Below are 56808 nucleotides of genomic sequence, written 5' to 3'. Positions count from 1 at the left end.
GCTCCCATTTCGCGGTGTCCGCCTGCTCGCGAGCACGGCTGACATCCGGAAGGTTGAGACTCGCCCTGAACTCCTCGCAAGAGGCGGACGCGGCCGCCAGCTCATTGGACGCCGCGGCACTCGCCTTGCGCAACTCCTCCAGGCAGGCGGCCGCCGCGTCTGAAGCGTCTCGCGCAGAGGACAGGTCGCGTTCCGCCTGCGCAAGTTCCTTGGCACGCTCCTCGGAACCGCTCAAGTCCCTCTTGGCCTTTTCGAGGTCTTTGCCCAACTGCTCCAAGCGGCTTTCCACGACGTCGAGAGTTCCTACGCGCTCGACCAGCGCCTTGAGCTCGTTCTCTGCGGACTCACGCCTTGCCTTCGCCTCTCCCGAGCGCCTGGAGGCCTCATCCATCCTGTCGCGGCTCTCGCTCGAGGCCTCCCGTGCAGACCGCACGTCGGCCTCCGTTGGAGCAAACTCCCCAAGTTGGGCGGGGTGAGGATGCGACGTTGAGCCACAGACCGGACAGGGGCTTCCCTCGCTCAGGTCGCGGGCAAGGATGCCTGCCCGCGCATCGAGAAACGCCCCCTCGAGGTCAGCCGCCCTCGAGCTTGCCTCATGGTACTCACGCACGGCAACGACGTAGGCCCCCTTGGCCAGCTCAGCCGACTTCCCCGCTTCCTCTGCCATGGCGGCACGGCGTCTGAGCTCGTCGCAATCTTCCTCCACGGCAACCTTCCGCTTTTCGAGGTCGTCGACGGTCGCTTTGCACTTGGCGGCCAAGGCCGGCGCATCCGAAAGCTCCTTGCGACGCACCTCGAGCGCCTCAACCGCCTTGGCGGCCTCGCCCAGGGCGACCTCGCCAGTGAGCAGCTCGTCAGCGGCATTTTTCGCCTTGTCTCCAAGCTGTCCAAGCTCGCCCTCGCGACGCGCAAGCTCGTTGCAGGACTCGAGGACCTTCTGGGCATCGCTCATCTTGCGTTGGGCGTTGCCGCGAACGGCCTCCGCCCTAACCAGGTTCTGCGGGGCCTCCTCGAGGTCCCCTCTGCGCGCCTTCATCTTCTCGAGGTCCCGGCAAACCAAGTCGAGATTCTTCTGCACGCCTCCAAGGACGGCGTCAGCGGTCTCGAGGCCCTTGCGCAGTTCTGCCTCCTTCGCGCGTTCGCGATCGAGCTCGTCATAGCGGACGAGCTGGTCGCGCAGCCGCGCGGCGGCTTCCGTAAACTCCCTGGCCTTTCCCGAGTGCTCCTGCCAGGCAGCAAGCTCCCTCGCGCGGTTCTCCACCGCCTCGCCGGCGGGGCCGAGCTGCCCCCTTATCTCCTCGACCTTCCTCTCCAGCCCCTCCGCGCGACGGGCGCGATCAAGCAGGGTTGACAAGGCGGAGCGCTGGCCGTCGAGCTCTTTCCCCTCCGCGCGAAGGCGCTCCAGCACGGGAGCGTCGGCTTTCGTCTGTTCCTCGATAAGGCCCAGGAGGGCCTCCGCATTGGGCGCGGCAGACTCGCTCAGCGCCTCGAGCCTCTGGGCCCGGTCCTCAGAGCCACCGACCCTGACGGCCGAGCATGCCCCCTTGATTTGGTTGTTCACCTCGCCGTTTTCCCCACGAAGCCTCTTGCGCCGGTCGTCCAGGGCGTATGCGAAGCGCTGGTAGGGCTCGGTTCCGAACAGCTTGCGCAGGATTTCTCCGCGATCCGAGGTGCCCGCCGCCAGCAGCTTGCGGAAGTCCCCCTGGGCGATCATGACGATCTGGGAGAACTGCGCGCGGTCGATTCCCAGCAGCTCACCGACCTTGTTGTTGACGTCGGTCACGCGCGTCAGGACCTTTGCCTCGGGATTGTCGAGCTCTTCGAGCTCCGCGTTCGCGTGCTCGGTGGCAATTCCGCTCCCCCGCTTGGCCGGACGCTCGTACTGCGGGTTGCGACGAACCCGGTAGCGCTTCCCCCGATGAGAGAACTCGAGCTCAACGTAGGTGGGCGTTGCACCATCCGCAAAGTCGCTTCGGAGTGAGTCGGTCTTCCGGTACGAGCCCGTGGCCTCTCCGTACAGGGCAAAGGCAATGGCGTCGAAGATCGTAGTCTTGCCGGCGCCGGTGTCACCGCAGATGAGGTACAGACCATCGCTGCCAAGACTCGCGAAGTCGATTGCGGTCTTCTTTGCATAGGGGCCGAAGGCGCTCATGGTCAGCAGGGTGGGACGCATGCTACATCACCCCCGCAGACTGAAGCTCATCTGTCACGACCTTGCGCTGGAGCTCCGAGAGCCCCTCACCGTTCTGAGACTTGTAGAAGTCGCAAAAGAGCTCGAACGGATCGAGGTTGTCATCCGGGGCGGCAGCATCTGCGGCCACGCCAGCGGCGCGTGTGCGGGCATTGTCGTATTCGATGTTCATGACGTTGGGATAGGCCTCACGCAGGCGGGCCATGGCGTTGGCGACAGGATGCTCGTCGGTAAGGACGACGTGCAGGTAGTCCTGCGAATCGGCCGCGGCGACCACCCGGTCGGACACGAGCTCATTCAAGGGGCCCTTTATGCGTCGGAGATCATGCAGGGGCTTCAGGGGCACAAGCTCGATGCCGGGCTCTTCTCCCTTGGCGCCCATGGTCACCGAGACGGCCGACTTGTCGTAGTCCGCCTCGGATAGCGAGTACTTGAGCAGCGAGCCGGCATAGCGCGCGGCCTCGCGGCCTATGCGCTGGGGACGATGCACGTGCCCAACCGCAACGTAGTCGAACGCGTCGAACACGTCGACGTCAACGTTGTCGAGTCCGCCCACGGACACCTCTGAGTCGCTCCTGTCTACGGCGGACCCCGTTGCCGTCACGAACTGATGGGTCACGGCGACGTTGCGCCGCGAGGGGTCCACGGGAAGCGACTCCACAAGCGCACGGAGTGCGTCGTCGTAGCTCTCGATCTTGGCCTCCGGCAGGACCGCGCGCACGTCGGCCGGGCGGACGAAGGGGATGGGCCAGATGCTGACGGGGCCGAACTCGTCATTCAGCACGACGGGCTCAACGTTTCCGCGATACGCTCCCGATACGTAGACGTTCTGCTGCGCGAGGAAGTCCCCCGCATAGGACACGCGTTCCGCAGAGTCATGGTTCCCGGGAATGACGACGGCCGGCACCCCGGCCGACGCAACGCCCGAGAGGAACTCGCTCATCAGCTGGACCGCCTCGGCGCTGGGCTGGGCCTTGTCATACAGGTCACCCGCAACGAGGAGGGCGTCAATCCCTCGCCCCACCGACTCCTCCCGCTTAAGCAGGTCGAGCAGTCCCCGCAGAACGTAGCGCTGGTCCTCGAGCATCGAATACTCGCAGACGCGCTTGCCTATGTGAAGGTCCGCAATGTGCAGCAGCCTCACGGACGTCACCTCCCTCGCCGCGCGCGAAGCGCAGCCTCATGTGTCCAGACGATTCTATCAAGCACGCCGGACATTAACCCCCCTCCAAAGCGCCCCGTCCCAAGAGGGTCGCAATCGTGAAGATAATGAATGAGATTTATTTCAGTCTGTAAGTGAATTGCACGGCAAAAGCACCGATAGCCAGAGGTTCGCCGTATCATAAAAAACGGCGTGCGCCGACGCGCACGACGCCACAAGTACGACCACCGAGCTCTCATGGGAAAGGGTAGTGAACAATGGTCTCACGCGTGTACGTCGAGAAGAAGCCGGGGTTTGACGTCGAGGCGCAGCAGCTGCGCCACGAGCTGCGCCACACACTGGGCATCAAGGGCCTCGAGGGACTTCGCGTCGTCAACCGCTACGACGTGGAAGGCATCACCAAGAAGCTCTTCGAGCAGTGCATCCCCACCGTCTTTAGCGAACCGCAGTCCGACACGGCAACCACCAGCATGCCCAAGGCCGCCAAGGGGGTCGAGGTTTTCGCCGTGGAGTTCCTCCCCGGCCAGTTTGACCAGCGCGCAGACTCCGCAAGCGAGTGCATCCAGCTGATCAGCCAGGGCGAACGCCCCGTGGTTGCCTCCGCAAAGCTCTACTACCTGCAAGGCGAGCTCTCCTCCGCCGACGTCGAGGCCATCAAGCGCTACGTCATCAACCCCGTCGAGGCGCGCGAGGCCTCGCTCGAAGTGCGCAAGACCCTCAAGGTCAACTACCCCAAGCCAGGCATGGTCGAAACACTCGACGGCTTCCGAAAGATGACCAAGAAGCAGCTGGCTGCCTTCATAGAAGAACGCGGTCTCGCCATGGACCTGGCAGACATCCAGTTCTGCAAGGACTACTTCAAGAGCGAGAAGCGCGACCCGACCATCACCGAGATCAAGATGATCGACACGTACTGGTCCGACCACTGCCGTCACACCACCTTCGGCACCGAGCTCGAGAACGTCACGATTGACGACGAGGTCGTCAAGCAGGCCTTCGAGCGCTACCTCAAGGTGCGCAAGGCACTGCGTCGCGGCAAGAAGCCCGTCACCCTGATGGACATGGGCACCATCGGAGCCAAGTACCTCAAGAAGGAGGGAATCCTCAAGAACCTCGACGAGTCCGAGGAGATCAACGCCTGCACCGTCAAGGTCAAGGTCGACGTCAACGGCGAGGACCAGGACTGGCTCTTCCTCTTCAAGAACGAGACCCACAACCACCCCACCGAGATCGAACCCTTCGGCGGCGCGGCAACCTGCATCGGCGGCGCAATCCGCGACCCGCTGTCCGGCCGCTCCTACGTCTACCAGGCCATGCGCGTAACCGGTGCCGCCGACCCCACCGTTCCCGTCAGCGAGACGATGGAGGGCAAGCTACCCCAGCGCAAGCTCGTCCGCACCGCAGCCGCGGGCTACTCGAGCTATGGCAACCAGATCGGCCTGGCGACCGGACAGGTGAGTGAGCTCTACCACCCCGGCTACATCGCCAAGCGCATGGAGATCGGCGCCGTCGTGGGCGCCACCCCCGCAAGCCACGTACGTCGCGAGTGCCCCAAGCCCGGCGACCAGATCGTCCTGCTTGGCGGCCGCACCGGCCGTGACGGCATCGGCGGCGCAACCGGCTCCTCCAAGGCACACAACGTCGAATCCCTCGAGAAGGACGGCGCCGAGGTCCAGAAGGGCAACGCCCCGACCGAGCGCAAGCTCCAGCGCCTGTTCCGCCGAGAGGACGCCTGCAAGCTCATCAAGCGCTGCAACGACTTCGGCGCGGGCGGCGTCTCGGTCGCCATCGGTGAGCTGGCCGACGGCCTCTTCATCGACCTGAACAAGGTTCCCAAGAAGTACGAGGGCCTCGACGGCACCGAGCTCGCCATCAGCGAGTCCCAGGAGCGCATGGCCGTCGCCCTCGACCCCAAGGACGTCGCGGAGTTCATGGGCTATGCCAAGGAGGAGAACCTCGAGGCAACCGTCGTCGCAGAGGTCACCAAGGAGCCTCGCCTCAAGATGGTCTGGGAGGGCAAGACCATCTGTGACGTCAGCCGCGAGTTCCTGGACTCCAACGGCGCCTCCAAGCACCAGGACGTCCACATCGAGGCACAGGGCAGCTACGCTCCCGAATGGCCCGGCGACACGCTCGAACAGAAGATGGCCTCCCTCGTCCGCGACCTCAACGTCGCCTCCAACAAGGGCCTCTCCGAGCGCTTCGACTCCACCATCGGCGCCGCGACCGTCCTGATGCCCTTCGGCGGCAGGAAGCAGCTGACCCCCAGCATGGCCATGGTCGCCAAGCTCCCCGTGTTCGGCGAGACCACCACGGTCTCCGGCATGGCCTGGGGCTTCAACCCGTACCTCATGAGCGCCAACCAGTTCACGGGCGCCTACCTCTCCGTCGTCGAGTCCGTCGCCAAGCTCGTCGCGGCCGGCCTCGAGCACAAGAATGCCTACCTGACCTTCCAGGAGTACTTCGAGAAGCTGCGCCAGGAGCCCGAGCGCTGGGGCAAGCCCGCGGCCGCCGTCCTGGGTGCACTCATAGCCCAGCTCGACCTGGGCATCGGCTCCATCGGCGGCAAGGACTCCATGTCCGGCTCGTTCGAGGACCTCGACGTCCCGCCAACCCTGGTCTCCTTTGCGACGGCCGTGGGCAAGCTGGACCGCATCACCTCACCCGAGTTCAAGCACAAGGACAGCAAGCTCTGGCTGGTCAAGCCCCACTACCTTGCCGACGGCATCACCCCTGAGGCAGGCTCCTTCCTCAAGGTCCTCGACTTCGTCGAGCAGCGCATTGGCGACCACGACGCACTCGCGGTCTCAACGCCGGGCTATGGCTGCCTCGCCGAGTCGCTGTTCAAGATGTCCGTGGGCAACCAGATCGGCTTCGGCCTGACCAACGAGTTCGACGTCGACGAGCTCTTCAAGCTCGCCTACGGCAGCTTCGTGATCGAGACCACCGACTGCACGTACATGCCTAAGGGGTCTGCCGACTTCGACGTCGTGGACCTGGGTGGCACCTCTGCAGAGTTCAAGATGTGGGCCAAGGGAGAAGTGCTTGACCTCGGCAAGCTGCAGGAGGCCTGGGAGCAGGGCATCGAGGGCGTCTTCCCCTACCGCGGCGCCGGCGAGAAGGTCGAGACCATCGACTTCGACGTTGCCGCCAAGGGAGTCCAGCGCATTTCTCCGCTGGTAAAGATTCCCGAGCCCCGCGTGGTCATTCCGGTCTTCCCCGGCAACAACTGCGAGTACGACTCCGCCGCCGCCTTCGAGCGCGTGGGCGCCGAGGCAAAGACCTTCGTCATCAACAACCTGACGCCCAATGCCGTCGCCGAGAGCACCAAGGCCTTCGTCGAGGAGGTCGCCAAGAGCCAGATCATCATGATCCCCGGCGGCTTCTCGGGTGGCGACGAGCCCGACGGCTCTGCAAAGTTCATCACGGCGTTCTTCCGCTCGCCCGCCGTCACCGAGGCGGTGCGTGACCTCCTGCAGAAGCGCGACGGTTTGATGCTGGGAATCTGCAACGGCTTCCAGGCGCTCGTCAAGCTGGGCCTCGTCCCCTACGGTGACATCCGCCCGATGGACGAGACCTGCCCGACGCTGACCTTCAACACCATCGGCCGTCACCAGAGCCGCCTGGTGCGCACCCGCGTCGCGAGCAACGCCTCCCCCTGGCTTTCGAAGTGCAGCGTGGGAGACGTCCACACCATCGCGATCAGCCATGGCGAGGGTCGCTTCGTGGCATCCGACGAGCTGCTCAAGAAGATGCGCGAGACGGGCCAGATCGCCACGCAGTACGTCGACGAGGGCGGCATCCCCTCCATGGACCTCAGCGTGAACCCCAACGGTTCCGTGCTCGCCATCGAGGGCATCACCAGCCCCGACGGCCGCGTCTTCGGCAAGATGGGACACACCGAGCGCTCCGGCAACGGCCTCTACAGCAACGTTCCCGGCAACAAGTACCAGGAGCTCTTCGAGGGCGGCGTCTCCTACTTCGCATAGGGTACGCGCAACTCGGTCGATTTAGCTAGATGGCGAGAAGGGCGTCGGCGTACCGGCGCCCTTCTTCCCTTTGCAACGCTCGTGCGCCCTTGGTCGTTGCGCGCTAGCTGGACGGGATGAACGGCCTGATGGCGCTGGCGACGCCGCTGATGGGCATCGTCTGCAGCCAGATGCGGCCAGGACCCGTGAGGACGGTGTTGAAGAAGCCCTCGCCGCCCAGCATCTTGTTCTTGAGGCCGGCCACCTGCTGGATGTCAATCGAGACCGTCGACTCGAAGCCGGCGACGTAGCCGGTGTCGACCACCATCTGCTGGCCCGCCTCGAGCTGGTACTCGATCAGGTCACCGTCGATCTCGGCGAAGGCGATGCCCGTGCCCGAGACCTTCTGCATGATGAATCCCTCGCCGCCAAATATGCCGGCGCCAACCTTCTTGTTGAAGAAGATGTCGAGCTTCACGCCCGGCTCGGCCGCCAGAAACGCGCTCTTCTGCAAGACAAAGGAGTTGCCGCTGAGCTGAATGGGAACGATTCTTCCGGGGAAGCTCGAGCCAAAGGCGATCATGCCGGCACCATGAGCGGTGTAGATGTTCTGGAACATGCTCTCGCCCGAAAAGGCCTTGCCAAACATCTTGCCGATGCCGCCTCCGACGGTTGTCATCTCCATGTTGGGCGTCATCCAGACCATGGAGCCCTTTTCGGTGATCATCTTCTCGCCGTCGGCCAGGTTGCAGAGCACGACGGGAAAGGCCCCGCCCTTGATGTCGTAGTTCATGATGCCCCCTCGGGTTGCTGCAGACTACACCGCCCCGACCCACTGGCGGGCCGGATTCTTTCCATTTTCCCACGCAGCGGCGCGCCCCGAACAAAGACAGCGGCACGCGGGCGTTAAGTTTTCGTGGGCGGAGGGCCAACGGCATCGCCCTCGAAACCCAAGAGTGCAAAGGTAGTCAATCGTGACTAGCAAATCAAAAGGGCAATCGGCCCGAGGGGAGCGGCCAATGGCGTCGAACGACGGCCTCCACAGCAGCACGAAAACGAACGACAGCGCATTCCTTTCAAGCACGCACGGCGTGCTCCTGTTTGCGCTCTGCAGCTGTTTCCTGTGGGGCTCGGCCTTCCCCTGCACCAAGGTCGGCAATGGCCTGTTCGCGATCGCCCGGCAGGACACGGCATCTCAGCTGCTGTTTGCCGGCGTGCGCTTCGTTCTTGCGGGCACGATGGTGATAGCCGCCATGAGCGTCGCACGCGGACGGGCACTCGTCCCCAAAAAGCGCGACTGGAGCGCAATCGCGCGCCTGTCGCTGTTCCAAACCATCCTTCAGTACGGGCTCTTCTACCCCGGCCTCTCGCACGCGAGCGGCACGTCGAGCTCGATCATAGAGGCCAGCAGCACCTTTTTGGCCATCATCCTCGCAGCGGTCGTCTTCAGGCAGGAGCGCCTGACCCCACGTAAGGTCATCGGCTGCCTGGTGGGCTTCGCGGGAGTCGCCCTGGTCAACGTCAAGGCCGGTGGCACGTTCACGCTCTCGCTCGGAGGAGAGGGGCTCGTGTTCTTCTCGACATTCGCGGCGGCCACCTCGTCCTGCCTGATCCAGGGCCTCTCCAAGGACCACGACCCGGTTCTCCTGAGCGGCTGGCAGTTCCTTGTAGGCGGCCTGGCACTCACGCTCGCGGGGGCCTTCGCGGGCGGAACCCTGAGCCCCTGCGGCCCTGAGGCCATCGCACTTCTGGTCTACATGGGGTTCATCTCGGCGGCGGCCTACTCGCTCTGGTCGATGCTGCTTTCGGCAAACCCCGTCTCGCGCGTCACGGTCTTCGGCTTCATGAACCCGGTCTTCGGCGCCGGACTCTCCGCCCTCATCCTGGGCGAGAGGGCCAGCATCGACCCCGTGCGCGCGGGCCTTGCCCTCGCGCTCGTGTCCGCGGGCATCGTCGCCGTCAACCTGAAACTGCCCGCTCGTTCCGGCGGCACGGGACGGGCCGCGCACGCTCGAAATGAGCTCGCGGGCATGCTGCGCAGGGGAATGCTTGAGCAGGAGGCTGCCGTGCGCGCCCTTACCGAGCGCCGCGCGGCATAGCGCCCCACCAGGGACACGCGACCCAGCAACCAAAATCGTAGTGAAGGAGAATCATGCACAAGAGCAAGCTCATCAAGGACACCACGCGAGAAGAGCGCATCGCCATCGTGCAGGAGGCCCTCTCGTGGGGCGACGAGTGCGACGGGGCCAGCACGCAGGCCGCTTCCGTCGACAAGTTCTATCTTCCCTACATCGAGGGCGAGTGCGAGCTGCGCGAGCTCAACATGCGCAAGGCCAGCACGAGCTACGTGCTCAGCGGCAACGACCGCGGGCAGAACGGCCCTTCCTGCATGATGTAGCCCCGGGACACCCCGGCACGCAGGCCGAAGCCCCTACTCGGACTTGAGGCAGAGTATGTCCAGCGGCTCGACCGCAAAGGGCAGCTCGACGCGATAGAGATCCATTGCCCGGTTCATCTGGGACACGGGCTCCCACGAGCCGGTCGCCTCGTCCCAATGGTCAGCGGCCTCCAGGGAGCACTCCCTGATAGGCTCCGTTGCGGAAAGCACCTGCAGGATGGAGCCGAAGGTTGCTCTGTTGCGGCACCTGACCTCACAGGAGTAGCCCCTGCCGCCGCCAAGGGGGGCGCACTTCTCGACCGTGGCAACCATGAGCCTGTCGCGCGCGTACTCCACGCGCCCCGGGTTCTGCGTGGGATTGCCGTAGAAGAAGCCCGTGGAGTACGGACGATGGCTCACGGCGTCCAGCTCGCCCATCCAGGCGGAGGCGGGCTCGCCATCCAGAACGTGACGGTAGGCGTTGGTTACGCAAGCCGTGTAGTAGGCGCCCTTGGCACGACCCTCGATCTTGATGGCCGAGACGCCGGCTTGGGCAAGGTCACCCAGGTGGTCGAGCATGCAGAGGTCGTTCGAACTGAGGATGTAGCTCCAAGACCCGTCGTATTCGACGGGCATGCGGCGCACGTCCGGCTGGGACTCCTCGACCAGCGTCCAGCCCCATCGGCAGGGCTGTGTGCAGGCGCCCACGTTCGCGCCGCGCTCGCGCCCCACGAGCTCGCTCGAAAGGAGACAGCGCCCCGAGAGGGCCATGCACATCGAGCCGTGGGCAAACACCTCGATCTCGAGCTCGGGCGAGAGGCGCTCGCGCAGGCGGGCGACGTCCTCGACGCTCATCTCGCGGGCGAGCACCAGGCGACGGGCGCCCAGGCGCGCATACTCCTCGGCGGCGCGCGCGTTCATGATGGAGGTCTGCGTCGAGGCGTGGATCTCGACGTGGGGGGCGTGCTCGCGCAGGAGCGAGATGGCCCCTAGGTCCGCCGCGATCGCCGCGTCGACACCTATCTCGTCGATAAAGTGCAGGTACTCGGGCAGCGCGTCGATGTCCTCGTCGCCCATAATCGTGTTGAGGGTCAGGTGCACGCTCACGCCCGCCGCATGGGCCTCCCGCACCGCCGCCACCAGTTGGTCGCGGTCGAAGTTCTTGCTGCGCGCACGCATGCCCCAGCGGCTGCCCGCAAGGTAGACCTCGTCCGCACCAAAGTGAATGGCCTGGCGAAGCTGCTCGGGGCCGCCCGCGGGCGAGAGGAGCTTCATGGGCAGGGCTGATGCGGAGCGCTCATCCATCATTCATATCCGAATCCGGGCGCCTCGGACGGTGGCCGCGCGCCCCTTTGACGTGCGACGGCACCGTCGCGGCTCGTTTTCGTTCCAGCCCAGAGTACCTCACGCAAGGAGGCGCCGCGCGGCGTCGCCCTGCCCCGACAACAAACAAGCAGACCGCAGGGCGGCTATACTCGATTCGGCAGGCGGCCCCATCCAGAGACGAGGACGAAAGTGTCAGGCAAACACGCGCGCAACCAGAAGACCGACCCCGCGAATACAGGCGAGAGCACGTCTTGCGAACGGCATAACCGTCCGAAGGCGGTGGCGGCAGCGCTTGTCCTGGCTGCCGTCTGCGCGCTCGCGGCGCCGGCAACGCGCGAGGCGCTGTTCTCGCTCCTTTCCCGCCAAAAGACCGCAAGCGCCCAACCCGCCGCAGAGGAGCAGGCGGGCGAGAAGGACGCAGGCGCCGAGGTCGACAAGGGCGCCGCAGACCCCAAGGAGAACCCGGCCGCAGCCGACGGGGAGGACAAAACCCCGCTCGAGACGGGCGCCGCGGCATCGATGGCCACCGTCACCAGCGACGCGGGCATCACGTCCTGCGCGCCCGAGGGATTCGTCGACACACCGACCTATCAGAACCTCGAGTCCGCCGTCGCGACGTTTCGCGCGAGCGGCTACGACATGGGCTTCGCCTTGGTCGACCTTTCGACCGGCAGGTCCATCAGCTACCAGGCAGACAAGCTGTTCTATCCCGCGAGCAGCTGCAAGGCGCTCTACTGCACGGCCGTGCTCGAGACCACCGGGGGCAGCGCCGCAAGCGCCAGCGGGGAGACCATACAGAGCTGCATCGTCAACTCTGACAACGACGCCTTCCGTAGCCTGCTGAAGACCTACGGCTACCGTACCTGGGGCAACTGGCTCTCGAGCTACGCCCCCGAGTCCGCGCGCGAGGCCTACACCTACAACTACCCACACATGAGCGCCAACGGAATGCTGAGCTGCTGGAAGGAGATATACCGCTTCGGAACGTCCGGCGAGGCGGGCTCTGACCTTCTGACCTCATGCCTTGCGCAGTCCAACCACTCCGCCTGGGGAGGGCTGCTGCGCGACCGCTACACCGTCTGGTCCAAGCCCGGCTGGTACCCCGCCAACGAGGGGCTTGCCTCCACGGCGACCGCCGACAACGGCATCGTGTTCTCGGATTGCGGCGACTACGCCGTCGCGGTCCTCACCGACGCGCCCTCCGACTTCGACGCGCTCATGCCAGTGCTCGACGCGCTCAACGCCGCCCACGGCAAGATGTGCGGTGGCAGCTCCAAGCTCGTCCTGGCCTCACGGGGCGAGGGTGCCGCGGCCTAGGGCGGAGGCGCTTCTCGCCTTGGAAACATGGTCAGTCACGTTGCCTAGCCATTTCCGCGAGCTTGCCATCCATACCGCGCACACGCCGCAACCGTATACTTCTTCCCGTTGCGTCTCGAACGCACCACGGCATGCGCGGCGGCGCAGGCCGGACAACGACATCCTGAAAGGACACCCATGAGTGAGACCAAGGATCCCAAAGACACAACCGTCCTCGTTACCGGCGGCGCCGGGTTCATCGGCAGCCACACGGTAGTCGAGCTACTCCAAAACGACTACCAGGTCGTCATCGTAGACGACCTGTCCAACGCGAGCGAGAAGGTCCTCGACCGCATCGACACCATCGTCGGCGAGGAGCATGCGAGGAACCTCTCGTTCTACCGCGCTGACGTGAACGACCGCGCTGCCATGGAGTGCGTGTTCGACGACAACCAGATAGACCGCGTCATCCACTTTGCCGGCTTCAAGGCCGTCGGCGAGTCCGTCACCAAGCCCATCGAGTACTACAGCAACAACCTGGGCAACACCCTCGTCTTGCTGGACGTCATGCGCGAGCACGGCTGCAAGTCGATCATCTTCAGCAGCTCCGCGACCGTCTACGGCGACCCCGACAGCCTGCCCCTGACCGAGGAGTCCCCCAAGAAGCCGGCCACCAACCCCTATGGCTGGACCAAGTGGATGATCGAGCAGATCCTGAGCGACCTGGTCGTCGCCGACCCCGAGTGGAACGTCGTCCTCCTTCGCTACTTCAACCCCATCGGAGCTCACCCCTCGGGGCTCATGGGCGAGGACCCCAAGGGCATCCCCAACAACCTGCTCCCCTACGTCGCGCAGGTGGCCGTGGGCAAGCGCGAGTGCGTTCACGTCTTCGGCGACGACTACGACACCCCCGACGGAACGGGCGTGCGCGACTACATCCACGTGATGGACCTCGCCTCCGGCCACGTCGCCGCACTGAGCTGGATGAACGGCCGCGAGGGAGTCGAGATCTTCAACCTGGGAACCGGCAAGGGCACCAGCGTCCTCGAGATCGTCAAGGCCTTCAGCAAGGCCTGCGGCAAGGAGCTTCCCTACCAGATCGACCCGCGCCGCGCCGGCGACGTGACTGCGAACTACGCGGACTGCAGCAAGGCCAAACGCGAGATGGGCTGGGAGGCACAGTACGGCATCGACGAGATGTGCCGCGACTCCTGGAACTGGCAGCTCAAGAACCCCAACGGCTACGAGGAGTAAGAGCCCGTGCCCAACAACGAAGCCCAGAGCAGCGAGGCTCCCCTGGGCGTCCATGCAGCCGAGAAGCACATGGGCGCTCAGGGCTTCGTCGCCTACCTCGCCGAGAGGCACCAGGCAATAGAGGACGCGCTCAGGCGAACGCAGCCAAACGCCAGCAAGGCGGGCGAGCCCGGTGACGGGATCCGCCTCGACCTGAGCCGCTACCTCTACGACCCCCTCTCGCGCTTCACCTCCTCCGGAGGCAAGCGCACGCGCCCGGCACTGTGCATGCTGGGTGCCGAGGCCGTCGGGGCCGACCCCGCGCGCGCCCTCTCGTTCGCCTGCGCCGTCGAGAACTTCCAGAGCGCCGCGCTGATTCACGACGACATCGCGGACAAGGGCGAGCTGCGTCGCGGCGAGCCCTGCGTCCACGTGACCGAGGGCGTGGGCGTCGCCATCAACATTGGCGACCTCGCGCTCGTGAATGCCTCGCGCGTCGTTCTGGACGATGAGACCCTGGGTGCCGAGACCAAGCTCCGCCTGCTGCGCGAGCTCACTGCCCTTGAGGAGCGGACAATCGAGGGCCAGGCGCTCGACCTGGGCTGGGTCCGCGACGGTCGCTGGAACATCACGCCCGACGACTACCTGTACATGGCGGCGCACAAGACGGCCTACTACTCGGCCGCCGTGCCGCTGGCCGCAGGCGCCATCTGTGGCGGGGCGAGCGAGCGCCAGGTGGGGGCGCTGCGCGAGTTCGGCATGAGCTGCGGCCTGGCCTTCCAGCTTCAGGACGACCTCCTCAACCTCGTGGGCAACGCCGCCGCGCAAGGCAAGGACTTCCGCAGCGACATTACCGAGGGCAAGCGCACGCTCGCGGCCGTCTGGGCCCTCGCGCAGCTCGACGAAGACGAGCGAGCCGAGCTGCAGGCACTTCTTGACAGCGGAACGACCGATGAGGGTGACCTGGCCCGCACGGTCGAGCTCATGAGGCAATCGGGGGCAATCGAGCACGTGAGGGACGAGGCACGCCGACTCGTCGACGATGCCAAGGGCCGTCTTGCTTCTGCGGACTTTTTTCCCAAGTCATATGCAACGCTCATTTCTATGGCAGACTTTTTTGTCGAGCGCCTGGGCTAGGCGCCTAACGACAACGGATATCGGAGATTGACATGGATCCCATTCGCGAAGGCGCCAGCGGCGCCGCAGTTGAGGACATTCAGGAGCGCCTGGCGTCCCTCGGCTATGACATCGACGCAAGCGAGCGCGAGAGCAAGGCCTTCGGCCCCTCCACCGCTTCCGCCGTCGCGAAGTTCAGACTCGACCACGGAATGCAGTTGGGCGCCGAGATCGACGCCGCGACGTGGTCCGAGCTGGTCGACGCCTGCTACGAGCTGGGCGATAGGACCCTTTACCTGCGTCTTCCCAACCTTCACGGCAACGACGTGCGCGAGCTGCAGCAGAGGCTCAACATCCTTGGCTTCTCGTGCGGTGACGCAGACGGCTGCTTTGGCGTGCACACCGAGGCCGCGGTGAAGCAGTTCCAGGAGAGCCAGGGCATGCTTGCCGACGGCATGGCCTTCCCCGACACCTTCGACGCGATCGATCGCCTGCACCACGTGTGGGCGGGCAAGCCCGCCGCAGGTCCGCATCCCATGGGCGGCATGGGCTTCGCACGAGCGGCCAGCGTCCTGGACAACGTCCAGATCTCCATTGCTGCAGAGGACCCAATCTCGCGCAACGTCGCCGGCCGTATCTGGAACCTTGCCTCGGCCACCAGCGACAAGAGCGGACTTGACCTAATCGACAACGTCGATTCCCCGCGCGAGGGCGACACTGCCGTCATCCTGCTCTCGACGCAGCCCCTGCCCGACGGCAGCAAGCTCGCCAACCTCACCGCCGACGACGTTGACACCCTTCCGGCGCGCCTGCGCACCACCTGCGAGAGCCGCCGCGCTACCAGCAGCAGGGTCCCCGTCATCCGCGTGGAGCTTCCCCACGGCCTGGGATACGACGGCACCTTCACCATGGGCGACGCCCAGACCTTCGCGGTCATGCTGCTTGACGCCATATGCTCGGCTTTCGATTTCTGATAAACTGAGTGCGCGATGGCTAGGCTGAGCCGCGCAAGGCGTGGCCAGGCCCCCAACGCTGCGAAGCATTGGGGTATCGTCCAGTGGTTAGGACACGGGTTTTTGGTGCCTGTAACCTAGGTTCGAATCCTAGTACCCCAGCCAACGCACCCTCGCCGGCGCCCATGGGGCGCCGGCTTTTTTCTTATCGAGAGCCCCTCCAAGACGTCGGCAGGACGCCAAGCGGCTGTGTGTAAATCGTCTGCATGCCGTCTGAAATGCGGTTCCGCCGATTCAGGCGATTATCATTAAAGAGCTGTGAACGCCACTTGATTGTTTGGGTGGCGCACGCCAAAACCGCTTACGCACACTGGAGGCCTCTACATGCCTGTAACCGCGATCGTCCTCGCAGCTGGCGAGGGAACGCGCATGAAGTCGCGCCACCCCAAGGTAATGCACCGCATGCTGGGAAAGCCCCTTGCCTGGTGGGCAGTCAACTCGGCGCGCAAGGCCGGAATCGAGCGAATCGTCCTCGTAGTCGGCAACGGCTCCGACGAAGTCCGCTCGTACTTCTCTGCTGACAAGGACGTCGAGTTCGTCGAGCAGACCGAGCGTCTGGGCACCGGCCACGCGGTACGCGTGGTGCGCGACGCCCTGGGCGGGTTCGGCGGCCCCGTCGTCGTCCTTTCCGGCGACTCCCCGCTCGTCCGCCCCGAGACCATCGAGGCGCTCGTCGCCAAGAGCACGAGCGAGCACAACGCCTGCACCGTCCTGACCATGACCCCGCCCGATGTGACCGGCTACGGCCGCGTCCAGACCGACGAGTCGGACGCAGTCCAAGGCATCATCGAGCACAAGGACTGCACGCCCGAGCAGCGCGAGAAGCTCCTCGAGTGCAATTCGGGCGTCTATTGCTTCTGCGGCCGTCGCCTGAGCCAGAACATCGACAAGGTCGGCAACGACAACGTCCAGGGCGAGTACTACCTGACCGACATGGTCGGCATCTACGTGGGCATGGGCGAGCCCGTTGCATGCGTCCACTGCGACGACTACTCCGAGCTTCTGGGCGTCAACAGCCGCATCCAGCTTGCACAGGCCACCAAGATCATGCAGCGCCGCATCAACGAGGGCCTCATGGCCCGGGGCGTCACCATGCTCGACCCGGATCAGGTCTGGGTCGGGCCCGAGGCCACGATCGGGCAGGACTGCGTGCTTCTCCCCCAGACCTTTGTCTGGGGCAAGACCTCCGTGGGCTGCGACTGCACCATCGGCCCGAACAGCCGCCTCGAGAACGCCACGGTCGGCAACGGCTGCACCGTGGACGAGACCATCATCGTGGACTCCTCCATCGACGACGACGTCAACTGCGGCCCCCGCGCCTACCTGCGCGGCGGCACCCACTTCTGCAAGGGCGCCAAGGCCGGCACGCACGTCGAGCTCAAGAACTCCACCGTGGGCGAGGGCTCCAAGGTCCCGCACCTCTCCTACATTGGCGACACCACCATGGGTGCCGGCGTCAACATTGGCGGCGGCTCAATCACCTGCAACTACGACGGTGTCCACAAGAACAAGACCTTCATCGGCGACGGTGCCTTCATTGGCTCCGACACCATGATGGTCGCCCCCGTCAGCATTGGGGCAGACGCCATCACCGGCGCCAGCTCCTGCATCACCAAGGATGTCCCCGCCGGCGCGCTCGCCATAGAGCGCTCTGACGAGAAGATCATTGCCGGATACGCCGCAAAGCGCCGTGAGCGTCTCGAGAAAGGGAACAAGTAGAGATGTACGAGAACCTGAGCCAGCCTCTCAACGTCGAGAAGAACATTCGACTCTACACGGGAACGGGCAACCCCCAGCTCGCACAGAGGATCGCGAACGTCCTGCACCTCGAGCTCTCCGGCCTCAAGCTCGAGAAGTTCGCCAACGGCGAGACCTACGCCCGCTTTGAGGAGACCGTCCGCGGCAGCGAGGTCTTCTTCGTCCAGTCCATCGCCGGCCAGAACGTCAACGACCTGCTCATGGAGACCCTGATCGTCGCCGATGCCGCCACGCGCGCGTCCGCCGCGAGCTTCACGGTGGTCATCCCCCACTACGGCTATGCCCGCCAGGACCGCAAGGCCGCCTCGCGCGAGCCGATTACCGCCCGCCTCGTCGCAAACCTGATCGAGGCCGCCGGCGTCGACCGCGTCATCGCGCTTGACCTGCACTCCAACCAGATCCAGGGCTTCTTCGACATCCCCGTCACGCACCTGACCGCCCTCTACCAGTTCGGCGACTACTTCAAGACCAAGAACCTCGACATGAACAACACCGTCGTCGTCTCGCCTGACATGGGCCGCGCGAAGGTCGCCAAGAAGCTCTCCGACTACCTGGGCTGCGAGGTCGCGATCGCCCACAAGAGCCGCCCGAAGCACAACGCCGCCGAGGTCATGGGCATTATCGGCAACATCAAGGGCAAGACCTGCATCGTCAACGACGACATGATCGACACCGCGGGCACCCTGGTGGGCTCCATCACCAAGTTGAAGGAGATGGGCGCAGGCGACATCTACATCAGCGCCACGCACGGCATCTTCTCGGGCCCCGCTATCGAGCGCCTCGAGAACGCCCCCATCGAGGAGTGCGTCGTCACCGACGCTATCCCCTGCGCCGTCGCCAACACCGTCGGCTCCAAGATCAAGAGCATCTCCATCGCCCAGGAGCTGGCCGACGCCATCTACGCGGTCTACGCCGACAAGCCGGTCTCCGGCGTCTCAGGCGGAAACTCCGAGATGTAATAGGCGGCCTCCAGCTCGCCTAGCAGCACGACACGCAAGGGCCGTCCCACTTGGGGCGGCCCTTTTTGCGCGGCGCTCCAAGTGGGACGGCCCTTGCGACCCACGGGGGCGCCAGCAGCGTCGCAGGTACAATATAAGATGAAGCCAGAAGAGAATCGCTGGACACGCACCAAAGGACACGTCATGGCCAAGCAGGCACAACCCAAAGAGATAAAGCTGATCTGCGGCCTGGGCAACCCAGGACCCGAATACGCGCGCACCCGACACAGCGCGGGCTTCGCAACCGTCGACGCGCTCGCGGAACGCTCGCACGTCTCGTACTGGAAGAGCCAGGCGGGCTGCGAGATGGCCGACGCCAAGCTGCGCGCGGGCGGCGAGCTTCATGAGGTCATCCTCGCCAAGCCGCAGAGCTACATGAACACCAGCGGCGGCCCCCTCTCCAAGCTCATGCGCGAGCTGCGCATATCGCCCCAGGAGATTCTGGTGGTGCACGACGAGGTGGACCTGCCCGTAGGGACCATCCGCGTCAAGTGGGGCGGTGGGCTCAACGCCCACAACGGGCTGCGCTCGATCGCAGACAAGCTCGGCACGCGCGACTTCGCGCGCCTGCGCTTCGGCATCGGCAGGCCGCCCGGAAAGATGAGCGTCGCCGACTACGCGCTGCGCCAGCTCAAGGGCAGCTTTTTAGACGAGTTCGAGGTCACCGCCCAGGACGCGGCCTCAGCCTGCGAGAAGTGCCTCGAGCGTGGGGTGCTCTGGTGCCAGGACAACATCCGCTAGCGGGCGGGCAGGGTTTCTCGACGGCTTCTTCGGGCTCCTCGGCACCCGCACCCTCGGCGAGCCCCAAGCTCTGCCGAGCAATAGCGTCCAACAGCCAATACGTCACGCATTTTCGTGACTGGTTAGCTATCATGTCGAGTTGCGAGCGCACGGGGGGGCGCTCGCCGTAACGGTATTCGCGGCGGTGCGCCGCTGCGCAAGTGGCAGTGTTTTGTGAGAGGAGTTCGTTGATGTACAAGATCCTCGAAAAGACGCAGTTCTCGGAGAAGGTCTTCAAGTTCCGCATCGAGGCACCAGAGATGGCCAAGCACGCCCACGCCGGCCAGTTCCTGATGGTGCGCCCGAACGAGAGCGGCGAGCGCGTTCCGTTCACGTTTGCGGACTGGAATGCCGAAGAGGGCTGGGTCGAGTTCATCTTCATGGTCGTCGGAAAGACCACGACCATGCTGTCCTCGTACGAGGCCGGAGATTCCCTGCTCGACGTCACGGGCCCCCTTGGCCAGCCCACCGAGATGGGTGACGGCAGGTGGTGCGTCATCGGCGGCGGCGTCGGCCTCGCCATCGCATTCCCGGTCGCTCGTCAGCTGGCGGCGACCGGCCACGAGGTGCACGCCATCATGGGTGCCCGCACCAAGGACCTCCTGCTGCTCGAGGACCAGTTCAGGGCCATCCTGCCCGAGGACCACGTCCACATCACCACGGACGACGGCTCCTACGGCGAGAAGGGCGTCGTCACTGCCCCCCTCGAGCGTCTGCTGGATGCCAAGGCCGTCGACCAGGTCTTCTGCGTCGGCCCCGTCCCGATGATGAAGTTCTCCACGCTCACCGCCCAGAAGTTCGGCACCCCCATCACCGCGTCGCTCAACCCCATCATGGTCGACGGCACGGGCATGTGCGGCTGCTGCCGCGTCGAGATCGACGGCCAGACCAAGTTCGCTTGCGTCGACGGCCCCGACTTCGACGCAACGAAGGTCGACTGGGATGACCTTCGCGCACGTCAGGCTGCATACCGTACCGAGGAGGGCCAGTCCCTCAAGGCCTATGAGGAGGCGAACTGCGCATGCCACAGGTAAATGGTCGCTGGGTTGCCGACATGAAGGCACCCCGCACTGCAGACAACGAGGAGCCCGCAGAGGAGCGTGCCCGCGACTTCCGTCCCGTCGACCGCGGCTTCACCGAGGAGATGGCAGTCGCCGAGGCCGAGCGCTGCATGAGGTGCAAGAACCCCAAGTGCGTCCAGGGCTGCCCCGTCAACATCAACATCCCCGCCTTCATCGAGAAGATCGCCGAGAGGGACTTCGGTGCCGGCCTGGACATCATCCGCGAGTCCTCGATGCTGCCCGCCATCTGCGGCCGCGTCTGCCCGCAGGAGAACCAGTGCGAGGGTAAGTGCATTCGCGGCATCAAGTCCGAACCCGTCGCAATCGGCCAGCTCGAGCGCTTCCTGGGCGACCGGCCCGAGCTCGCGAGCAAACCCGAGATGAAGCCCTCCAATGGCATGAAGGTCGCCGTGATCGGCTCCGGCCCCTCCGGCATCACCTGCGCCGGTGAGCTGGCGCGCAACGGCTTCGAGGTCACCGTCTTCGAGGCGTTCTTCACGGGCGGTGGCGTTCTGGTCTACGGCATTCCCGAGTTCCGTCTGCCCAAGGCCGTTGTCAAGCGCGAGATCGACGGCCTGAAGGACATGGGCGTCAAGTTTGAATTCAACTCCGTTATGGGCAACCTCGCTGACGCCGAGGAGCTTCTGGGCGAGAAGGGCTTCGACGCGATCTACGTCGCAACCGGCGCCGGCCTCCCCAAGTTCCTGAACATCCCGGGCGAGAACCTCCCCAACGTCTTCTTCGCCAACGAGTACCTCACGCGCGTGAACCTGATGAAGGCGAACAAGTTCCCCGAGTTCGACACCCCCACCAAGCATGGCAAGCAGGTCATCGTCTTCGGCGGCGGCAATGTCGCAATGGACGCCGTCCGCACCGCAAAGCGCCTGGGCGCCGAGCGCGCGATCATCGCCTACCGCCGCACCGAGGACGAGATGCCTGCCCGTAAGGCCGAGCTCCACCACGCCAAGGCCGAGGGCGTCGAGGTCATGCCGCTTGTCTCCCCCCTCGAGTTCCTCAAGGGCGAGGACGGCAACGTCTGCGGCGTGCGCGTGCAGAAGATGGAGCTGGGCGAGCCCGACGAGTCCGGGCGCCGTCGCCCCGTCCCCATCGAGGGCGCCGTCGAGGAGATTCCCTGCGACGTCGCGATCTCCGCAATCGGCACCAACGCCAACCCCTTCGCCAAGAAGATTGGCGGCATGGAGCTCAACAAGTGGGGCTACATCATCGCCGACGAGGAGACGGGCCGCACCTCCAACCCCAAGATCTGGGCAGGCGGCGACATCGTCACCGGCGCCGCAACGGTCATCCTGGCCATGGGCGCAGGCAAGAAGGCTGCCGCCGACATGACCAAGGTGCTGACGGACCAGGAGTAGCCAAGCGACGCCCCCAAGCGGAAGGCGCGCGAAAGCGATTCAGACGGAGGCCGACCCCGAAGGGTCGGCCTCCGTTCTCAAACGAGCGTTATGCCATGTGCATTTGGCCGCGCGACACACAAGCGGCGCTTCGCACGGCCCCAGGCCCCGCCCATGCACTACCATTGACGAGGCAAGCCACACCCAAAGAAGGGGGACCTTTGATGCAGGACTACAAGCGCGAGTTCATTCAGTTCATGGTCGACAGCCACGTGCTCAAGTTTGGCGACTTCACGCTCAAGAGCGGTCGCAAGTCCCCGTTCTTCATGAACGCAGGCGCCTACGTGACCGGCGAGCAGCTCCTGATGCTGGGCCGCTACTACGCACAGGCAATCCACGACAACTTCGGCGACGACTTCGACATCGTATTCGGCCCGGCATACAAGGGCATCCCCCTGTCCGTCGTGACCGCCGTCGCCTATCACGAGCTCTATGGCAAGGAGATTCGCTATTGCTCCGACCGCAAGGAGGCCAAGGACCATGGCGCCGACAAGGGCCAGCTGCTGGGCGCCGAGCTGAAGGACGGCGATCGCGTCGTCATCGTCGAGGACGTCACCACCTCGGGCAAGTCGATCGACGAGACGTACCCCAAGCTGAAGGCCGCAGCCGACGTCGACGTCAAGGGCCTCATCGTTTCGCTCAACCGCATGGAGGTCGGCAAGGGCGGCAAGGTGTGCGCGCAGCAGGAGATCCAAGAGAAGTACGGCTTCCCCGTCACCAGCATCGTCAGCATGGCCGAAGTCGTCGAGGAGCTCGAGGGCTCGGTCATCACGCCAGAGCTCAAGGCCGCCATCGACGCCTACTACGAAAAGTACGGTGCGAAGGAGTAGCCCTCGGGCCAAAGCCCCCATACGGCCGCGAGAGAGGTCGCAGGGACAAATAAGAGACTGGTGGAGAAGCACGTACTTCTCCACCAGTCTTCCTTTCTCTTACGGAGGCGCACGAGGCGCTGCGACACCAGCTTCCCACCCCTAGCGGTTGGCCTTGAGCGTCGCGAAGAGCTTTGTGTTGTGGCGCTTCACGAACGAGATGAACTTGCCCTCGCGATACGCAAGCGCAGCGTTCCTCTGCCTGATCGGCGCGAGCATCATCTGCATCATGCGGGAGTGCGGACGCGCCACGGCGACGGCAACCTGAGCTCGGTCAGTCGAGATCATGCGCTCGATCTCGGCCATCTTCTGGTGGACGCTCAGCGTGCACTTGGGGTTGCAGACGTTTTCGATGCAGCCCACGAGTCGCTCCGCGTAGCGGCGCTGGACCATCTCCATGCTGGCAGCGTCACCGTCGAGTCCCCAGTGGTGGTAGAGGTCGAGCATCCAGCCATGCTCCTCCTCGCGCTTGTCGTACATGTCCGGCCTCCAGCGCGCGGTCTCGGACTCGCTGCGCTGACGGATGAAGTGGTAGTACGGGTGCGAGATGACGCCTACCTTCTGGACGTCGCGAATGTAGTCGAGCACGTAGGGAAAGTCGTCCCAGAACGTGGGACGGAACCTCAGCCCAAGCTCCTCGATGCGCGAGCGCAGGAACAGCTTGTTCCAGGGTGGATACAGCTGGTTCACGTCGAACAGTCGCCATGCGGCGGCGCGGAAGTCTGTCTGGGTTGCGAAGACCGCATCGGGGCAGTTCTTCACCTCGGTGGTGTGCTGGTCGGCGGCGCCGTAGTAGGTGTCGATGTAGAAGCCGGCAATGACCAGCTCGAGGTCATGCGCGTCGCCGAACTTGACCATGTCGGCGAGCATCTGGGGCTCCGCCCAGTCGTCGGCGTCGAAGAACATCACGTACTTGCCGCGGGCACGGTCAAGCGCGTTGTTGCGTGCTGCCGGTGCGCCGCCGTTCTCCTGGTGGATGACCGTGACGCGGATGTCCCTGTCGGCGATGGAGTCCAGAATCTGGCCGGTGCGGTCACTCGAGCCGTCATCGACGGCCAGAAGCTCCCAATCCTCAAAGGTCTGGTGCTGCAGGCTCTCGACCGCCCTTCGCACGTACCTGTCGACGTTATACGCCGGCATGATGATCGATATCTTGGGCAACCTTGGGGTCATGCTGCGATATCTCCAGACCACGGGGTTCGAACTACACGGGCGAGGCCAAACGGGACTCGCCGCACAGGGTGATTATCGCCTAGCGCGCAAGCTGCCATGTGAACGTGGCGTGATTATCAAAGGATTTCAGCAGATTCACAGACCGAGGAACCCGTGAACGTCACTGCGCGGCGACCAGGATTCCCAGCTGGACGCCAAGCTGCACGGGGTCGAGAACCGATCGCGTCCCGCCCGCACCATTGTCCTCCGACGTGACGGCGGCGTCGAAGTGCTGGAAGTTCGCGACGCCGATGGACTGGACGAGCTCGGCGAGGCTCATCATGTCGCTAACGCTCATGTCGGTGTTGATGGACGAGAGGATGTCGGACGAGGACCCCAGGATGGCCGAGACGCCATGCCCCTTGAGCGCGGCGACCTTGTCCCAGACGTCCTCCGTCGCGACGACCACGTGGGTCATCCTCAGGTTTGACGCACCGGCGATGGGGACGATGCAGGCGGAGGGCCCCTGCTCCTGGTAGAGCTCGGCCAGGGTCGTCTCGGTCTCGCCGTTCGCGACCTTGGTGTCCAGGGGAATCGACGCGATTGCGGCCGTACGGGCCGTCGCGTCGAGCGTGAGGATCTCGGCACGCTTCAGCTGGGGCTTCTCGGCGCTCACGTCGTCAACGGTGAGCACGAGGACGTTGGTGAACGAGTGCGACGAGAAGGAATAGCCATCTGGGCTGGTGGCGCCCTCCTGGGACTTGACCGCACTGCCGAGGGCCTCGTCCGAGATGCGGGTCGGCTGGTTCGCCTTGCCCCAGAGGCTAGACACCACAAGGGCGAGCGCGACGAAAATCACCACGAGGACGGCAACCGCCACCGGGTTGAACTTGGGATCGTAGTGCCAAACGTCCGTGCGCTCGAACTTCTCGCGCTCCTTGAAAAGCATGGTGCCTCCCTGCAGCCAATCGTTTCTGTACCGATGATACCCAATGAGAGGGGACGCCGCCCCCGGAATGCCCCGGAAGCGGCGCCCCGCCATGCTTTTGGCAGCCAGGCTACGCCTTGCTGGCGTCGCTGACCGAGTCCTGCAGGAACTCGTAGGCCTCGGCGTCGGTGTAGCCCTCGTGGACTATCTTACCGACTGCCTGCGCCATCTGGACGGGATACGGGCTCTGGAAGATGTTGCGCCCCATGTCAACGCCGCGAGCACCCTTGCGAATGACGTCGAAGGCAAGGTGAAGCGCGTCCTTCTCGGGAAGCTTCTTGCCACCGGCGACGACGATGGGCACGGGACAGGCGGCAACGACCTCCTCGAAGTCCTCGCAGTCGTAGGTCTTCACCATCTGGCAGCCCATCTCGGCTATGATGCGCGTCGCAAGCTTGAAGAAGCGGCCCGTGCGCTCCATGTCCTTCCCCACCGCGCAGACGCCGAGGGTCGGAATGCTGTAGCGGAAGCCCGCGTTGATGGTGCGGCTGAGGTTGTCGATGCTCGAGAGCTGCCCGTCGCCTCCGATGAAGGTCTGGACGGCCATGCAGTCGGCGTTCAGGCGGATCGCGTCCTCGATGTCGACGGCAACGACCTCGTGGGAGAGATCCTCCTGCAGCATCGAGGAGCCCGAGGTGGTGCGCAGGGCGACGGACTTCACAATCTCGGGCGGCACGCAGTCGCGCAGGGCGCCGCGCGTCCCCATGAAGACGTCGATGTAGGGCGCGAGCCTGGGGAGCAGCAGGTCAAGGCGCTCGAGACCGGCCGTGGACCCCATGAAGTAGCCATGGTCGAAGGCGAACATGACCGTGTTGCCGCTCTTGGGACTGAAGATGTTAGACAGGTGCTTCTTCATGCCCCAATCGAGGCTGTTCGCGCCCTTGACGTAGAAGCCCCTGTCGTTGGCGAACGGGATGTCAACGTGGTAGTCCTTTGCCACCTTGACCCCATCGAGATCTGCCATGGTGCGTTCCTTTCTGCGTTTCCCGCAAGGGGAGGGCCGGCGGGCGAGCCCGTCGACCCTCCGCGTTACAGATCCGAGAAGTAATTAGAAGTCGTAGTCGCCGACGTTCTCGGAGGTAAAGACGAGGCGCTCGGGGAGCAGGATTACGCCGTTGTTCTCGTCTGCAGTCTTGGCGCCCTCAGAGATCGAGTCATTGGCCAGAACCTCGCACTCGCCGATGTCGGGAATGTCGATCTTGTCACCGACCTTGACCTTGTTGCCCGCCGCAAGGAACGCCGAGACGTAGCACCCCATGGCACCCTGCAGGCCGCAGTCCCAAAGGCCCCAGTTGTAGATCGTGCCGTGGTCGCAGAAGTCCTTGATGGACATGGGCGACGCGAAGCCGGTAATCGTGATCTTCTGGGCATCGTAGCCCTTGTTCTCGGCGGCCTGGCACTGGCCAGGCAGGGCCGTGGAGTCGTTGCAGATGATCAGGTCGATGTCCGAGTAGGCGTCCAGGATGGACTCGCCGATGGAGATGGCCTTCTCGGCGTCCTGCTCGGAGTAGTAGTTGTCCTCGTGGACGTTGGTCCAGTTGGGATACTTCTCCTTAATGACCTTCTCTGCCGCGACGTGCCAGGAGTTCTGGTCGGTAACGGTCGCCTGCGAGTAGTGCCAGACGTACTTGATGGGGTCCTTCTCGGGATCCTTGCCGCGCTGCTTGAGACCGTCGACGGACATGTCAATGAGCATCTGGCCCAGGATCTCGGGCGTGCCCTGGGAGACCATGAGCGCGCGATCTTCCGGGTTGGCGTCGGAGTCCCAGGCGCAGACGGTCACGCCCGCGTCAGTTGCGGCCTTCAGCGCGTCGGAGACGCCTGCCGCGTCGACCGTCGAGATGCACAGCGCGTCCACGCCCGCAGCGACGACGTTGTTGATGACGGAGACCTGCGCGGAGACGGACGCCGTCGCGTCTCCCTGGTAGTCAACGGTGAAGCCCCAGTCCTTGGCGTGCTTCTGGGCACCGTTGTTGGCGGACTCGAAGAAGGCGTTTCCGGTCACCTTCGGGATGAAGGCAACGGTCTTGCCCTTGATGTCGCCGCCCTCGGACGCGCCGGAGCCAGAGGAGCCGCCGTCTGCGGGAGCCTGGCCGCCGCAGCCCATGAGCCCAAGACCCAGGAGCGCAACCGTGGAACCACTTGCCTTGACAAAGCTACGACGTGAAAGCTGACTCATAAAACTACCTCCAAATGCTGTAACCCCGCCCTATACCTTCGCAACTTCCTTCTTGCCGAGCAGCGACTTCAGCCAGGGAAGGACCCCCATGCTTCCGGCTGCCGAACGGCCAAGAATGATCACCATCAGCAGGACGCCGATGGGGATATCCAGATACTGCGTACCGACCTTGAAGCAGAGCGGCATGCCAAAGCGCACGAGGCCGATCGCGAACGATGCGAGCGCCACGCCGATGACGGAGCCCTTCCCGCCGGTGACCAGCGTGCCGCCCAGAACGACCGCAGTAATGATGTCCATGGTGAGGTCGGCGCCGAGGTCGGACTTCGCGGTGCCGAGATACGAGGTGAGAAGGACGCCAGCGATTGCCGCGAAGAGTGCGCTGAGCATGTAGGTGCTCATGACCGTGCGGCGCGTATTGATGCCGGAGTACTCCGCGGCGCGTGGGTTGGTGCCCGAGAGGATGACCCTGCGGCCATACTTGGTCTTGTTGAGCAGGACGAACGAGAGCGCCAGAAGGAGCAGGAAGACGAGCATCTGGAGCGGCACCATCCCGAAGAGCTTGTAGGTGCCCAGGAACTTGAAGTCGCTCGGGAAGCCGCTGATTCCCTGGTAGCTCTCCGTACTCGAGAAGGTCGAGATGATCAGCGCGAGGCCGGAATACAGGAAGCTGCCGCCGAGCGTGACGACCATCGCCTGGACCCCGCAGTACGCAATCAGGAACCCCGAGAACGCCCCGCACAGGACGCAGACCACGATGGCCAAGGCCACCGCCCCCCAGATGGAGAGACCCCAGTCCTGCCACGCGACGCCGACGATGATCGAGGTTAGGCCCACCAGGGAGGCGACCTGGATGTCGATTCCGCCGGTGATCATGACGAACGTGACGGCCGTGGAGATGATGAAGACGGGCAGCGAGTCGTTCAGGCTCGTAAAGAGGAGCGTGGGCCTCAGGAACTTGGGGTTCGCCGCGCCGAACACGATGAACTCGGCGATGATGAGCCCGATAAGCAGGAGATTCCAGCTGCCCTGCCCCGCGCACAGGCGGGACCAGACCCCTCTTGCGCCGCCAGAGACCTTAGCCATGGCTACTCGCCTCCCTTCAGGCCCTCGTCGTCTGATCCGACGCGCGCCGCCAGACGAGCATGACGGTTCTTCCGGGCGCTGCGCACCTGAATGAGCGCGTCCACGACGACGATGACGATCAGGATGATTCCCGTGATCGCGTTGTCGTAGTTCGACGAGAAGCCCATGAATACCAGCAGGTAACTGATGGATGCCATGATGACCGCTCCCACGGCCGATCCGATGACCGAACCCACGCCACCAGCCAGGCTGATGCCGCCGAGCACGCAGGCGGCAACCGCCTTCATCTCGTAGCCACTGCCGGAGGTCGAGGTCACGAATCCGATGCGGCTGCAGAAGATGATGCCCGCGATTGCCGAGAGCACTCCGCAGATCACGTAGGCCAAAAGCATCGTGCGCGTCGAGTTGATTCCGACCAGGTTCGCACCGCCCCTGTTGTCGCCGACCGCCTTGAAGTTGTGGCCTCCTTTGGTCTTTGTCAGCAGGAGGTGGATCGCAATGGTCACGAGGACGACGCCGCAGTAGTAGACCGTGAGGTCGCCCACGGCGGTGACGGCCGAGAAGTCCTTGAAGGCCTTGGGAAGGTTCTCGACCCACGCGCCACCGGCTATGAGGTACATGAGGCCGCGCAGCACGCCGTTGGTCCCCAAGGTGAAGATGAGGGAGGGTGCCTTCATGACAGCGACGCCCCAGCCGTTGATAAAACCTATGAGCGCGCCAATCGCAATGCCCACCAGGACGGCGACGGCGACGCCCTGCCCATCGCGAAGCATCATGCCGACGACCGTCGCGACCAGGCCGAGGTTGGAACCAACCGAAACGTCAATCTCGCCGATGAAGAGCGTGAACGCCATGCCGACGGCGACGAGCGTGTAGACGACGGCTGTGTTGAAGCACGCGGAGACATTGGACCCGTTTAGAAACGCAGGGTTGATGGCCCCTACGACAAGGAACAGCGCGATCAGAAACAGGATCGAGCTTATCTCCCTCGCCTTGAGCGCCTTCTTGATGACTTCCATAACCGTGCCTCCACCTACTTCCACAGACCGGGTGCCTCTCGTCTAAATGGCTTTTGCCGACTCGCGGTCAAGAGCGCCGAACGAAGCGGCCATGAGGTTGTCCTGGGTTATCTCGTCCTTCGAGAACTCGCAGTTGATGCGCCCGCGATACATGGTCACCGCACGGTCGGCAAGCTCGACGATCTCTTCCATGTCAGACGAGATGAGGAGGATGGAGACGCCGGTCTTGCGCAACTCCTGGAGGACGGCGTACACGTCGCCTCGCGCAGCCGCGTCGATTCCGCGCGTGGGCTCGTCAAGGATGACGAGCTTGGGGCCAGTGGCGAACGCGCGCCCGATGACAATCTTCTGCTGGTTGCCACCAGAGAGGCTTCCGACCTCCTGCGCGAGCCCCGTGACCTTCGTGCGGAAGTCGTCGACATAGGACTGGGCGACGGCGTCCTCCTTGCCCTTGCTCAGCAGGAACGAACCTATGCGCCCACCGCCAAGAAGTGCGGAGGTCGTGTTCTCGGCAACGTCCCTCAGGCCAAAGATTCCGTAGTTGAAGCGGTCCTCCGACACATAGTTAAGGCCCGACGCGATGACCTGCTTGGTCGACTTGCCCGTGATGTCCCTCCCGTTGAGGAACACCTTTCCGCCCAGGACCTTGTCGCGCCCGAAGATGGTGGTCGCCATCTCCGTGCGCCCCGCGCCCACAACGCCGGCAAGGCCGAGCATCTCGCCTGGATAGACCTTGAGGTTCACGTGCTTGAAGCCGAAGCCCGAGAAGTCCCTCAGATCAAGGACCGGCTCGGCGTCGTAGTCGATTACGTTGGGACATGCGCCGCTCTTGCGGCGGATCTTCGCAGCATTGGGAGGCAGAAGCCCTTTCACCAGGTCGTCCTTGGTGAAGTCGCGCACGTCGCCGGCCGTCGCGATGATGCCATCGCGCATGATGCAGACGCGGGTGGCAATCTCGAAGACCTCGCTGAGGCGATGCGTGATGTAGATGATGCCGATGCCCTTCTCCCTCAGGCCTGTGACGACCGAGAAGAGCGCCTTCACCTCGTCGAAGGCAAGGGCAGAGGTGGGCTCGTCCAGAATAAGGACCTTGGACTTACGCATGATGCCTCGCAGGATCTCGACCATCTCCTGCTCGGCGATGGAGAGCGTCGAGGCCTTGCGCGTGAGTTCGAGGTGCCAACCGACCTCGTCCATCGCCTCGGCGAGCTCGCGGTCGAGCTCGGCCTGCGGACGGTCGAAGCCGATGGTGATGTTCTCGGCCACGGTCATGTTGGGAAACAGCAGCGGCTCCTGGGGAACCATGTAGACGCTGCGCGACAGCGCCTCTTTAGTGCTGTTGTGCTCGACCTTGACGTTTTCGACGAAGATCTCTCCGGCGTCATGTCCGTAGATGCCCATGACGATCTTCATGAGCGTCGACTTGCCCGCCCCGTTGCCACCAATGAGGGCGAGTACCTCGCCGGGCTCCAGGTCGATGCTCACGCCCTTGAGGACCGCATTGCTGCCAAAGGACTTGTAGATGTCGCGGACCGACAGGAGCGTGCTTTCTGGAGTGTATGGCTCTGGAGTCCTAAGCATCCCGTCACATCTCCCTTGCGTACATATCGCGTTACGCCTGGACATATGTTTTCCGTTGCTATTGTTTACGACAAAGGTAGCCACTTGTTTCATTTGTCGGACATACGGTAGTGATTTGCAGGTGCGCGGCAAGCGGGTATTTTGCGGCGGCAAACGGTGCCAGAAGAGCCGCCCAAAGTGGCCCCTTTTCTCATAATCACCTTATTTACCTCGTACTTTATTGCAACGTCTTGTAGCAAGAAGAACATTGCGACACCTACCGCCAAAGCCTCCCATCCGCTGGCCGAGACTTGAGGTGCGTTCAAAGCAACTAGCGCAAAAGTTCGGTTGACGCACATTCGTCTAATGTCGTAGTACTGCATTGGCTATACTTTTCAGAGACACGTTCGTCTGACGAGTGAACATTAGCCATGATTGGAGACCCCATGGTCGACTTCGAGTACCAACAGATGGTGCGCGCTGCCTGGAACTATTACCTCCAGGAGCACACCCAGCAAGAAGTTGCCAACTACCTCGGCGTATCGAGGGCGAAGGTGATTCGCCTGCTCAACGATGCGCGCGAGCAGGGCGTCATCCAGTTTGTCTTCCGTCCCGAGGACGACAAGCGCATGTCGGTCGAGCAGGACCTCATCAGCCGCTACGGCCTCAAGGACGCCTACGTCGTCCCGAGGGAGGACTCGGATTCCATCAAGGAGAGCGTCGCCCGTGCAGCCGCCCAGTACATCTCGCAGCACCTTGGCGACGGCGGCTTCCTCAACGTCGGCTACGGCGACACCATGGGAGCCATCCTCAAGCACCTCGCCAACGGCGGCAAGCGCGACCTCAACGTGATCAGCCTCACCGGCGGGGTCAACTACTACCTTCCCATGGTCGGCGCAAGCGCCTTCAACCTGAGGCTGTTCCTCATCCCCGCCCCTCTGGTCGTGTCGAGCGTAGAGGTGCGAGACGCCCTCATGCAGGAGCCCGGCGTTCAGGAGGTGCTGCGCATGAGCTCCCACTCGAACATGAGCGTCGTCGGCATCGGCGCCATGACGTCCGACGCCACGGTCATGCGCAACGGGATCATCTCTCAGAGCGAGTTCACGATGCTCAGCATGCAGAATGCGGTCGGCGACGTTCTTGACCACTTCGTCGACGCCGACTGCAACCTCATAGCGACCGACATCGAGGACCGTCTGGTGGGCACGAGCCTCGAGGACCTCAAGCAGATGGACAACGTCGTCGGAGTTGCCGGCGGACCCGACAAGGCCGACGCGATACGCGCGGTCCTCAAGGGCGGCTGCCTCGACATCCTGATTACCGACGAAGGCACGGCACGGGCAATTCTCGCCTGACGGCCCCGGAGGGGCCAGGAATGGGGGATGGTTATGAGCAAGTACCTGATGGCCATCGACGCAGGCACGGGCAGCGTACGTGCGGTCCTCTTCGATACTGACGGCAACCAGATAGGTGTCGCGCAGACCGAGTGGACGCATCGGGAAGACCCCCGCTGGCCCGGGTCCATGGACTTCGACTGGAAGCACAACTGGGACCTCGCGAGCGGCTGCGTGAGAGAGGTTCTCGCCAAGACCGGCGTGGACGCCCGTGACGTGCGCGCCGTCTCGACCACCTGCATGCGAGAGGGAATCCTGCTGTACGACGTCCAAGGCGAGGTCATTTGGGCCTGCGCGAACGTCGACGCGCGCTCCAACGACGAGGTAGCCGAGCTCATCCAAATGAACCCCGAGCTCGAGCGCGAGATCTACCTCGAGAGCGGACAGACCTACGCCCTAGGGGCGCTTCCCAGGCTCCTGTGGGTCAAGAACAAGATGCCCGAGATATACGAGAAGTGCGCGCGCGTCGGAATGTTCAACGACTGGCTCATCTATAAGCTCACTGGGGTCCTGGCAGTCGAGCCGTCGAACGGGTCAACGACCGGCATCATGAACCTCTCTAATCGCGATTGGGATCCGAGCATCGCCGAGCGCTGCGGAATTAAGAGCGACATCTTCCCCGAGGTCCGAGAGTGTGGCGAACAAATCGGCGTCGTCAACGCACGGGGCGCCGAGCAGACCGGCCTCGCCGAGGGGACGCCCGTCATCGTCGGTGGCGGGGACTGCCAGCTCGGCATGATAGGCATCGGCGCCTGCGAGCCGGGTCAGGCCGGCGTCTTCGGCGGCAGCTTCTGGCAGTATGAGTTCAACACCGACAACGGCAGCACCGACCCCAAGTGCCGCGTCCGCGTAAACTGCCATGCCGTGCCCGGCGTTTGGCAGTACGAGGCGCTCGCATTCAAGCCTGGCCTCGTGATGCGCTGGTTCCGCGACGGCTTCTGCCAGGCCGAGAAGGAGATCGCCCGACAAGAGGGCCGCGACGTGTACGACGTCATGAACGAGCGGGCACGCGAGATTCCCGCTGGCTCCCATGGAATGCTCTGCTGCTTCTCGGACGTCATGAACTTCATCCACTGGACACACGCGGCACCGACCTTCACCAACTTCGAGCTCGACCCGGAGCGCTTCAACAAGTACACCTTTTTCCGCGCGATCCTCGAGAACACGGCAATGCTTGTCCTAGGCCACATCGACCTTGTGCGCGAGGCGACGGGCAACGAGCCGCAAGAGCTCGTCTTTGCAGGAGGCGCCTCGAAGAGCCCGCTCTGGGCCCAGATTCTTGCCGACGTCACGGGAAAACCAGTCAAGGTCCCTGTCGTAAAGGAAGCCACCGCTCTGGGCGCCGCCATCCTGGCCGGCGTTGGCATCGGCGTCTACGCAAGCGTCGCTGACGGGGCGGCGAAGGTGGTCAAGTGGGACAAGACCTTCGTGCCCAATGCAAACAACCACGAGACCTACCGCCTGCTGTACCAGCAGTGGCGCACGGTATACCAGGCACAGCTCTCCCTTGCCGAGGGCAAGGCGACCAAAGCCATGTGGAGCGCCCCTGGAATATAGGTCGAAAAGAAGACGCGCGAGAAACGATTCCGCATCCAGCCGGTGGTCACCAAGAAAAGAGGCTCCATGTTCGTCGTAAACGAGAATGACTTCGAGTATCGCTACAAGACCTATGGTCCCAAGTACCTGATGAAAGGGCCGCGTATGAACTACGCGCTCGTCGCCTTCCAGCCCGGCGACGACTTCCAAGCCCACTATCACAACGTGATGGAAGAGAACTTCTTCATCCTAGAAGGAAAGATAGACATTGTGGTAGACGGCGTGGTTAACACCCTTACGACCGGCGACTTCATCCACATCGAGCCAGGCGAGGAGCACTACGTCAACAACGCCTACGACCAGCCAGTCAAGATGGTCTCGACCCTTGCACCCTATCAGGAGGTCGACAAGGTCAACGTCGACAATCCCGAGTACTAGCGCGAGCCATACAAGCCCGGCGCTCCGCCCAAGGCCTCTGCCCCCGGGCCTCCCTTCCACGACGCGCGGCGTTCCAGACACCGCGCGTCGCCTTTTTTGGGGACACTGCGGGACCAGACCAAGGAGGCCGGGGGCAGCTAGACCCAAGGGACCAAGGCGCCCTCGTCATACTCCACGCTCTGGAACGTAAGCCCCTTCGCAGGCGCAGTGGGGCCCGCCGCCCTACGGTCCCGGGCGAGAAGCGCGGACGCGACCCACTCGGAATCTCGATGTCCCCTGCCGACCTCGACCAGGGTTCCCGTGATCGAGCGAACCATGTTGTGCAGGAAAGCATTGCCCACGACGTCAATCGCCACGATCTTCTCGCCCCCCTCGATATCATCCGTCACTCGCACCGCTTCGAGGAATCGAGAGGTCGAGCGACCGTCCGACTCGATGAGCTCCGCCGAAGACGCCTTGCAGAAGCTCTTGAAGTCGTGCTCCCCCACAAGATGCGACGCGGCCTCGTTCATCGCCGCGACATCTAGCGAACCGACGCCCCTGAGCCACCAGGCATGGTCCCACGCCAGCACCGGACGCGCGGGCCCACAGCAGATGCGATAGCGATAGCTGCGTCGACGGGCGTCAAAGCGGGCCGAAAAGCCCGCGCGGGCGCGAAAGAGCCCCAAGACCGAGATATCATCGGGCGTGAGAGCCACAAGCGAGGCATGAAGCCTTCTGCCGACGCGCTCAAGCTCCTCAGACGTCACGGGCACGCTCACGTACTGCGCAAGCGCATGTACGCCCGAGTCGGTCCTTCCGGCGCACTCCATGTCAACGGGGCGCCTGAGGGCGGTCTCAAGCGCCCGACGGAGCTCGCCCTGGACGGTCCTCTGGCCCGGTTGCTCGGCGTAGCCCGAGAACTCCGCTCCGCGATAGCCAATTCGTGCGACGAGGGTTCCAGCCACGTCCTCCCGCGGCAGGCAACCGCACTCGAGCTCCGACATCGAGTCTCTCCTAACCTGATCGGGGCGCGACGCATGCTCGGAATGGAATCAGCCCGCCGCAGCACCTCTTGCTTCCATCATCAATCATATGACACAAGCAAGCCCTCCCGACTTCGGCAACCCCTTGGAACCACAACTAAAAAAGGAGGCCCCAAAGGGACCTCCTCAAACGTTCTTGTGTGAACAAAGCCTACTCGGCGCTCTCCTCAGCCTCGGCAGGTGCGGCCTCGACCTTCTCGACCTTCTTGACGGAGGTCTTGGCGGCCTTGGCGACCGGCTCGGTCACGATCTCGATGATGACAACCTCTGCGTTGTCACCCTTGCGGGGACCAAGCTTCATGATGCGGGTATAACCACCGTTGCGGTCAGCCCACATGCCCTGAGCGGCCTTTTCAAAGACCTCGCGGACGAGCTCCTTGTCGCCAACCTTGGCGATGGCGAGGCGGCGAGAGTGAAGGTCACCCTTCTTGGCCCAGGTGATGATTCTGTCAACGTCGCCACGAATGGCCTTGGCACGAACGTCAAGGGTCTTGATGCGATCGTTGGCAAGAAGAGAAGCGACGAGGCTCTTCTTCATGGCCTTGGTATGGCTGGCATCAGTGCCGAGCTTCATACCCTTCTTCTTGTTGTGTCTCATGGTCTAGCTACTCCTCAGTAAAACGTGCGACTTGTCCTAGGCCTTGAGGCCAAGACCCATGGTCTCGAGCTTGTCCTTGACTTCCTCGATGGACTTGACGCCAAAGTTGCGGATGTTGAGCAGGTCGTTCTCAGAGAACTCAACCAGCTGACGAACGGAGTGGATTCCAGCGCGCTTGAGGCAGTTGTAGGAGCGGACGGAGAGGTCCAGATCCTCAATCTGCTTGTCAAGCTCGGTGTTGTCCTCCTCGACGCCAGTGGCAAAGATGGAGACGTCCTCATCGGGCTCCTCCTCATCAGCCAGGCTCATGAAGGCGTTCATGTGCTGGTTGATGATATTGGCCGCATCGACGACCGCGTCACGCGGGGCGATGGAGCCGTTCGTCTCGACCTCAAGGACGAGGCGGTCATAGTTGGTGTGCTGGCCAACACGGCAAGGCTCGACGGTCTTTGCGCAGCGGCGCACGGGCGAGAAGAGCGAGTCGACGTGGATGACGCCAATGGGGTCACCGTCGCGCTCGTTGTCGTCGCCAGAGACGTAGCCACGACCGGTACCGATGGTCATCTGCATGGTGAGGTGCGCACCCTCGGCCAGCGTGCAAATCACGTGGTCGGGATTCACGAGCTCAAACTCAGCGGGGACACGGAAGTCGCCGCCAGTGACCGTGCAGGGGCCGTCGATGGACAGCGTTGCCGTTGCCTCGTCGCCAGTGCCCATGGAGCTGAACACGAGCCCCTTGACGTTCAGGACGATATCGGTAACGTCCTCGCGGACGCCCTCAACCGTCGTGAACTCGTGCTGGACGCCGTCGATCTGGATGGACTCGACAGCAGCTCCCTCAAGAGAGGAAAGCAGAACGCGGCGAAGAGAGTTGCCGAGGGTGTCGCCATAGCCACGCTCGAGCGGCTCCGCGATGACGCGGGCGAGGTTGTCGGAAATCTCTTCCACCGACACCTGCGGTCGGATGAATTCGGACATGAATACCTCCTACCGTTCCAGGCTTACTTGGAGTAGAGCTCGACGATGAGCTGTGCGTCAATCTCAAGATCGATCTGATCGCGAGCGGGAGTCTGGAGGACGGAGCCCTGCAGCTTCTCGATGTCAACCTCGAGCCAAGCGGGAACCGCCATGTGCTCAGAGGAGATCAGAGCCTCCTTGATGGGGAGAAGGTCCTTCGCCTTGTTGGCGACGGCGACGACGTCGCCAGTCTTCACCTGATAGGAGGGAATGTCGACGCGCTTGCCGTTCACGGTAATGTGGCCGTGGCGGACGGTCTGACGGGCCTCCTTGCGAGTGCGGGCGAAGCCGAGGCGGAAGACGACGTTGTCAAGACGGGTCTCGAGGAGAGCCATCAGGTTGTCACCAGTGACACCCTCGATCTTCTTAGCCCTGTCATAGTAGCTGCGGAACTGCTTCTCGAGAACGCCGTAAATAAACTTGGCCTTCTGCTTCTCACGCAGCTGCATGCCGTACTCGCTCTCCTGGCGACGACGACGCTTGGGCTGACGGTTAGACTTCTTGTTGAGGCCCATGACGATCGGATCGATGTCAAGCTGGCGGCACCTCTTAAGGACAGGGGTCCTATCAATTGCCATTATGCTGTCCTTCCCTACTAGTTACGACGACGCTTCTTGGGGCGGCAGCCGTTGTGTGCGATGGGGGTCTTGTCCTGAATGCCAGAGACCTCGAGGCCAGCGGCCTGGAGGGAGCGGACTGCGGTCTCGCGACCGGAACCCGGGCCCTTGACGTACACGACGACCTTGTGCAGACCGTGCTCCATTGCTGCCTTGGCGCAAGCCTCGGCTGCGACCTGAGCCGCAAACGGAGTGGACTTACGAGAGCCCTTGAAGCCGGCGGTACCACCAGACTGCCAGGCGATGACGTTGCCCTGGGGGTCGGTGATGGAGATGATCGTGTTGTTGAACGTGCTCTTGATGTGAGCCTGGCCCACAGCAATGTTCTTGCGCTCAGCGCGACGGACGTGCGTGGTGCGCTGGTTCTTCTTCTGTGCCATTGTTTACTCCCTAACCGCGCTTCTTTGCACCGATCTGACGCTTCTTGCCCTTGCGGGTGCGAGCGTTGGTGTGGGTGCGCTGGCCGTGGACAGGAAGACCCTTGCGGTGACGGAGGCCACGGTAGCAGCCAATCTCCATCAGGCGAGAGATGTTGGTGCGAACCTCGCGGCGGAGGTCACCCTCGGTGGTGAAATTCGCGTCGATGTAATCGCGAATCTTGGTCACCTCGTCCTCGGTGAGATCCTTGACGCGGGTATCGGGGTTAACGCCGGCCTCCGCGCAAATCTTGGTCGCGCTGGTCTGACCGATGCCGTAAAGATACGTAAGACCGACCTCGACGCGCTTGTCACGCGGCAGGTCGACACCATTAATACGTGCCAACTTCGAACTCCTCTCTTAGCCCTGACGCTGCTTGTGGCGAGGGTTCTCGCAAATCACGTAAACCTTGCCATGGCGACGAATGACCTTGCACTTGTCGCACATCTTCTTGACCGAAGGACGTACCTTCATGCTCAATTCCTTCCGGTAGTGCGGATACGAACTGGTGGTGCTTCTGGCGCCCAGGTGGAGCTGAAACGCCTCTATCTACTCGCCCAGCCGCAGGCGTGAATATCCAAAGGCTGGATGCGTCCGAGGACGCGAGCTGTATTGCCCGGTTACTTATAGCGATAGGTGATGCGCCCGCGAGTCAGGTCATACGGGGAAATCTCGACGACAACCTTATCGCCCGGAAGGATGCGAATGTAGTTCATTCGAATCTTGCCGGAAATGGTGCAAAGGATGACCTTGCCGTTTTCAAGCTCGACGTTGAACATCGCGTTGGGAAGGGGTTCCAGTACAGTGCCCTCCAGCTCGATTCCTGCTTGTTTGCTCACCCTACCTACTTTCTCCCTGCGAATCACAGCGACTGAATATCATACATAAGTATGAAAGGCACGTCCATACTGGCACGCACCGTCCACATCAACTGCGCAAACAGAGCCTGATTATGCTCAGAGCAAAGCAAAATAATCGCAGCGAGTTAGCCCGCGTCCTTCTCCCCGCCCTGCATCGAACACCACGGGCCGTGATCGTCCTGCGTGAGAACGACCGGACCGTCTTCAGTGATGCCGATCGTGTTCTCATAGTGAGCGGCGGGAAGCCCATCTTTGGTAACGACGGTCCAGCCGTTGTCGAGTACTCGATTGCGATACGACCCGAGCGTGATCATAGGCTCGATGGCAATGACCATGCCGACCTGCAGACGGACGCCACGTCCCCTCTTCCCGTAATTAGGAACATTGGGGTCCTCGTGCATGCTGTGACCAACTCCGTGGCCAACATACTCACGCACGACGCCGTAGCCGTTGCCCTCTGCGAGACTCTGGATCGCGTAGCCGACATCACCCAGCGTGTTGCCCGGAACGGCCTGCTCGATGCCGGCCTTCAGGCAATCTCGCGTACATTCGCACAGGCCCCGAACCTCATCGGACACGTTGCCAACGTAGAATGTCCAGGCATTGTCTCCCGCCCAGCCGGCTTTGTTGGCACCCACATCGATTGATAGGATGTCTCCGTCCTTGAGGATGGCCCCCATAGAGGGGATGCCGTGAACGATCTGTTCGTTGACCGAGGCACAGAGGCTTCCCGGAAAGCCACCATAGCCCTTGAAGCCCGGCTTGGCATCATGAAGCCTAATGAACCTCTCTACGGCCGCATCAATCTCTGCGGTAGAGACTCCCGGCCTGGCCATCGACCCAGCAAGGCGGAGAGCACGCTTGGACAGGTCGCCCGCAGTCAGGCGATAGTCCTCCATCTCCGCCAGGGACTTAATGAAAATCATAGTCCGAGGAGGGTCTTGACATCGGCGTAGACCTCGTCGACGGGACGGTCGCCGTCGACGGTCTTCAGGATGCCGTGGCCGCCGTAGTACTCGACCAGGGGCTCAGTCTGGTTCTTATACGTGTCGAGGCGACGTGCGATGGTCTCAGGCTTGTCATCGTCGCGCTGATACATCTCGCCGCCGCAGCGGGGGCAGGTGTCAACGCCGGCGGGAGCGGTGTAGCCGCAGTCCTTGCAAGTGCGGCGCGAGGAAAGGCGGCTGATGATGACCTCAGAGGCGACGTCGACGAGAAGAGCGGCGTCCAGGTTCACCCCCATGGCCTCGAGCTCGCCGTCAAGAGCGACGGCCTGGTCGGTGTTGCGGGGGAACCCATCAAGGATGAAGCCCTTCTTGGCATCGTCCTCCTCGAGACGCTCCTTGACGAGGTCGATGACGAGCTGGTCGGGAACGAGCTGGCCTGCGTCCATGTAGCCCTTGGCTTCCTTGCCAAGCTTGCTCTGGGCCTTAACGGCAGCGCGAAGAAGGTCGCCCGTGGAGATGTGGGCAACGCCGTAGTCCGCGACGAGCTTCTGAGCCTGTGTGCCCTTACCTGCGCCAGGAGCACCAAGGAGAACGATGTTCATGCGGTAGACCGCCTTTCGAAAACGACATGCGAACAGTAATTGGGCGCAAACGCCCATCATCCACCAGTCTAGCCACGTGCAGGGCTTTCGTGAATGTGCTAATTAAAAATCCCACGCGCAGAAAAAGAAGAGCCAGGTCTCCAAAGGAAGACCTGGCTCTTTTTGAAATACGCACCGCGTTTGAGCTTACTTAAAGAAGCCCTCGTAGTTGTGCATCTTCAGCTGGGACTCCAGCTGAGCGATGGTATCCATCGCAACGCCAACCAGAATCAGCACCGAAGTTCCGCCAAACGACTGCATCAGCGTGTTGCCGGTGATGCTGAAAAGAATAGACGGCACGACGGCAAGAACCGCCATGAAGAGCGCGCCCGGAAGCGTAATGTGATCGAGAACGCTCTTGATGTAGCCTGCCGTAGCGCCACCAGGTCGAACGCCCGGAATAAAACCGCCGGCCTTGCGAAGCTGATCGGCCGTCTCCTCGGGATTGAACACCATGGAAGTGTAGAAATATGCGAAGAAGACGATGAGCAGAACAGAGAGGGCCCAGTTAATCCAACCAGAGGCGAGTGCATTCGCGAACGCCTGGATCCAACCGACGTTCGGGAAGAACACAGCCAGCTGAGCAGGAAGGTACAGCAGCGCGGAGGCGAAGATTATGGGTACGACGCCTGCGGTGTTGACCTTGATCGGCAGATACGTGGACTGGCCACCCATGATCCTGCGACCAACGACCCTCTTGGCATACTGCACCGGGATGCGGCGCTGGCCACGCTCGATGTAAATAATCACCGGAATGATGGCGATGACGACGAGCAGGGTAATGATCGTAATGATCATGCCCATGGAGTCGCTATTAATCGAAGAGATTAGGGCAGTAGGCAGACCGGCGATGATGTTCGCAAAGATGATGAGCGACATGCCGTTGCCGATGCCGCGCTGCGTGATAACCTCACCCAGCCACATAATGATGATAGCACCCGTCAGAAGGACGCCCACGATGACGAAGTCCTCGATGACCTCAGGGAAGCCCATCTGGGAGAAATCAATGCCGTAGCTCTTAAAGAGGAAGAGGTAGCCAATCGCGTTGATGAGCGCAAGGACAATCGTCAGATAACGAGTGTACTGCGTAATCTTACGCTGGCCGGACTCGCCCTCCTTGGCAAGCTCGCCCAGAGAGGGAATCACTGCCTGGAACATCTGCAGAATAATCTGCGCGGTGATGTAGGGCATGATTCCCAGACTGAACACGGAGACGCGAGAAAGTGCGCCGCCGGAGAACAGATTCAGAACCGCAATGGCTCCGCTGCCAGCGGACGCGGCAGAGAACGCGTCGAGCATGCCCTTGAAGGGCACGCCCGGCGCGGGAAGATAGGCGCCAAAGCGATAGAGGAGCAGGATTCCGACCGTAACCAGAATCTTGTTCCTAAGCTCAGGAACTCGGAATGCGTTTGCAATTCCCTTTAGCACGCCTGCTCGACCTTTCCTCCGGCCGCCTCGATCTTGGCCTTAGCAGAGGCGGAGACCTTATCAACCTTCACCGTAAGCTTCTTGGTGAGCTCGCCGTCGCCCAGGACCTTAACAGGGATATAGTCGTGCTTGATAACACCCTTGGCCATCAGGGACTCAGCATCGACGGTGTCGCCGTCGGCGAAGAGGCCCTCGAGGCGAGCGACGTTCACAGGAGCGTACTCGACACGGTTGTGATTGGTGAAGCCGGGGAGCTTAGGAAGACGCATGGCGAGCGGCTGCTGGCCACCCTCGAATCCTGCGCCCTTGCCACCGCCGGAGCGGGAAAGCTGGCCCTTGGTGCCGCGGCCGGCAGTGGTGCCGTGACCAGAAGAGTTACCGCGGCCGATGCGCTTGCGGTTCTTCTTGGCGCCCTCCGCGGGACGAAGATCATTGAGCTGCATTGGATAACTCCTAGTTCTCTTCAACCTCAACAAGGTGCTTGACCTTGAAGATCATTCCACGAACGCTCGGGTTGTCGGGCAGCACGGAGACGTCGCCGATCTTGCGGAGACCCATTGCACGACAAGTGCGAGTCTGGTCCTCCTTGACGGACGCAACGGCGCTGCGGACGAGCTTAACGGTGAGCTTCTTCTCTGCCATCGTTATGCCTCCTTACCGTTGAACATCTCGCTGACGGTGATGCCGCGACGTGCTGCGGCCTCCTCGGGGCTGTTGAGCTCCTTGAGAGCCTCGGCGGCAGCCTTGATCGCGTTAAGAGCGTTGTTGGTGCCGAGAGACTTGGAGATGACGTTGCGGATACCCGCGAGCTCGAAGAGAGGACGGACGGGGCCGCCGGCGATAACACCGGTACCCTCGACAGCCGGCCTCATGATGATGTGGCCCGCACCGTAGTGACCCTCGACGGGGTGAGGAATGGAACCGCCCTCGGTGACAGGCACCTTGAACATGTTCTTCTTAGCATCCTCGACGCCCTTCTGGATGGCCTGGGGGACCTCAGCGGACTTGCCCATGCCAAGGCCGACGTTGCCCTTGCCGTCGCCGACGACGACGAGAGCGACGAGCGACATGCGGCTGCCGCCCTTGACGGTCTTAGAGACACGGTGGATGTAGACTACGCGCTCCTGAAGATCGGAGTCATTCTGGCGCTTACGATCACGTGGCATTCAAATTCCTCCTAGAACTTCAGGCCCGCAGCGCGAGCGGCGTCGGCCAGGGCCTTTACGCGGCCGTGATAGATGTGGCCACCGCGGTCAAAGGTAACCTCGGTGACGCCCTTCTCGAGAGCACGCTCTGCAACGAGCTTGCCGACGAACTCCGCGGCCTCCTTGTTGGAGCCGATCTTGTTCTCAGCCTTGAACTCAGCACTGAGCGTAGAAGCGGAGCAAAGGGTCCTGCCTGCGACATCGTCGATGACGGAGGCATAGATGTTGGCGTTGGTACGACGAACGCTCAGACGAGGGCGCTCGGCGGTGCCGGAAACCTTGGCGCGAATGCGGCGCTGGCGGCGCTTGAGGCCGGCGCGCTTTGCCTGGTTCTTGTTCATTCCTTCTCCTTAACCACGCCATCACCTGACGGGGTGATGGTCTTTCCTTATCGTCAGCGAGACTACTTAGCAGCCTTGCCGAGCTTCCTACGAATGTGCTCGCCCTCGTAGTGAATGCCCTTGCCCTTGTACGGCTCGGGAGCACGCTTGGAACGGATCTCGGCAGCAACCTGGCCGACCTGCTCCTTGGAGATGCCCTTCACGGTGATGTGGGTGTTGTCGGGGACGTCGAAAGAGATGCCCTCGGGAGCAACGTAGACAACGGGGTGAGAGTAGCCAAGGGAGAGGTCGAGATCCTTGCCCTTGAGAGCGACACGGTAGCCGACGCCCGTAAGCTCGAGCTTCTTCTCGTAGCCCTCGGAGACGCCAACAACCATGTTGTTGATGAGGGTGCGGGTGAGGCCCTGCTGAGCGTTGGACTCAGTGGTGTCGTCGTTGCGGGTGACGAGAATCTCCTCGCCCTCCTGTGCGATGGTCAGAAGGTCGGAGAAGGTGCGAGTGAGCTCGCCCTTGCCGCCCTTGACCGTAACGGTGGTGCCCTCGATGGTCACAGTAACTCCAGCCGGAACCGTGACAGGCTTCTTACCAATACGAGACATTGTCTCCTCCTATCGTGATTCTGACGAGTTACCAGACGAAGCAGATGACCTCGCCGCCGATGCCGAGCTTGCGAGCATCGCGGTCGCACATCATGCCCTTGGAAGTGGAGATAACGGCCGTGCCGAGACCACCCATGACGCGGGGCAGCTCGTCCTTGGTCGCGTAGATGCGGAGGCCAAGCTTGGAGATGCGACGGATGCCGCGGATGACCTTCGCGTTACGGGCGCCATACTTGAGCGTGATGTGGAGGGTCTTCTGAGGCTTAGTGTCCTCGACCTCGTAGCTCTCGATGTAGCCCTCTTCGCAGATGACGCGCGCAATCTCGACGAGCACCTTGCTGGAGGGCATGGAGACCTCCTGCTTGCCCGCGCTGTTAGCGTTGCGGATGCGCGTGAGCATGTCTGCGATGGGATCAGTAACCTTCATTGATTCCTTCTCCTTTGTTAGTGATGAAACTGCGCATGCGGTTCACTCGAGCCCATGGCCCCAGCGCCTGCACGCGAGAGCTCCTTCTTACCAGCTTGCCTTGCGGACGCCAGGGAGCTCGCCCTTGCTAGCCAGCTCGCGGAAGCAGACACGGCAGAGACCAAACTTGCGGTAAACGGAGTGGGGACGCCCACAGCGCTGGCAACGGTTCTGCTTGCGCGTCGAGAACTTCGGCTCGCGGTTCGCCTTGACGATCATCGATGTCTTAGCCACAAATCCTCCTTCAGGAAGAGGCCCCAGACTCCCTGGGGCGACTTACAAACTATTGACTAGGCCTTCTTGAACGGGAAGTTGAAGGCAGCGATGAGTGCCTTGCCCTCCTCGTCAGTCTGGGCGGTGGTCACGATGGTGATGTCCATACCACGAGTGCGGTCGATGGAGTCGAAGTCGATCTCGGGGAAGATCAGCTGCTCGGTGACGCCCATGGAGAAGTTGCCGTGGCCGTCAAAGCTGTTGGCCTTGATGCCTCGGAAGTCGCGGATGCGCGGGATGGCGATGGCGATCAGGCGATCCAGGAACTCGTACATGCGGTCGCCGCGGAGGGTAACCTTGGCGCCGATAGCCTGGCCCTGACGCAGGTGGAAGGTTGCGATCGACTTGCGAGCGTGCGTGACCATCGGCTGCTGGCCGGTGATGGCGCGAAGGTCGCGGACGGCGCCCTCGATGGCCTTGGAGTCGGTAGCGGCCTCGCCGACGCCCATGTTAACGACGATCTTCTCGATCTTCGGGATCATGTTGACGTTCTTGTAGTTGAACTGCTTCTGCAGCTCGCCGCGAATCTCGGAGCGGTACTTCTCCTTGAGGCGCGGGGTGATGCTCTCTGCCATTTGACACTCCTTACTATGGGGTTTTAAGTGCGGGGTCGGTCCTCGCACCTCCTGGATGGCTCCAGGAGCCGGTTGCGCCAGATGAGTTCGAGACATAGCTCTCCCTATCTAGAGACGCAAGTTGCAATAATACGCCCTTAGGAGCCGAAAGGGGCCGATAGCTGGAATATCCACAATTCTCCGCAGCTTGTTCACGTACGCGAGAAGGGCTTGGCGTCCGAGTCGTCAAGCCCTTCTCCCCTGTTTCTACACATATACCCAAATGCGGTGTTAGTCGCCCTGACGCTCCTTGTCCGCCGTATCGTCGTGGCTGGTCGCGCCGTGGCCGGACTTCTTATGGCGGGCCACAAGGCCAAGGCCGATCGCCGCAAGCCCGAGCGCGAGCGCCGGGACGATTGGCGCAACGAGGTCGCCGGTCTGGGCCAGACGCTCGAAGAGTGACGCCTGCTTGGACGTCTGCCCCTCCCCCTCGCGCGCGACGGCCTCGTCCTCGCCGCGCTTGGTGACGGTCACGGTGCGCTCGTCCGGCAGCGCGTCGTCGTAGAGGGCAAAGCTGAACTTGTCGGCCAGAACGCAGTTCTGGGAGCCGTCCGCCTTCTCGGCGCCGGTCAAAATGACCGCCGTGGTCTCGAAGTTGGAGTCCGAGAGCAGATAGAAGCTGACGGGGTCCGCCTTCTGGTAGCCATCCGGGGCGGCAAGCTCCACGAGGACGTAGCGTGTGGCATCGGCCGCATCGGCCGACGCGTTGAGGCGCGCGTTCTTGGCGATGTGGTGCACCTCGTTTGCCGTCCACCAGCTGTCGACGGGGTCCGAGAGATCGCCTGCGTCGTAGTCCTCCTGGGTGAAGATGGCCATGTGGGCGCCCACGACGTACTCTCCGCCGTCGGAGCCGACCTTGGCGACGTTGAGCTTGGTGGTCTCGTCGCTCACGCCAGCGCCGCCGCGCTTGTACTCGAGCGTCACGTCGGCAGCGACCGCCGGCGCCGCAAGCGCACACGAGAGCGCCGCACAGATCGTCACCACGAGCAGAAGAGGTGCGGCGCAACGGGCCGCCCCATTGTCGATGCGATTCATTATTTCAGTCCCTTGACGAGTTGAGAGAACGTCGGGTCGTCCTCGTAGACGAGGTGGTACGTGCCACCCTCGGCGCTCACCGTGAAGTACGCGGAGCGATACGGGTCGACCAGGTGGCCGGCAGGCGCGGACTCCTCCTTGAAGTAGTAGGCGACACCCTCGGTGAGGGGCACGTCGAAGGTCATGTAGCCGTCGTCGCCCGAAACCTGGTTGCCCATGTAGACATCGTTGCCGTTGGGGTCTATCATCCACAGCCCATAGCGGGCGTCGGCAAGCGGCTCGTACGGCGCGTCCTTCGAACGCTTCTGGACGCGGACCGCAAGCGTCTTGACGGAGTTCACGAATGTTGGGTCGTCGGTCGGGGCCCCGTCCTTAGCGTAGCTTCCGCGCGCGACCAGCCTGCCGCCCTTGTCCTCGGTCACCGACACGTGATAGGCGATGGTCGAGCCATCGTAGTTGATGGTCTGGTCGGAGCCGTCGGCCTGCTCGACGATGCGGAAGTCATACTCGCCGGGCTGTGTGAACGTAAGCCCGCCGATCAGCTGCCCGGAACCGTCCTGCTGGCTGGACGCATCGAACCTAACGGCGCCCGTCGCGTCGTTGGTCGCCGTGGCCACAAGATTGCCCTGGGCGTCCAGAAGGGCGAAGCGGAACTGCCCCGCGCTCATCGTGGCACCCTTGAGCTCCTTCCTCACTTCGGGGACGACGCTCACCTTGCGGGCCCTCTGGGCCTTGCCCGCAAGCGAGACGCCCCTGAAGGAAAGCCTCACGTTGGCGTTGTTGTAAAAGGCAATTGCGCGGTCGCTCGAAAGGCTCGCATCCACCCCCATAAGCTGCTGGCAGACCGAGGTGGTCTGGTCAGGGGCGACGTGGACCCTGATCAGATACTCGCTGAGGTCGTTGGCGTCAGGCTGGTCCTGCAGCTCGCGCAGGACATAGTAATAGTCGCCCGGCTTGCGGTAGCCGATCTGGGGAAGGTCGATCCCGGCGACGCCGTTCGCGAACTTCTGGTTGTGAACGGTCACGCTGAACTGCTGGCCGTCATCGACCACGTCCTGCCCCCCGGCATACGCAACGCCTGCCCCGGAGCGCGAATTGCCCTGGGCATCGGTCGCCTTGAGCTCATACGAGAAGGACGCGGCGCCATCGGGCCCGAAGTAGTGCTTCTCCGCACGGATGGACGCGGTCGCGTCGAAGCGCGTGTTGACGAAGGTCGCTGGATCGCCGCTCGCCGCATCGCCGTCGTAGCTGACGGCGGTCTGCAGGGTTCCGCTGCCGTCGTCGGTGACGTGAACCGTCACCTTGGCCTCGTGAGCATCATAGGTGACGCCGTCAAGCGTCCGGGTCCCGTCGCCGTTGTCGGTGGCCCCGGAGGGAATGTCCTCGCGCACGGAGTATGCGAAGTCCTTCTCGTAAACGCGCTTGCCGCCCTCAACCATCTGCGAGGAGTCAAAGGCGAGCGGCTGGAACCTCACCGTGCCGTCGGATCCGTTGGTCGCCTGCCCCACAACGTTGCCGTCGGCGTCGGAGAGCGTGAAGCTGAACTGGCCCTCCGCAAGGGGAAGCGCCTGCCCCGCGGCGGATCTGAAGGCCTTGCGGACCTCGACCGCAGCCGAACCCTGGGCCTCGTAGCTGTTGGTAAAGGCAATGCCGCCGTTGTCGTAGGAGGCGGTCGCCTCCAGCTGGCCCCGGCCGTTGTCGGCAACATTGATCGTGACGGGCTGCGCGCTGTCGTCGTAGGTGACTCCCCCGCGCGCGGCATCGTCCCGGGGCGCAAGCTCCCTCACCACGTAGTGGTAGCTGCCCGCCTTAGTAAACTGGTTTGCAGGAGTGCTAAGCGAGAACGTGCCGTCCGCACGGTTGGTGGCGGTGGCCAGCGGCTCGGTCGCGTCGGAGCTCTCGTACAAGCCGAAGGCGAACTCCCCGGCCTTGAGGTCGCGGCCCTCGAGGACCTTCGTGCCCTCTACGGTCACGCCCGTGGGATCGGTTTGGTACGTGTTGACGAAGTCAAGCGCGCGTGCGCTATCTGAGGCCGTCACGCCAAGGGTGCCGTCGCCGTTGTCGGCGACATTTGCCGTCACCGTATAGGTTGCGGAAGAGTACGTGACGCCGTCCCCCGTCTGCCCGGCGCCATCCTCGCTCACGGTGTAGCTGTGGCTTCCGACGTCCTTGCAGGTGTACTCGATGGGAGCGAAGATGATTTTCCCGCTCGCATCGTTAGTGCCCGTCGCCACAACGTCCTGCCCCTCGCGAACGGTGAAGTGATAGGCACCCGCCTCGAGCGTCTTGCCAGTGAGGGTCTTGGTCCCCTCGAGCGTCAGGGAGCCCTTCGCCTCGTAGCTGTTGCGGAAGACGGGGACCTCCGCCCGACCGTCGTCATAGCTCACGCTCGCGACGAGGCTGTCGCCCTCCTTGCGGACGTCGACCACGGCCTTGTGCGCCGACGCGTCATAGACGACGCCGTCCTTGGTCGCGTGCTGGGCATCCACGCCCTGGGGCAGCTGCTCCGCAATCTGATACTCGTAGCGGCCAGGCGCGTCAAACTCGATTTCGCCGAAGGAAGGCGCCTTGTTGTCGCTCGTCGCGGTGATGGCGTCGGAATCGGGCATAGGGGCGCCCTGGGTCAGCGGGCTCAGCCTGAAGCCGAATGCAGTGCCCTTCTCCCACTTGTTGTAGTCCTTGGACACGCCGAGCGTTGCCGTGGCGCGCGCCATGGTGGTCTTCGCGTTGTTGAAGCAAGGCTTACCCTCTACGGGCTGCGTGCACGCCTCGTCGTAGTAGTACTCGGGGTCGGACGCAACATACTGGTACGCCGTCGTACCATTCTGGGTGGAGACCACGCGGGCGACCCTCACCTTGGCGTAGTAGACGGTCGCGTCCGGCTTGTAGGAGTTGCCGTCTGCGTCGGTCGCGCCCTGCGACTCCCTGATGCGGTACAGGTAGTCCTGTCCGTCGGTCGAGGAACTGTAGTTGTCTTGGTTGTACTCGATCGCGTCGAACGTGACGTCCTTGCCGTCGTTCTGCTTGGTCTGGATCGTCTTCCACCGGTCGCCATCCTTGTAGTCGAGGTCGAAGGAGAAGCCCGAGGCCGTCGAGTCGCTGCCGTCTACCAGCTTGTTCGCACCGAGCGTTGCCGACGACCCCTCGTGAAGGACCTTCTCCTTGTCGTAGACGTTATGCCACTCGCCGCTGCCGATGACGACCTTGTCGGCCACGAGCCAGCCGCTCGACGTCCCGTCAACCTTAACGCAGGCCTTGGGCGCAAGTACGACGCCAGTGATGGAGCCGCAGATGTCGAGGTCCGTGGCGTTCATGAAGTTCCAGACGATGCTGGTGGGCACTCCGGCCTTCGCTGCCTGGTCACCCAGGAAGCTGTCGGCACCCTGGCCATTGACGTCGTACTTCTGGATTCTGGACACGTTGCCCGTGACGTTGAACACGATGGTCTGGTTGTCGTCCTTGTAAATCTGCAGCCTGGACGCCTCCGAGAGCGCCTTGCCGTAGAGGTCGTCGTCAAGCGTCACATAGTAGGCGCCCGCACCGCGACCCCTCGTGTCAAGCTCGTACTTCTGGCTGTTCTTGTTGTAGGCCAGTGCGGCGTTGGCCTGATGGGCGCCGAGCGTGGCCGACTGGGAGCGACCCTGGTCCAGAAGGGCATTTACCTCGGCCTCGAGTTGCTCCGCGGACTCGCTGTCGTCAATCTTGAGGTAGCTTGCCCCGACGCTCGCGACCTTGCCCTTGTCCTCGGGGTTGGTCTTGACGTACGCGCCGTCGCCCTTGATCTTGAACTCGGTGTCGACGTGAGCCAAGATGAACGTCTGCTCGACGGGATTGGTTTTGTCGTTTCCCGTTTGCGTGCTACACCTGCCCGTGATGGCCGCGACGTTGGTCTCCGCGTCCCCTCCCGTGAGGGTGAAGTCTCGCGCGATGACGCCGTAGTACACGCCCCCCTTCAGGATGGAGTTGTACGTGTCGCTTCCGGGAGCCGAGAAGCCCTTGGCCTCGATCTTGTACTCCTGCCCCGCCTTCGCGTCTCCCTGGGGCAGCGTCAGGACGTACCTGTTGCTCAGCACGTCTCCCGTGGAGTACCTGGCCTCGTTTTGGTCGTACTTGTGCTCCGCCCTCAGGTCGCTTCCCGTGAAGAGCGTGACCTTGTACGAGACGTTCGGGTCAATCGAGCCGCCTCCGCCGCCGATCTTGTTGCCGTTCTGGTCGCGCAGCTCGTCAACGTTTGCACCATACAGGCCGTTTCCGCGATACTCGAGCGGCGCCGTCACACGGGCGTTGTTCGGACCCTCGATGTAGACGGCAAGCCTCTCGCCAATCTGGTCGTTAGCGGGCTTGCCGTCGGAGTCGGTCAGCTGAAGCGAGAAGTCCAGCTGCCTGCCGTTCGCCGCAGAAAGGTTGTTCGCGCTTGTGGCGAGCGACATCGCCTCGACGCCGTCCTGCACCCGCTCGGCCTCGTGCGTGCTCACGCCGATGCCCATACCGCCCTGAATCTGGCTGGCGCGAACGGTATAGACACCGTCCGCGTCAGGAGCGAGCACCTGCTTGCCGCCATTGACCGAGACCGAGACCTCGTCAAGCTCGCGCCCCTCGTCGGGCGAGACTCTGAACCTGAAGTCTGCGCCAGCGGGAAGCGTCACCTTAGTCGCAGGCGCGCTGATGGTCTGTCCGTTGTAGCTGATGTACGCTCCCTCGAGGCCCAGGGCCACGTCCACGGTTTGGGCTGGCGCCGCAACCGCAACGGGCGCCTCCTCCCTCCCCTCCTCGACAGCGCCAGCCGTCACCGGCATCTGGGTCACCACCATGGTGAATGCAAGAAATGCGGAAAGGGCCCTGCGTCCCATGCTCATGCTGTCCTTCACGTTCGTTCTCTCGATTCGAGCTCTCATACCTAGCGGACCTCGCGTCCGTCTGCGCCATCGTCCTCCGCGCGCCTCCTGCGCCTGCGGAGCACGGCCACGATCACCAGCGCAAGCGCGGCCGCGCCCGCGATGGCGGCCAGGCACTTTTCCCAAAGGGGCGTCTCTGCTGCCCACGTGCCCGCACCGCCCGAGGCAAGCGGCGTCTCGTTGTCGTCAATGCGCACGGTGTTAAGGTCGTCGCCCTCGCCGTTCACGATCGTCGGCTCACCAAACCCGTTGTCCACCGTCGACAGCTGCTGCCCCGCCGGAGCGCCCGTCGTGACCGCATCACGCAACGACGCGGAACGCTGGTCAGACGTGCCCTCGCGTGTTCCGTCGCGTTCGGTTCCCAGGTCGACGTAGGTCGTCCTCCCCGGAACGAAGTCGAATAGCACGTTGGTGATGACGGTGCGCTGGCTTGCACTGTCGTTCACATCGCGGTAGTAGACGGTGTACGTGGAGCCGGGCGTGTAGTAGCCGGTCCTGACGCCGCCCTCCTGCCCGTCGAGTCGGACGTAGCTCTTCGGCCCGACGGTCAGGCTTGCTGGCGTATCGATGACGACGTCCTCGCGCATGTCGGCGCTCAGCGTGCGGTTGTCCTCGCCAATCTGCTCCCCCGTCGCAACGTCGACGTACCTGACCGTGACGGCACGGTCCGAACGGTCGACCTTGGTCCCCCTTGGGGCGTAGTAGACATATGTGACGGGGCCACTCTGGCCCCACACGTAGCTGAAGTCGCTACCGTTGACGGGAGACCAAGTCTTGCCGTCAACGTCCATGTTGCCAGCGTAGTAGCTCGCCGGACAAGAAGCCCCGTTGGACGGGCCAACCTCGACGCGCTCCATGCCGAGCACCCTGCCCGACCCCTCCTGGGTGGCATCGATCTTGACGATCTGCCAGTAGGTCTTGCCCTGCACGCGGCGATAGCGCACGTCAAAGGTGCGCTGCCCGTCTTGCACGCCCTCGTCACCGGGGGCAAGCGAAAGCGTCGCGTCGCCGTCAAGCTCGTACGCCTCGATCACGCCGTCGCGGTCGGCATCCTTGTAGAGCGCGGGCGGATTGGCGTAGATGACGTCGCCAGCAACCGAGACGCTGTCGCAGGCAAGCACGTTGCCCTGTTCGTCGACCATGCGAATCTTCGCAGTATAGAACCCCTGCTTCCCGGCAAGGCCGTCACTCACCTTCTTGCAGCGCACCGTAAAGTCGCGCTGCCCAGGGTTCGCGGCGTCGAGCGTCTTGTTAAAGAAGACCGTGCGGTAATAGCCGCCATTGTCGGCCTTGATGATCTGAGGCACCTCGACCGAGCGATGCTCGCCCCAGGCGACGTCACCTATGCCCTGGACAAGAAGCCTTTCTCCGCTGTCATCCACATACGTAATCGAGCCAGACTCCACCTCGTGACCATCGTTTTGCGCCTTGTATCGATACGCAGAAGAGGCCGTGCAGCCTCCGTCGAGTTCGTAGGTGTCGCTGCCATACGAGATCGTCTTGGGCGCCGCAAACGCGCGCTGCTCGGATCCGATGGTCCTCCAGGCAATGAGACGCTTCCCAGCAACGCCATCCAGCTCCGCATAGACCGGCTCCACCCTTCCGCGGTAGAGAAGGGCGTGCTCGTCAAAGTCGGAATAGGCGCTTATCTCGTAGCTTGCCGAGGGGTCGATTGCGCCGAAGTCCGCAGACACGATTCCGGTGACCCCTCCGTCGGAAGACGCGAGCCCGTCGTTCGAGAGCGTGTACGCAAGATGGTCGGCGAAGAGCTTGCCGTCTTTGGTAACCGAGCAGTACACCGTATCGCCGACGCTTCCGTCCACCGAGAGGACATCGATCGAGGTGCCGCTCTGTACAAGCGCATAGCAGTCGTTGCCCGTGACGCTCAGCGCCAGGGCGCTCGTCGGGACGCACAGGAGCCCCAGTCCCAGGGAAGCCGCACATGCACCTGTCAGCGCAACGCCCCTAAACCGCATTCCGCGTAGTTGCATTCGATTAATTTCTGCATTGCGCACGTTCACTGCGCCGCCTCGCTTACCGAATATATATTGACAGTTTTGACCATAAATGACCTTTGTCAGTCTATCCCAGTCAACGCCTGGACCGTAACGTCTACCGGAGTCAAAACGTTTTTTCGCGCAAGCATCAAATTGACAGCCTCGCGACATGAAAAAAGAGGCCCATCCCCTTACGGGAACGAGCCTCTGAAAGTCGCCTAAGCAGAACTTAGAACTTGGCGCCGCACTTCTTGCAGACGCGGACCTTCTTGCCATCCTCGACGTCGTGGCCGACGCGAGTGGCCTTGCCGCAGCTGGGGCAGACGAGAGCAACGTTGGAGACGTCGATTGCAGCCTCCTTCTCGACAATGCCGCCCTGCTGGCTGGCCTGGGTCGGGCGCTGGGCCTTCTTCACGACTGCAACGCCGCGAACGATGACCTTGCCCTCAGCGGGAAGGGCAGCAATGACCTCGGACTGAGTGCCCTTGTCCTTGCCGGACAGGACCTCGACCTGGTCTCCCTTCTTAACATTCATCTTTGCCATGAGTGTCTCTCTCCCTACAGCGTCTCGGGTGCGAGCGAGACGATCTTCATGTACTTGTGGTCACGCAGCTCGCGAGCGACGGGCCCGAAAATACGGGTGCCCTTGGGCTCGCCTTCCTTGTCGACCAGAACGCAGGCGTTCTGGTCGAACTTGATGTAGCTGCCGTCCTTACGACGGGACTCCTTGACCGTGCGAACGACAACGCAGCGAACGACGTCGCCCTTCTTCACGGAGCCGCCCGGCGTAGCCTCCTGCACGGCGCACATGATGACGTCGCCGAGGCCCGCGTAACGGCGCTTGGAGCCACCCATGACCTTGATGCACTTCACGCGCTTCGCGCCGCTGTTGTCAGCGACGTTGAGCATGGTCTCCATCTGAATCATTACAGTTCCTCCGAACGGGTTCCCCTAAGAGGTGCGGTCACACGAGCGCCGCACGTTAGGGAATGGGGTGAATACGATCGTTACTTGGCCTTCTCCACGATCTCCACGACGCGCCAACGCTTGGTCTTGGACATCGGACGGGTCTCCATGACGCGAACGGTGTCACCAAGACCGCACTCGTTCTTCTCGTCGTGGCAGTGGAGCTTCTTGTGGATGGTCATCATCTTGCCGTACTTGGGGTGGTGCTTACGGTAAGTGATCTGAACGGTGATGGTCTTGTCGCCGGAGAGGGAGATGACCTCACCGGTGCGGACCTTACGCGCGTTCCTGCTTTCGGTATCTGCCATTTCTTATCTCCTGCGAACTAGTTCTGCGCAGCGGCGTTGTCCGCTGCATTCTTACGAGCGCGCATCTCGGTCTGGATGCGAGCGATGTCGCGCTTGACGAGGGTCACGCGGGCCGTGTTGTCGAGCTGGCTGGTAGCCATCTGGAAGCGGAGGTTGAAGAGCTCCGCGCGGCCGTCCTCGAGCTTCTGGGCAAGCTCCTCGTCGGAAAGCTCACGAATGTCCTGGTACTTCATAGTTGGTTACTCCTCCACGTCCGACTTGGCGCGGGTCACGATCTTGGTCTTGATCGGGAGCTTGTGCTGAGCAAGGCGCAAGGCCTCCTTGGCAACGGACTCCTCGACACCACCAAGCTCGAACATGATGCGGCCGGGCTTGACGACAGCCACCCACTCCTCGGGATTACCCTTACCGGAACCCATGCGGGTCTCAGCGGGCTTCTTGGTGATGGGCTTGTCCGGGAAGATGGTGATCCAGACCTTGCCGCCACGCTTCATCTCACGAGTCATGGCGATACGAGCGGCCTCGATCTGACGGTTGGTGATCCAGTGAGCCTCAAGGGCGACGAGACCGTACTCACCGAAGTGGAGCTCGGTGTTGCCCTTTGCGTGGCCCTTCATGGAGCCACGCTGGACCTTGCGGTGAAGAACGCGCTTAGGTGCGAGCATTAACGGCCCCTCCTCTCATTGCGACCACGACGGGGACGGCTCGTGCCCTCAAGCGCCGGGTTGGGCGCAGGCTGGCCGGGCATCTTCTCGCCGAGGTAAATCCAAACCTTGATGCCGCAGGCGCCCATGGTGGTGCGAGCGGTGGCCTCGCCGAAACCGATCTTGGCACGGAGGGTGTGCAGGGGCACGCGGCCCTCGCGGTACCACTCACGACGGCCCATCTCGGCGCCGTTCAGACGGCCGGAGCACTGGATACGAATGCCCTTGGCGCCAGCCTTGCGAGCGGACTGGACGGCCTTGCGCATGGCGCGACGGAAGGCGATGCGGCCCTCGAGCTGCTCGGCGATGGACTGAGCGACGAGCTGCGCGTCGAGCTCAGGACGCTTGACCTCGATGACGTCGACGGAGATGTTGCCCTTGGTGACGCCGGAGATCTTCTCGAGCTCGCCACGAAGGTTGTCGATCTCGGCGCCCTTCTTGCCGATGACGATGCCGGGGCGGCCGGTGTAGATGACGACCTTCACCTTGTCGCCGGTGCGCTCGATGTCAACGCGAGACAGTGCGGCGGAAGCAAGCTTCTTCTCGAGGAACTTGCGAATCTCGAGATCGTTGCCAAGGCTCTTGGCGTAGTCCTTCTTATCGGCGTACCAACGGGAACGCCACTCCTCGGTGATGCCGAGACGGAAGCCGGTAGGCTGTACTTTCTGACCCATTCTTCCCCTACGCCTCCTTTCCAGGTGCAACGACGACAGTGATGTGGCTCGTGCGCTTGTTGATGCGCGAAGCGGAGCCCTTGGCGCGAGGACGGATGCGCTTGAGCGTGGGGCCCTCGTCGACGTAGGCGTACTTCACCACAAGGTTGTCAGCGCGGAGGTTGTTGTTGTTCTCGGCGTTGGCAACAGCAGAGCGCAGGACCTTGGCGACCGGCTCAGCGGCAGCGCGGGTGGAGAACTGAAGAACCTCGAGCGCCTTATCAACGGACTTGTTACGAATCTGGTCGACGACCATGCGGACCTTACGCGGCGCCATGCGCACGTACTTCGCGGTGGCCTTGACCTCAGTGTTGTTAGCCATTTACTCCATACCCCCTGTTATGCCTGCTTGTGGCCGCGGAAGGTGCGCGTGGGAGAGAACTCGCCAAGCTTGTGACCAACCATGGACTCAGTGACGTATACGGGGACGTGCTTGCGGCCGTCGTGGACAGCGATCGTGTGACCGACCATCTCGGGGAAGATGGTGGAAGAACGCGACCAAGTCTTGATGACGTCCTTGGTACCAGCCTCGTTCTGAGCGGCGACACGCGCAAGGAGGCGAGTCTCCACAAACGGGCCCTTCTTGAGACTTCTGCTCATTCTTGGAATCTCCTATTCGTGTTCCGACTACTTCTTGTTGCGACGACGAATGATGAGGCGGTTCGAAGCCTTCTTCGGGTCGCGGGTCTTCTTGCCCTTCGTCGGGATACCCCAAGGAGTAACGGAAGGACGACCAGAGGTGTGGTTCTTGCCCTCGCCGCCGCCGTGCGGGTGGTCGACAGGGTTCATGACGGTACCACGAACGGTCGGACGAACGTTCATGTGGCGCTTGCGGCCAGCCTTGCCGATGACAATGTTGCCGTGCTCGGCGTTGCCAACGACACCGATGGTGGCGCGGCACGTGAGAAGGACGCGGCGAAGCTCGCCGGAGGGCATGCGGAGAGCCGCATAGCCGTTGTCCTTGCCCATCAGCTGGACGGAGGTGCCGGCGGAGCGAGCCATTGCGGCGCCCTTGCCAGGCTGGAACTCGACGTTGTGGACAAGCGTGCCGACGGGAATCTCAGAGAGCGTCGTGCAGTTGCCCGGCTTGATGTCGACGTCCTTGGTGCCAGAGACGACCATGTCGCCAACGTGCAGTCCCTCGGGAGCGAGGATGTAGGCCTTGGCGCCGTTCAGGTAGTGGAGAAGGGCGATGCGAGCAGAGCGGTTGGGGTCATACTCAATCGTGGCGAC

General features: G+C 63.0%; 58 protein-coding genes and 1 tRNA gene (2 of these 59 cut by a window edge). 17 read left to right on the top strand and 42 right to left on the bottom strand.

Annotated features, from left to right (window positions below; all coding sequences use genetic code 11):
- Window positions 1-2173, bottom strand: the 5' portion of a protein-coding gene (locus tag B5D13_RS06490; RefSeq protein ID WP_078687507.1) for an AAA family ATPase. Its footprint begins 1103 nt before the window's first position; only the first 2173 of its 3276 coding nucleotides appear in the window; its start codon is at window positions 2171-2173; the stop codon falls past the left edge of the window.
- A gap of 1 nt (window position 2174) precedes the next feature.
- Complete coding sequence (locus tag B5D13_RS06485; RefSeq protein ID WP_078687506.1) at window positions 2175-3335, bottom strand: exonuclease SbcCD subunit D; 1161 nt, start codon at window positions 3333-3335, stop codon at window positions 2175-2177.
- A gap of 275 nt (window positions 3336-3610) precedes the next feature.
- Between B5D13_RS06485 and B5D13_RS06480 the strand changes: the two genes are divergently transcribed.
- Window positions 3611-7342: a phosphoribosylformylglycinamidine synthase gene (locus tag B5D13_RS06480; RefSeq protein ID WP_078687505.1), complete on the top strand. Its 3732-nt coding sequence runs from the start codon at window positions 3611-3613 to the stop codon at window positions 7340-7342.
- A 103-nt stretch (window positions 7343-7445) separates the two neighbouring features.
- On the opposite strand, the gene B5D13_RS06475 is transcribed toward B5D13_RS06480, so the two are convergent.
- Window positions 7446-8114 carry a TIGR00266 family protein gene (locus B5D13_RS06475; protein ID WP_078687504.1) on the bottom strand — a complete coding sequence of 223 codons (669 nt, stop codon included), beginning with the start codon at window positions 8112-8114 and terminating at the stop codon, window positions 7446-7448.
- A gap of 226 nt (window positions 8115-8340) precedes the next feature.
- On the opposite strand from B5D13_RS06475, the gene B5D13_RS06470 reads away from it, so the two are divergent.
- Both B5D13_RS06470 and B5D13_RS06465 read left to right on the top strand, forming a co-directional pair.
- On the top strand, window positions 8341-9420 hold the full coding sequence (locus B5D13_RS06470; protein WP_078687503.1) for a DMT family transporter: 1080 nt from the start codon (window positions 8341-8343) through the stop codon (window positions 9418-9420).
- Window positions 9421-9473: 53 nt separating this feature from the next.
- Complete coding sequence (locus B5D13_RS06465; protein ID WP_078687502.1) at window positions 9474-9719, top strand: hypothetical protein; 246 nt, start codon at window positions 9474-9476, stop codon at window positions 9717-9719.
- 33 nt (window positions 9720-9752) lie between these two features.
- On the opposite strand, the gene B5D13_RS06460 is transcribed toward B5D13_RS06465, so the two are convergent.
- Complete coding sequence (locus B5D13_RS06460) at window positions 9753-11006, bottom strand: peptidase U32 family protein (RefSeq protein ID WP_078687501.1); 1254 nt, start codon at window positions 11004-11006, stop codon at window positions 9753-9755.
- Window positions 11007-11213: 207 nt separating this feature from the next.
- On the opposite strand from B5D13_RS06460, the gene B5D13_RS06455 reads away from it, so the two are divergent.
- The 11 genes from B5D13_RS06455 (at window position 11214) to pyrE (ending at window position 22521) form a co-directional block, all read left to right on the top strand.
- Window positions 11214-12341: a serine hydrolase gene (locus B5D13_RS06455; protein ID WP_143327758.1), complete on the top strand. Its 1128-nt coding sequence runs from the start codon at window positions 11214-11216 to the stop codon at window positions 12339-12341.
- 177 nt (window positions 12342-12518) lie between these two features.
- On the top strand, window positions 12519-13574 hold the full coding sequence (gene galE, locus B5D13_RS06450; protein ID WP_078687499.1) for a UDP-glucose 4-epimerase GalE: 1056 nt from the start codon (window positions 12519-12521) through the stop codon (window positions 13572-13574).
- A 6-nt stretch (window positions 13575-13580) separates the two neighbouring features.
- Window positions 13581-14690 (top strand): polyprenyl synthetase family protein, encoded by a 1110-nt coding sequence (locus B5D13_RS06445; protein WP_234970744.1) that lies wholly within the window; start codon window positions 13581-13583, stop codon window positions 14688-14690.
- A gap of 32 nt (window positions 14691-14722) precedes the next feature.
- Complete coding sequence (locus B5D13_RS06440; protein WP_078687498.1) at window positions 14723-15643, top strand: peptidoglycan-binding domain-containing protein; 921 nt, start codon at window positions 14723-14725, stop codon at window positions 15641-15643.
- Window positions 15644-15712: 69 nt separating this feature from the next.
- Window positions 15713-15787: transfer RNA gene (locus tag B5D13_RS06435), tRNA-Gln, on the top strand.
- 219 nt (window positions 15788-16006) lie between these two features.
- Complete coding sequence (gene glmU / locus B5D13_RS06430; RefSeq protein WP_078687497.1) at window positions 16007-17401, top strand: bifunctional UDP-N-acetylglucosamine diphosphorylase/glucosamine-1-phosphate N-acetyltransferase GlmU; 1395 nt, start codon at window positions 16007-16009, stop codon at window positions 17399-17401.
- A 2-nt stretch (window positions 17402-17403) separates the two neighbouring features.
- Entirely contained in the window at window positions 17404-18399 is a 996-nt protein-coding gene (locus tag B5D13_RS06425) for a ribose-phosphate diphosphokinase (RefSeq protein WP_078687496.1), read from the top strand.
- Window positions 18400-18582: 183 nt separating this feature from the next.
- A complete protein-coding gene (gene pth, locus B5D13_RS06420) occupies window positions 18583-19179 on the top strand; it encodes an aminoacyl-tRNA hydrolase (RefSeq protein WP_180363885.1) in 597 nt (198 codons plus the stop codon).
- A 230-nt stretch (window positions 19180-19409) separates the two neighbouring features.
- A complete protein-coding gene (locus B5D13_RS06415; RefSeq protein WP_078687495.1) occupies window positions 19410-20252 on the top strand; it encodes a sulfide/dihydroorotate dehydrogenase-like FAD/NAD-binding protein in 843 nt (280 codons plus the stop codon).
- A complete protein-coding gene (gene gltA, locus B5D13_RS06410) occupies window positions 20240-21652 on the top strand; it encodes an NADPH-dependent glutamate synthase (protein WP_078687494.1) in 1413 nt (470 codons plus the stop codon). The genes B5D13_RS06415 and gltA overlap by 13 nt, the downstream gene beginning before the upstream one ends.
- Window positions 21653-21855: 203 nt before the next feature.
- Window positions 21856-22521: an orotate phosphoribosyltransferase gene (pyrE, locus tag B5D13_RS06405; RefSeq protein WP_078687493.1), complete on the top strand. Its 666-nt coding sequence runs from the start codon at window positions 21856-21858 to the stop codon at window positions 22519-22521.
- 141 nt (window positions 22522-22662) lie between these two features.
- Here pyrE and B5D13_RS06400 read toward each other — a convergent pair whose 3' ends face one another.
- The 7 genes from B5D13_RS06400 to B5D13_RS06370 all read right to left on the bottom strand — a co-directional run bounded on the left by B5D13_RS06400 (window position 22663) and on the right by B5D13_RS06370 (window position 30562).
- Window positions 22663-23733 (bottom strand): glycosyltransferase family 2 protein, encoded by a 1071-nt coding sequence (locus tag B5D13_RS06400; protein ID WP_078687492.1) that lies wholly within the window; start codon window positions 23731-23733, stop codon window positions 22663-22665.
- Between the two features lie 160 nt (window positions 23734-23893).
- On the bottom strand, window positions 23894-24661 hold the full coding sequence (locus tag B5D13_RS06395) for a hypothetical protein (protein WP_078687491.1): 768 nt from the start codon (window positions 24659-24661) through the stop codon (window positions 23894-23896).
- A gap of 109 nt (window positions 24662-24770) precedes the next feature.
- Entirely contained in the window at window positions 24771-25664 is an 894-nt protein-coding gene (gene lsrF, locus B5D13_RS06390) for a 3-hydroxy-5-phosphonooxypentane-2,4-dione thiolase (RefSeq protein WP_078687490.1), read from the bottom strand.
- 84 nt (window positions 25665-25748) lie between these two features.
- Complete coding sequence (locus B5D13_RS06385; protein ID WP_078687489.1) at window positions 25749-26879, bottom strand: substrate-binding domain-containing protein; 1131 nt, start codon at window positions 26877-26879, stop codon at window positions 25749-25751.
- Between the two features lie 30 nt (window positions 26880-26909).
- Window positions 26910-27962, bottom strand: a complete 1053-nt coding sequence (locus tag B5D13_RS06380) for an ABC transporter permease (protein WP_078687488.1) — start codon at window positions 27960-27962, stop codon at window positions 26910-26912.
- A 2-nt stretch (window positions 27963-27964) separates the two neighbouring features.
- Window positions 27965-28981, bottom strand: a complete 1017-nt coding sequence (locus tag B5D13_RS06375) for an ABC transporter permease (RefSeq protein WP_078687487.1) — start codon at window positions 28979-28981, stop codon at window positions 27965-27967.
- Between the two features lie 42 nt (window positions 28982-29023).
- Window positions 29024-30562 carry a sugar ABC transporter ATP-binding protein gene (locus tag B5D13_RS06370; protein WP_078687486.1) on the bottom strand — a complete coding sequence of 513 codons (1539 nt, stop codon included), beginning with the start codon at window positions 30560-30562 and terminating at the stop codon, window positions 29024-29026.
- A gap of 425 nt (window positions 30563-30987) precedes the next feature.
- Between B5D13_RS06370 and B5D13_RS06365 the strand changes: the two genes are divergently transcribed.
- From B5D13_RS06365 to B5D13_RS06355, 3 genes are all read left to right on the top strand, one after another.
- A complete protein-coding gene (locus tag B5D13_RS06365) occupies window positions 30988-31896 on the top strand; it encodes a sugar-binding transcriptional regulator (protein ID WP_078687485.1) in 909 nt (302 codons plus the stop codon).
- Window positions 31897-31929: 33 nt separating this feature from the next.
- Entirely contained in the window at window positions 31930-33492 is a 1563-nt protein-coding gene (gene lsrK, locus B5D13_RS06360; protein WP_078687574.1) for an autoinducer-2 kinase, read from the top strand.
- 66 nt (window positions 33493-33558) lie between these two features.
- Window positions 33559-33909: a cupin domain-containing protein gene (locus B5D13_RS06355; RefSeq protein ID WP_078687484.1), complete on the top strand. Its 351-nt coding sequence runs from the start codon at window positions 33559-33561 to the stop codon at window positions 33907-33909.
- A gap of 137 nt (window positions 33910-34046) precedes the next feature.
- On the opposite strand, the gene truA is transcribed toward B5D13_RS06355, so the two are convergent.
- The 31 genes from truA to rplB all read right to left on the bottom strand — a co-directional run.
- Window positions 34047-34895: a tRNA pseudouridine(38-40) synthase TruA gene (gene truA / locus B5D13_RS06350; protein ID WP_078687483.1), complete on the bottom strand. Its 849-nt coding sequence runs from the start codon at window positions 34893-34895 to the stop codon at window positions 34047-34049.
- 190 nt (window positions 34896-35085) lie between these two features.
- Entirely contained in the window at window positions 35086-35532 is a 447-nt protein-coding gene (gene rplQ / locus B5D13_RS06345) for a 50S ribosomal protein L17 (RefSeq protein WP_078687482.1), read from the bottom strand.
- A gap of 36 nt (window positions 35533-35568) precedes the next feature.
- On the bottom strand, window positions 35569-36510 hold the full coding sequence (locus tag B5D13_RS06340) for a DNA-directed RNA polymerase subunit alpha (protein WP_078687481.1): 942 nt from the start codon (window positions 36508-36510) through the stop codon (window positions 35569-35571).
- Window positions 36511-36533: 23 nt separating this feature from the next.
- Entirely contained in the window at window positions 36534-37127 is a 594-nt protein-coding gene (gene rpsD, locus B5D13_RS06335; RefSeq protein ID WP_078687480.1) for a 30S ribosomal protein S4, read from the bottom strand.
- Window positions 37128-37144: 17 nt separating this feature from the next.
- The gene (gene rpsK, locus B5D13_RS06330) at window positions 37145-37546 is read right to left on the bottom strand and encodes a 30S ribosomal protein S11 (protein WP_078687479.1); all 402 of its coding nucleotides are present in this window, start codon (window positions 37544-37546) and stop codon (window positions 37145-37147) included.
- 10 nt (window positions 37547-37556) lie between these two features.
- Complete coding sequence (rpsM, locus tag B5D13_RS06325) at window positions 37557-37928, bottom strand: 30S ribosomal protein S13 (protein WP_078687478.1); 372 nt, start codon at window positions 37926-37928, stop codon at window positions 37557-37559.
- A gap of 15 nt (window positions 37929-37943) precedes the next feature.
- Window positions 37944-38057, bottom strand: coding sequence for a 50S ribosomal protein L36 (rpmJ, locus tag B5D13_RS06320; RefSeq protein WP_002563183.1), 114 nt, complete (start codon window positions 38055-38057; stop codon window positions 37944-37946).
- 146 nt (window positions 38058-38203) lie between these two features.
- Window positions 38204-38422: a translation initiation factor IF-1 gene (infA, locus tag B5D13_RS06315; protein WP_078687477.1), complete on the bottom strand. Its 219-nt coding sequence runs from the start codon at window positions 38420-38422 to the stop codon at window positions 38204-38206.
- Window positions 38423-38568: 146 nt separating this feature from the next.
- On the bottom strand, window positions 38569-39369 hold the full coding sequence (map, locus tag B5D13_RS06310; protein ID WP_078687476.1) for a type I methionyl aminopeptidase: 801 nt from the start codon (window positions 39367-39369) through the stop codon (window positions 38569-38571).
- Window positions 39366-39992 carry an adenylate kinase gene (locus B5D13_RS06305; protein WP_078687475.1) on the bottom strand — a complete coding sequence of 209 codons (627 nt, stop codon included), beginning with the start codon at window positions 39990-39992 and terminating at the stop codon, window positions 39366-39368. Before B5D13_RS06305 ends, map begins: the two co-directional genes overlap by 4 nt.
- A 186-nt stretch (window positions 39993-40178) precedes the next feature.
- Entirely contained in the window at window positions 40179-41459 is a 1281-nt protein-coding gene (secY, locus tag B5D13_RS06300; protein ID WP_078687474.1) for a preprotein translocase subunit SecY, read from the bottom strand.
- A complete protein-coding gene (gene rplO / locus B5D13_RS06295) occupies window positions 41453-41902 on the bottom strand; it encodes a 50S ribosomal protein L15 (RefSeq protein ID WP_078687473.1) in 450 nt (149 codons plus the stop codon). The genes secY and rplO overlap by 7 nt, the downstream gene beginning before the upstream one ends.
- 10 nt (window positions 41903-41912) lie before the next feature.
- The gene (gene rpmD / locus B5D13_RS06290; protein WP_078687472.1) at window positions 41913-42101 is read right to left on the bottom strand and encodes a 50S ribosomal protein L30; all 189 of its coding nucleotides are present in this window, start codon (window positions 42099-42101) and stop codon (window positions 41913-41915) included.
- Window positions 42102-42103: 2 nt separating this feature from the next.
- Window positions 42104-42625: a 30S ribosomal protein S5 gene (gene rpsE, locus B5D13_RS06285; protein WP_078687471.1), complete on the bottom strand. Its 522-nt coding sequence runs from the start codon at window positions 42623-42625 to the stop codon at window positions 42104-42106.
- A gap of 11 nt (window positions 42626-42636) precedes the next feature.
- Window positions 42637-43005: a 50S ribosomal protein L18 gene (gene rplR / locus B5D13_RS06280; RefSeq protein ID WP_078687470.1), complete on the bottom strand. Its 369-nt coding sequence runs from the start codon at window positions 43003-43005 to the stop codon at window positions 42637-42639.
- A 62-nt stretch (window positions 43006-43067) separates the two neighbouring features.
- A complete protein-coding gene (rplF, locus tag B5D13_RS06275) occupies window positions 43068-43604 on the bottom strand; it encodes a 50S ribosomal protein L6 (protein WP_078687469.1) in 537 nt (178 codons plus the stop codon).
- A 28-nt stretch (window positions 43605-43632) separates the two neighbouring features.
- Entirely contained in the window at window positions 43633-44031 is a 399-nt protein-coding gene (rpsH, locus tag B5D13_RS06270; RefSeq protein WP_078687468.1) for a 30S ribosomal protein S8, read from the bottom strand.
- A gap of 87 nt (window positions 44032-44118) precedes the next feature.
- The gene (locus B5D13_RS06265) at window positions 44119-44304 is read right to left on the bottom strand and encodes a type Z 30S ribosomal protein S14 (protein WP_032110525.1); all 186 of its coding nucleotides are present in this window, start codon (window positions 44302-44304) and stop codon (window positions 44119-44121) included.
- A gap of 56 nt (window positions 44305-44360) precedes the next feature.
- On the bottom strand, window positions 44361-44918 hold the full coding sequence (rplE, locus tag B5D13_RS06260; RefSeq protein ID WP_078687467.1) for a 50S ribosomal protein L5: 558 nt from the start codon (window positions 44916-44918) through the stop codon (window positions 44361-44363).
- A 270-nt stretch (window positions 44919-45188) separates the two neighbouring features.
- Window positions 45189-45992, bottom strand: coding sequence for a hypothetical protein (locus B5D13_RS06255; protein ID WP_078687466.1), 804 nt, complete (start codon window positions 45990-45992; stop codon window positions 45189-45191).
- On the bottom strand, window positions 45992-50848 hold the full coding sequence (locus B5D13_RS06250) for a Spy0128 family protein (RefSeq protein WP_159443998.1): 4857 nt from the start codon (window positions 50846-50848) through the stop codon (window positions 45992-45994). The genes B5D13_RS06255 and B5D13_RS06250 overlap by 1 nt, the downstream gene beginning before the upstream one ends.
- A gap of 41 nt (window positions 50849-50889) precedes the next feature.
- A complete protein-coding gene (locus B5D13_RS06245) occupies window positions 50890-52878 on the bottom strand; it encodes a hypothetical protein (protein ID WP_143327757.1) in 1989 nt (662 codons plus the stop codon).
- A gap of 235 nt (window positions 52879-53113) precedes the next feature.
- Complete coding sequence (rplX, locus tag B5D13_RS06240) at window positions 53114-53428, bottom strand: 50S ribosomal protein L24 (protein ID WP_078687463.1); 315 nt, start codon at window positions 53426-53428, stop codon at window positions 53114-53116.
- A 14-nt stretch (window positions 53429-53442) separates the two neighbouring features.
- Entirely contained in the window at window positions 53443-53811 is a 369-nt protein-coding gene (gene rplN, locus B5D13_RS06235) for a 50S ribosomal protein L14 (protein ID WP_078687462.1), read from the bottom strand.
- Between the two features lie 80 nt (window positions 53812-53891).
- Window positions 53892-54158 carry a 30S ribosomal protein S17 gene (gene rpsQ / locus B5D13_RS06230; protein ID WP_078687461.1) on the bottom strand — a complete coding sequence of 89 codons (267 nt, stop codon included), beginning with the start codon at window positions 54156-54158 and terminating at the stop codon, window positions 53892-53894.
- 17 nt (window positions 54159-54175) lie between these two features.
- Entirely contained in the window at window positions 54176-54391 is a 216-nt protein-coding gene (rpmC, locus tag B5D13_RS06225) for a 50S ribosomal protein L29 (RefSeq protein ID WP_078687460.1), read from the bottom strand.
- A 6-nt stretch (window positions 54392-54397) separates the two neighbouring features.
- Window positions 54398-54823, bottom strand: coding sequence for a 50S ribosomal protein L16 (gene rplP / locus B5D13_RS06220; protein ID WP_078687459.1), 426 nt, complete (start codon window positions 54821-54823; stop codon window positions 54398-54400).
- Window positions 54823-55536, bottom strand: coding sequence for a 30S ribosomal protein S3 (rpsC, locus tag B5D13_RS06215; RefSeq protein ID WP_078687458.1), 714 nt, complete (start codon window positions 55534-55536; stop codon window positions 54823-54825). The genes rplP and rpsC overlap by 1 nt, the downstream gene beginning before the upstream one ends.
- 7 nt (window positions 55537-55543) lie before the next feature.
- Window positions 55544-55897 carry a 50S ribosomal protein L22 gene (gene rplV / locus B5D13_RS06210; protein ID WP_078687457.1) on the bottom strand — a complete coding sequence of 118 codons (354 nt, stop codon included), beginning with the start codon at window positions 55895-55897 and terminating at the stop codon, window positions 55544-55546.
- A 17-nt stretch (window positions 55898-55914) separates the two neighbouring features.
- Complete coding sequence (gene rpsS / locus B5D13_RS06205; protein WP_078687456.1) at window positions 55915-56175, bottom strand: 30S ribosomal protein S19; 261 nt, start codon at window positions 56173-56175, stop codon at window positions 55915-55917.
- A 27-nt stretch (window positions 56176-56202) separates the two neighbouring features.
- Window positions 56203-56808, bottom strand: partial view of a 50S ribosomal protein L2 gene (rplB, locus tag B5D13_RS06200; RefSeq protein ID WP_078687455.1) — the 3' portion only. Its footprint extends 231 nt past the window's final position; the window shows 606 of its 837 coding nt (coding positions 232-837); its start codon lies off the right edge, out of view — the gene reads right to left on this strand; the stop codon is at window positions 56203-56205.

The organism is Olsenella sp. KH1P3, from assembly GCF_900167315.1.
Classification (GTDB): Bacteria; Actinomycetota; Coriobacteriia; order Coriobacteriales; family Atopobiaceae; genus Olsenella_J; species Olsenella_J umbonata_A.
Note: the sequence above shows the minus strand (reverse complement) of the source record. Positions and strands in the feature narration are given on the sequence as shown.

Bases quoted from the DNA above. Each gene is read 5' to 3' on its own strand.
- B5D13_RS06480 (WP_078687505.1), top strand. From the start codon at position 3,611: ATGGTCTCACGCGTGTACGTCGAGAAGAAGCCGGGGTTTGACGTCGAG.
- B5D13_RS06475 (WP_078687504.1), bottom strand. From the start codon at position 8,114: ATGAACTACGACATCAAGGGCGGGGCCTTTCCCGTCGTGCTCTGCAAC.
- B5D13_RS06470 (WP_078687503.1), top strand. From the start codon at position 8,341: ATGGCGTCGAACGACGGCCTCCACAGCAGCACGAAAACGAACGACAGC.
- B5D13_RS06465 (WP_078687502.1), top strand. From the start codon at position 9,474: ATGCACAAGAGCAAGCTCATCAAGGACACCACGCGAGAAGAGCGCATC.
- B5D13_RS06460 (WP_078687501.1), bottom strand. From the start codon at position 11,006: ATGATGGATGAGCGCTCCGCATCAGCCCTGCCCATGAAGCTCCTCTCG.
- galE (WP_078687499.1), top strand. From the start codon at position 12,519: ATGAGTGAGACCAAGGATCCCAAAGACACAACCGTCCTCGTTACCGGC.
- B5D13_RS06440 (WP_078687498.1), top strand. From the start codon at position 14,723: ATGGATCCCATTCGCGAAGGCGCCAGCGGCGCCGCAGTTGAGGACATT.
- glmU (WP_078687497.1), top strand. From the start codon at position 16,007: ATGCCTGTAACCGCGATCGTCCTCGCAGCTGGCGAGGGAACGCGCATG.
- B5D13_RS06425 (WP_078687496.1), top strand. From the start codon at position 17,404: ATGTACGAGAACCTGAGCCAGCCTCTCAACGTCGAGAAGAACATTCGA.
- pth (WP_180363885.1), top strand. From the start codon at position 18,583: ATGGCCAAGCAGGCACAACCCAAAGAGATAAAGCTGATCTGCGGCCTG.
- B5D13_RS06415 (WP_078687495.1), top strand. From the start codon at position 19,410: ATGTACAAGATCCTCGAAAAGACGCAGTTCTCGGAGAAGGTCTTCAAG.
- gltA (WP_078687494.1), top strand. From the start codon at position 20,240: ATGCCACAGGTAAATGGTCGCTGGGTTGCCGACATGAAGGCACCCCGC.
- pyrE (WP_078687493.1), top strand. From the start codon at position 21,856: ATGCAGGACTACAAGCGCGAGTTCATTCAGTTCATGGTCGACAGCCAC.
- B5D13_RS06400 (WP_078687492.1), bottom strand. From the start codon at position 23,733: ATGACCCCAAGGTTGCCCAAGATATCGATCATCATGCCGGCGTATAAC.
- B5D13_RS06395 (WP_078687491.1), bottom strand. From the start codon at position 24,661: ATGCTTTTCAAGGAGCGCGAGAAGTTCGAGCGCACGGACGTTTGGCAC.
- lsrF (WP_078687490.1), bottom strand. From the start codon at position 25,664: ATGGCAGATCTCGATGGGGTCAAGGTGGCAAAGGACTACCACGTTGAC.
- B5D13_RS06385 (WP_078687489.1), bottom strand. From the start codon at position 26,879: ATGAGTCAGCTTTCACGTCGTAGCTTTGTCAAGGCAAGTGGTTCCACG.
- B5D13_RS06380 (WP_078687488.1), bottom strand. From the start codon at position 27,962: ATGGCTAAGGTCTCTGGCGGCGCAAGAGGGGTCTGGTCCCGCCTGTGC.
- B5D13_RS06375 (WP_078687487.1), bottom strand. From the start codon at position 28,981: ATGGAAGTCATCAAGAAGGCGCTCAAGGCGAGGGAGATAAGCTCGATC.
- B5D13_RS06370 (WP_078687486.1), bottom strand. From the start codon at position 30,562: ATGCTTAGGACTCCAGAGCCATACACTCCAGAAAGCACGCTCCTGTCG.
- B5D13_RS06365 (WP_078687485.1), top strand. From the start codon at position 30,988: ATGGTCGACTTCGAGTACCAACAGATGGTGCGCGCTGCCTGGAACTAT.
- lsrK (WP_078687574.1), top strand. From the start codon at position 31,930: ATGAGCAAGTACCTGATGGCCATCGACGCAGGCACGGGCAGCGTACGT.
- B5D13_RS06355 (WP_078687484.1), top strand. From the start codon at position 33,559: ATGTTCGTCGTAAACGAGAATGACTTCGAGTATCGCTACAAGACCTAT.
- truA (WP_078687483.1), bottom strand. From the start codon at position 34,895: ATGTCGGAGCTCGAGTGCGGTTGCCTGCCGCGGGAGGACGTGGCTGGA.
- rplQ (WP_078687482.1), bottom strand. From the start codon at position 35,532: ATGAGACACAACAAGAAGAAGGGTATGAAGCTCGGCACTGATGCCAGC.
- B5D13_RS06340 (WP_078687481.1), bottom strand. From the start codon at position 36,510: ATGTCCGAATTCATCCGACCGCAGGTGTCGGTGGAAGAGATTTCCGAC.
- rpsD (WP_078687480.1), bottom strand. From the start codon at position 37,127: ATGGCAATTGATAGGACCCCTGTCCTTAAGAGGTGCCGCCAGCTTGAC.
- rpsK (WP_078687479.1), bottom strand. From the start codon at position 37,546: ATGGCACAGAAGAAGAACCAGCGCACCACGCACGTCCGTCGCGCTGAG.
- rpmJ (WP_002563183.1), bottom strand. From the start codon at position 38,057: ATGAAGGTACGTCCTTCGGTCAAGAAGATGTGCGACAAGTGCAAGGTC.
- map (WP_078687476.1), bottom strand. From the start codon at position 39,369: ATGATTTTCATTAAGTCCCTGGCGGAGATGGAGGACTATCGCCTGACT.
- B5D13_RS06305 (WP_078687475.1), bottom strand. From the start codon at position 39,992: ATGAACATCGTTCTCCTTGGTGCTCCTGGCGCAGGTAAGGGCACACAG.
- rplO (WP_078687473.1), bottom strand. From the start codon at position 41,902: ATGCAGCTCAATGATCTTCGTCCCGCGGAGGGCGCCAAGAAGAACCGC.
- rpmD (WP_078687472.1), bottom strand. From the start codon at position 42,101: ATGGCAGAGAAGAAGCTCACCGTTAAGCTCGTCCGCAGCGCCGTTGCG.
- rpsE (WP_078687471.1), bottom strand. From the start codon at position 42,625: ATGCCACGTGATCGTAAGCGCCAGAATGACTCCGATCTTCAGGAGCGC.
- rplR (WP_078687470.1), bottom strand. From the start codon at position 43,005: ATGAACAAGAACCAGGCAAAGCGCGCCGGCCTCAAGCGCCGCCAGCGC.
- rplF (WP_078687469.1), bottom strand. From the start codon at position 43,604: ATGTCTCGTATTGGTAAGAAGCCTGTCACGGTTCCGGCTGGAGTTACT.
- rpsH (WP_078687468.1), bottom strand. From the start codon at position 44,031: ATGAAGGTTACTGATCCCATCGCAGACATGCTCACGCGCATCCGCAAC.
- rplE (WP_078687467.1), bottom strand. From the start codon at position 44,918: ATGGCAGAGAGCATCACCCCGCGCCTCAAGGAGAAGTACCGCTCCGAG.
- B5D13_RS06255 (WP_078687466.1), bottom strand. From the start codon at position 45,992: ATGAATCGCATCGACAATGGGGCGGCCCGTTGCGCCGCACCTCTTCTG.
- B5D13_RS06250 (WP_159443998.1), bottom strand. From the start codon at position 50,848: ATGAGCATGGGACGCAGGGCCCTTTCCGCATTTCTTGCATTCACCATG.
- B5D13_RS06245 (WP_143327757.1), bottom strand. From the start codon at position 52,878: ATGCAACTACGCGGAATGCGGTTTAGGGGCGTTGCGCTGACAGGTGCA.
- rplX (WP_078687463.1), bottom strand. From the start codon at position 53,428: ATGGCAAAGATGAATGTTAAGAAGGGAGACCAGGTCGAGGTCCTGTCC.
- rplN (WP_078687462.1), bottom strand. From the start codon at position 53,811: ATGATTCAGATGGAGACCATGCTCAACGTCGCTGACAACAGCGGCGCG.
- rpsQ (WP_078687461.1), bottom strand. From the start codon at position 54,158: ATGGCAGATACCGAAAGCAGGAACGCGCGTAAGGTCCGCACCGGTGAG.
- rpmC (WP_078687460.1), bottom strand. From the start codon at position 54,391: ATGAAGTACCAGGACATTCGTGAGCTTTCCGACGAGGAGCTTGCCCAG.
- rplP (WP_078687459.1), bottom strand. From the start codon at position 54,823: ATGCTCGCACCTAAGCGCGTTCTTCACCGCAAGGTCCAGCGTGGCTCC.
- rpsC (WP_078687458.1), bottom strand. From the start codon at position 55,536: ATGGGTCAGAAAGTACAGCCTACCGGCTTCCGTCTCGGCATCACCGAG.
- rplV (WP_078687457.1), bottom strand. From the start codon at position 55,897: ATGGCTAACAACACTGAGGTCAAGGCCACCGCGAAGTACGTGCGCATG.
- rpsS (WP_078687456.1), bottom strand. From the start codon at position 56,175: ATGAGCAGAAGTCTCAAGAAGGGCCCGTTTGTGGAGACTCGCCTCCTT.